The organism is Arthrobacter rhizosphaerae, from assembly GCF_023062595.1.
GTDB classification, from domain to species: Bacteria; Actinomycetota; Actinomycetes; order Actinomycetales; family Micrococcaceae; genus Arthrobacter; species Arthrobacter rhizosphaerae.
In genome coordinates this window covers 1-45,928 of sequence record NZ_JALLAN010000024.1, presented here as the reverse complement: position 1 = coordinate 45,928, position 45,928 = coordinate 1, and the positions used below count along the sequence as shown (strand labels likewise).

Here is a 45,928-nt window from a genome sequence, read left to right as displayed (position 1 = left end):
GACGTCGAAGCTGACCAGGGCTCCTTCCTCGCGGGCGTACTCGATGGCAGTGAAAGTGGCGTCCTCAGCTGAGCTGGAGAGCGAGGCTGTGATCCCTGTGACATGGACGACGCCGGCCTCCGCGATCAGATCGCGACGGATGTCCGCCGGGGTGAGGCGGCTGCCTGCGCTGGCGTGTCGATAGAACAGGACCTGGGTGGTGTTCGGTGTGCGGTGGTCTTTGACCATCAGCCCGGTGGGCGCCGGGTCGAGGACCGCATGGGTCTGGATTCCCTCGGCCCGCAGTTCCCGCTGGATACGCCGCCCGAGGGAGTCGTCGCCGACCCTGCCCGCCCAGAGGACCGGCACGCCCAGCCTGCTGAGGCCGATCGCAACGTTACTGTCCGCACCACCAATGCCTATCCTGGCCTCGCTGGTCGTCTCTATACCTCCGGGTGACACCGTCCGAAACAAGGCCATCGTCTCACCAAAGGTGTATACGCGCCGCCTCATTGCAGTGTCCTCATGGCGTGTTTGCAAGTATCCACGATTTTCTCGAAGGATCCTGCGGCGATGAGGGAGCGGCTTGCTATCCAGCTTCCACCCACTGCAAGGACTGAAGGGCGGAGGAGGTAGTCTGCGACCTCCTCGAGGGGGATCCCTCCGGAGGGCAGAAACGTCGTCTCGGGAAAGACCGCGGTCAGTGCATCGATGAAGCCGACGCCCCCCAGATGTGCGGCGGGGAAGATCTTCACCGTGTGGACCCCGGCGGCGCGGGCAGTCATCAGTTCCGTGGCAGTGGCGACCCCGGGGAACCACGGAAGGCCGTGCTCCAGGGCGCTCCGATGAACACCATCGTCCCAACCGGGACTGATGAGGAACTCGGCGCCGGCATCGGTGACGCGGGCGACATCGGATGCGGAGAGAACCGTTCCCGCACCCACAGTGAGTCCTGGGATCCGCGCAAGGCGGCGGATCACCTCTATTGCCGCTCCGGTGCGCAGAGTCACCTCGACCTGAGTGATACCCCCTTCCAGAAGTGCCGCACCAAGGGCCTCCGCGTGCCCGGCGTTATCGACCACCGCGATCGGAAGCAATGGTCCCATCCCGACGCTCATCGTCCGAGCCATCCGCCGTCGACCGGGAGGATCACGCCGCTGATATAGCGGGCAGTGTCAGAGGACAAGAAAACAGCGGCGCCACCGAGATCCTCCGGCTCGCCCCACCTGGCGGCGGGGATCCGGTCCAGGATGGCTTGGGTCCTGCCGGGGTCCGCCCGCAGTGCCGCCGTGTTGTCGGTGGCGATATATCCAGGCGCGATCCCGTTGACCGTCACCCCCGACGCAGTCCATTCGTTGGCCAGAGCCCGGATCAGTCCGGCGACCGCCGACTTGGACGCGGTGTACCCGGGAACGTTGATCCCTCCCTGGAAGGAGAGCAGTGACGCAGTGAAAATGATACGTCCACTCCCCCGGGCCAGCATCCCGCGTCCAATAAGCTGAGTGAGGATGAACTGGCTGGTGAGGTTTATCTGGATCACCCGCGAAAAGGAGTCCACCGAGTGCTCCGCTGCCGGCGCCCGCTCGATCGTGCCCGCGTTGTTGATGAGAATATCGATCGGCGTGCCGCTGCCGGCCAGGCCTGACCCGAATGAAGCCACGGCATCAGGGTCCGCGAAGTCCACGCGGTGCCCGGAAAACGACCGACCGTGCGACTCGACAGCTTCCTGCACGGCTGATCCCTGTGGATTCAGTGTCGCCGAGACCGCCACAATATCGGCACCCGCGGCTGCCAGAGACTCCGCCATCGCCAACCCGATACCGCGGCTGGCCCCGGTGATAAGCGCCGTTTTCCCTCTCAGATCGAAAGAGCTCATTACAGTGCGCCTCCGACATCGACGAGTACCTTCAGTGCGGCCCCTGTTTCCAGCTTCTCGAACGCGGACTGCACTGCGTTCAACGGGACGATCTCCGTGATGAGCTGCCCGGCAGGTATCACCCCGGCTGCGATGAGCCTTACAGCTTCCTCGAAATCGGTGCGCTGGTAGACCCGGGCACCGAGAATCCGCAGCTCACGCCAGAACACCCGTTGAAGGTCCACCGGGCGCGGTTCCGGGTGGATCGCGACAACGACGACGGTACCGCGCACTTTCGCCAGGGAGGTCGCGGTGCGGATGGCTGCCGCTGCACCAGCGACCTCGAAGACAACGTCGGCGCCCGCTCCGTCCGTCCAGTCCGCTACCCACGCGCCGGGATCGATTTCACCCGGATCGACTGTGGTCAGGCCGAGCTCCCGCGCCAGCGCCCGCCGGCCCGGATCCAGCTCGACGACTGCCACATCGGCACCCACGTTTCGAGCGACGGTCGCGATCAGAACACCAATCGGTCCAGCACCGATAACGACAGCCCGCTGTCCGCTGCTGAGCTCTGAGCGGCGCACGTCATGGACCGCGACAGCGACGGGCTCCACCAGCGCCGCATGCACGAGTGATACCCCCTCGGGCACACGGACCAGAAGCTCTGAAGGGACGACCCACTGCTGCTGCAACGCGCCTGCGGTGTCGATTCCGACGAACTGCAGATTCTGGCAAATATGGGTGTGGCCCGCCAGGCAGGCCGGACACGTGTTATCCCAGATCAACGGCATCACGGTCACAACATCACCGATCCGCCACCCGGTGACGTCCGCACCGATCTCGGCGATAATCCCCACCATCTCATGACCGATAATGGCCGGTTTCGTCACCCTCGAATCCATATGCCCATGGAAAATATGAAGGTCCGTTCCACACAAACCGACATAAGCCGGTTCGACCCTGACGGTGCCCGGACGAACCGGTTCAGGCTCGACGTCGGTGAGGGCGAACGTGCGTTCGCCAATGTAACTGACAGCTTGCATGCGTTGATTCTCCTGAAATCCGTTCCCGGGCGCAGCGAGGATCCGCACGCCCTCCAAGGGGTATTACGTTCATGTCATTCCGCCAACCGGAGTCGGCTCAGTAAAGGAGCGTTAGAGGCCGCTTAGTCGTTCTGGTCCTTACCGGATGCCAGGCGGCTGATGACCAGCGCACCGAGGATGATCGCTCCGTTGAGGAAGTTGATCCAGCTCGCGGATACTCCTGCGAGGGTGAGCACGTTCTGAACAGTGAAAAGAAGCAGGATGCCAGTGAACGCGCCAAAGATGGTTCCCCGGCCGCCGTTGAGGCTGATGCCTCCGATCACGGCTGCTGCGAAGACCGTGAAGATCCAGCCGTTGCCGGACACCGCAGCGACAGAACCGAGCCGACCGGCGAGCATGATGCCGGCCACGGCAGCGAGCAGGCTCGCAACAATGAGGGCGACCCAGACTGTCCGGTCGACACGGATGCCGCCGGCTTTCGCAGCGGCGGCGTTGCCGCCTATGGCGTATAGCGATCTGCCCACCCGCGTGTAACCGAGCACGAAAATGCCGCTGGCGAAGAGGATCAAAGACACCCAGATCTCTGCCGGGGCGCCGAGCCAGCGGGTCGAACCCAGGTAGGTCATTGACTCTGGAAGCCCGAAGAACGTCTGCCCCCCGCTGATCCCGTTGAGCAGGCCCCGCAGAGTGATCAACATGCCGAGGGTGACTATGAACCCGTTAAGCCTGAAACGCACAATGAGAAGGCCGTTTAACAAACCCACAATCAAACCGGCGAGCAACGTAATCGGCACGGCCAGCCAGCCGGGCAATTCAGCGCCCAGCCCGTGGGCAAGCCCTGAGGGAAGGATGAGCCAGGCTGCCAGGCCGGGGGCAAGACCAACCGTCGATTCCAGCGACAGGTCCATCCTTCCTGCGATCATCACAATGGCCTGCCCCAGGACGACGAGGGATATCTCGGACTGTTGCTGCAGGATGTTAATCAGGTTCTGCGGCGACAGGAACACCGGGCTAATGATCGCACCGAGTGCACAGACGAGGATCAAGGCGGGAATCAACGCCAGGTCGCGCAGTCGTGCGATCTGCAAGTGCCGCCGGGGTCGAGGATCGAGTCCTCCGGTCCCTGCTGGCGCTGTCTGAAGCTGAGTCATTGTTCAGTGATCCCTTCTGTGGCGGCAACGACGTCTGCGTCGGCCCAATCTCGGTTGAATTCTTTGACGATGCGTCCGTGTACCATCACGATGAGCCGGTCGCAGGGGCGCAGATCGTCCAACTCATCGCTGACGATGAGGACCGCCGCCCCATCAGAGCGAACGGAATTGATCGACTCCAGCAACGTGGCCTTCGAACGAACGTCGACCCCTGCGGTGGGGTGCATGAGGACAAGGGCCTTTGGCCGATCCGCGATCGCCCGGCCCATCACGACTTTCTGCTGGTTTCCGCCGGACAAGGATCCGACGACCTGCTCGGGTCCGGACGCGCGGATACTGAGTTCATCGATCATCCGCTGCGCGAATGCATCGCGCCGCTTGTTGCTGATAATGCCATGTCGGGAAATACGACTGGGTACCGTCATGGTGATGTTCTCAGCGAGGCTGAGACCTTCGACGAGTCCTTCATGGTGCCGATCTCTAGGCACGAACCCGATTCCGGCGCGCAAGGCGTCGGGAACGCTCCCGGGCTTCACTGCTTGCCCCGCAACTTGCACGGTTCCGGACGATGGCTTGCGCAAACCGGCGATCGATTCGGCCAGCGCGATGCGGCCGCTGCTCCCGCTCCCGGTGACACCGAGCACTTCGCCAGGCGCGACGTCGAAGGAGACACCGTCGTACAGCCCATCCAGCGACAACTTATCGACGGTCAGGACAGGAGCCCCTTCACGAATGGTCGATGCGCCACCGCGGAGATCGACCTTCCCCTGCTCGCCCGTCATGGCGGAGACAAGTTCGTCGTGGTTCATGCTTGCGACCGGTGCGGTGAGAATGTGTCGGGCGTCCCTGAAAACCGTGACGGTGTCGCAGATCTCAAAGATTTCCGCCAGGTGGTGACTGATGAACAGAGTAGAGATGTCGCCTTCCTGGAGCGCGCGCATCCGGGTGAAGAGGCGGTCGATGCCCTTACCGTCGAGCTGAGCGGTCGGCTCGTCGAGGATGATGAAATCGGCTCCGAACGAAAGTGCCCGGGCGATCTCCACCATCTGTCGCTGCTCGACCGTCAGCGTGTCGGCCAGATCGGCCGCCTTGACAGGAAGGGACCAGCTGTCCAGCAGCTCCTGGGCCTCTCTGCGCATGCGTCGCCACGAAATCGTCGGACCCGATCGCTGCTGTCGGTTGAGATAGAGATTCTCCGCAACCGAGAGGGTGGGGATGATCGTCGACTTCTGATACACGCACGCCACCTTGCGACGCCACTCTTCCCGGTCTGTCAGCGGTGGAGCGATTTGACCTGAGAACTCGACGATTCCCTGGTCAGGCGATGCAAGGCCGGTGAGGATCGAAACGAGCGTCGATTTGCCGGCGCCGTTTCGTCCGACGAGTGCATGTGACTCACCCTTTTTAACCTCAAGGTGTGCGTCGTTGAGCGCAACAGTCGCTCCATATCTCTTGGTGACGTTCTGTGCCCGGAGGGTGTACCGCTCCCCCGTTTGGTCAGGGAAAATCCTGTCCCCCGGCTTCTGGGTCTGCATCATCAGTCGGTCCTCCGGGATCATTTGAGGTTATTGCCCCAAAGGGCCGGATCGTTGACGTTGTCCTCGGTGACGAGGATTGAGGGGAGTTGGTCCTCCAACAGACCGGCCCGGACTTCAACAATCGTGGAGTCGTGGTCAGTCGGCCCGGCTTTGAAGGACTCTCCCTTGAGAGCAGCCTGGGCATAGTAGACGCCGTACTTCGCGTAGAGATCAGCCGGCTGGGAGACTGTGGCGTCCAGCTTGCCCTCGTTTATACCTTTGTATTCCTGGGGGATGCCGTCGTTGGACACCGTCCAGACGTGGTTCTTATCTGTCCGGGGAACGGCCTTGCCGGCTTGCTCGAGCACCTGCTGGGTTCCTGAGAGTGCAAAGCTGGAAGCCATGTAGACTCCGCGGATATCCGAGTCCTGCGTCAGCGCAGTCTGCAACTGCGAAGCGGCCAGGGCTCCGTCCCAGTTAGAGGCCTGCAACGAAACCTTGATTCCCGGGTACTTGTCCTTCATGCACTCGGAGAAGCCTTCTGTGCGGTCACGGCCATTGACCGAATCCTGACCGCCCTGCAGCACCACAACTGTGTGTTCGCCTTCGAGCTTCCCGCCGAGGAACTCACAGGCCTTCGCCCCCAGCTGCTTGTTATCAGCACGCACCACCATGAAGACATCTCCCGTATCCGGGCGGGTGTCGATGGAAACGACAGGAACGTTCTGGCTGTTGAGCTTTTTCAGCTCCGAGCCGATGGACGCCGTATCTTGGGGCGCCATGATCAGTGCCTTGGCGCCCTGGCCCACAAGCGCCTGGATGTTCGACACCAACGTCTGCACACTGTTTTGCGAGTTGCTGGTCGCGATGTCAGCCCCGAGCTCCTTGGCGGTCGCCGGAACATACTGCGTGTACGCGTTCCAGAAGTCGGTGTCAGACCTCGGGAAGTCAACTCCGATCAGTTTGTCTGCCCCGCCCGACGACGATGTGTTCGCACCGCCCCCGGAACACCCTGCCACTCCAGCCATCACTACAACGGCTCCTACAGCGATCTCCATTGATCGAATACGCACGATACTGACCTCTACTCTCGAATGGCCCTCCTGGTCGAGGGTCAGAACACTATAGACACACGATTCATCAGATGTCTACAGCAGTTACGTGCCATTATTGCCGAATATAGGCCCGAAAGATTAGATCAATTTACTTAGCCACATCATCCGCATGGCGAATGTGCCGTCGGTCGGAGCACGCGCAAACCGCCGGGGTGTCGGAAACACCACGAAGGATAGATCAGATGCATTCATCGAAATGCGGCCAAGAATGTCCGCATGGCTCCTTGAAGAATACGAAAATCCTTACTATCATCTGATGAATCGGTCTCTTGGACCATGCGACGCCATCGCGTGTCGCTTCCTCCCCACCATCGGTGGCTTGCCTAGAAGCGGATTCAACGTGGAATCTTTCCAACTTTCTCGACGTACCCTCCTCACCGCAGCGGGAGCGGGGGTCTTAGCTGCTTCGCTGCCAATCGGCACGGGCTTTGGCCTGTCCCCTGCTGTGGCCGCAGACAACCAGACAAACCTAAGGAATCTCGTGGACCAGCGGTTCGGCATGTTCAACCATTTCAACCTGGGCACCTTTACCAATGAAGAGTGGGCTGCAGGCGGTCAGAGCCCGACAAAGTTCGCCCCGCCCTCCGTTGACTGCGCACAGTGGGCAGCTGCCGCCGCTGCTGCCAAGATGACCTACGGTGTGCTCACAACCAAACACCATGACGGGTTTTGCCTGTGGCCGACCGCTTACGGCAATCAGAACGTCGCCAACAGCGGGTATAAGCAGGATGTCGTACGCCAGTACGTTGACGCATTCCGCGCCAAGGGCCTGAGGGTGGGTCTGTACTTCTCCATCTGGGACCGCACCAAAACGGTGGAGGCCTATGGTGGCCATCATGTTAAGGACACGACCCTGTCGATCGATCTCGACGACATCAACTACACGCTCGGACAGGTACGCGAGCTCCTCACGAATTATGGCGAGATCGACATGTTCATCACCGACGGCTATGCATGGCAGATGGGCCAGCACGAGGTCCCCTACCAGCGGCTGCGTGCACTTGTCCAGGAGCTGCAGCCGAACTGCGCGATGATCGACCACGGCGGGATGAGCCAGCCGTGGCTCGGCGATGCGATCTACTTCGAAGAGCCTCTCGGAATCAGGGCGCCAGCAGGCAACGCATACGCCGGTGTACAAGGCCAAACCGTTAGCAACGGTTGGTTCTGGCACCCCACAACGCCGGGCGAGGCTCTGATGTCCAGGGACGACATCATCAACCATCTGACGGACCTCGAGCCCAAGTACACGAGTTTCCTCCTCAACTGTCCGCCCAACCGTAACGGCCGCCTCGACACGAACATCGTCAACCGGCTCGCCGAAGTCGGAGCCGCGTGGGCTGGCCCCAATGCCTCCCGGGCCCCGCTTCCGGTCCAGCCACTCAAGGTCGAGTACCCTGTCACCGCCGCGGCCGCTTACGCGTCGGCTTACCGCCCGGAGGAACCCCCCAGGAACGTCATCGACGGCAGGTCCGACGTGGGCTCGGAAACTTGCTGGTCGACCTGGGGCGGCACGATCGCTCTGCCGCAGGCGGTCACAATCGCCCTCGGAGCCGTCTGGAGCAACGTCTCCACCCTCCAATACCTTCCCAAGCAGTGGAACCGGAGTTCCGGAAACACCAATGGTGACATCACCGGCTATAAGGTGTCGGTCAGCACTGATGGGAACACCTTCACTCAGGTCGCCAGTGGAACCTGGGCCGCGGACTCGACGCCGAAGATCGCCGAATGGCCGGGCCAGAACGTAGCATACGTTCGACTCGAAGCAACCGCGGCGGCGGGTGGTTATGCCAACGTCAACGGCCTCCACATCGGAGGCAGGTTATCCAAGCCGGAATTGGTCTCACGCCCGGTGGAGGAAGGGCGCGCCTATCGCCTCGTCAACCGCAAGAGCGGCAAGGTTCTAGACGTATACAACTTCGGCACGGCAAACGGCTCCAACGTTCAGCAGTACACATGGAGCGGAGCAGCTTGCCAGAAGTTCACCTTCACAAGCGTCGGTGATGGATACTTCTCGATCAAGGACTTCAATAGCGGCAAACTAGTAGAGGTGGCAGGTCTCTCGAGGATCGCAGGAGGCAACGTGGCGACCTGGCATAATGCCGGTACGTTCCCCCAACACTGGGCTCTCACACAGCTGCCAGGCGGCTACGTCGCGCTGATCAACCGGTTCAGCGGTCTGGCAATGACGGTCGACGGAGCCTCGACAGCCAATGAAGCCAATGTCGATCAGGACCCCTTCCTGCTCGGCAACACCCACCAGCACTGGCAGATCATCGCCTCCTGACCTTCCCTCGCAGCAGCCCGAGCCACTCTAGCTCGGGCTGCTGTCCCCCGCTGTTCGAGAAGGAATTTTAGAGAAATGCGAAGTCCACCCGGTCAGCCGGAGCGCGGATGCTGTTTGTCTACCGACCGAGAATGAATTCGGTGAGTAGATCTTGGCCTGCTACGCGATCCCGGGGAACCAAGGTGCCCGGTGAAAGACCTTGTGGACATTGTTGCGGGTCCCGGACCAGCCTCACGGTGGCCCCTGGACGGACAGGGTCGCTCACGAACCAGTCTCCTTGCCGCTAGGGTCAGCCGAGATTGCCGGGATCGCGGGTTTCGGTCCGCTGGGGCCCGAGTCATACGTCGGCCTGCGCACAGATGACCCTGGTGGGTACCAGCTGACCAGATGCGCTCTGTCGAGCGTTTAGAACGGGGGTAGACGCGGCTGCGCCGTTACCCAGCCGCCGCCTCTGGGTCTAGGGGTCGTCGAACTCATCCTCGACCTCGTCCAGGAGCAATGTGAGAAGCTTGCCGAACATCCGCCGACATTCCCGCAACGATCACTTCGCAAGCTTCTGTGATTTGCTTCTGCGTAAGCTTTTTCGGGTCGAGGTGGTCCGCCAACTCTGGGATTAGGCCGACCACTACTCTATGGAGTTCGGCTCTATGGAGTTCGGCGTCGTTTTTACCTGTCATTTTTGGCTTCAGCACCTCGGGAAGAAGATTCTCATGGACGGCACGCGCCTTCGGTCGTGGAAACGCTCACCATCAAATCCCCCGCAGACCTGTTGAGCTTCATCGGACACACTCTCTGCTTCTGGCTCCAGGAAAGCCTGGTCTGCCTCACTCTGGACACCAACCACCTCGGCCGGTAGTCATGTCGTTGAGCCCATCTGCCATCAATGATTCGTGCAGGGCTAGGAAAGAGGAGCAAGCCAACCGTGACCAGGTGCCAAAAAACACACATAAGGGTGGACAATGTCCACCTTTGGCCCGACAAAATGTCCTTCCAGACCCATGCACTTGGACGACTTGGAGCAGCTAGTCAGGAAGAAACTTAAGAAAAAGTTGCCCCAAGTCATGTCAAGACAGGCACGGACCATGAACAGGTAAGCGGCCAACCAGTCCGCCATAACCCACGAAAGGAACGCATAGCCCACCACAGCAGGCGGAGCGCCCACCAGCCAGGGACCTGAACCCGCCACCCACACACCTGAATAGGCCACCGCGGGGGCCAGGCCACAGCCCGCGCACTAGCGTCAGAGGGACGCCACCACAAGCTTTGTACACACGTTAAAGCAAAAATCCCCTCTGACGAGGGGATCTGCTGTGCCCGAGGTGGGACTCGAACCGCATTCCAGCCCTTGCAAACACTGGGAACTCCCGAAAGGATAAGCAATCCGAGCCAATCCGGCCGATGTACGACCCGATCCGAAGCGAAAAGTGTGGACATTGTCCACACTTCTTTTTTGCCCAGTTGCTGCATCCATTTCGACTGCCGCACCCCTCCGGAGGCGCGGCAGTTCCATGCCGGCCCTATGCAGTTTGAGATGGGCATCACCTGGCGCCCAGACCTGCGCTGGATCGTTGCCGAGATCAGTCGCTGTCGGTGCCAGATGGAGGTGGCGCGGCACGAGCGAGGACTCGCAGTGCATGATGGCGGTCGTTTCACCTGTCACACGCTTTCATGTCAGTAAGGATGGGGAATGGCATGACCAGAGTCCAGCCGGCAGGTAAATGAATGACGAGATGAGTCATCGCTGCTGCTTGTCGTTCTGATGATCCATCATCGCTGGGCGGGCCCTCTGCGCAACCAGGGCGCTCCCCCGCCGGGTCCGATCAAAAACTTCGCTCGGCGCTCCTCCGTCGCTTATTTCCTCACGAACTTTTTGGCCCGCGCCCGGTCCCCCAAGTTGCACTCCGGCCCTCATAGCCAGCGGCTGGTCTCCATGGCTCAATCATGCAGGACACTGCCACGGGAACCTGGACCGGGGTGTCCCTAGCAGCCAACTCTCGGACCAGCGGGCACATTAGTCCTTGAATTGACGTCCCGGTACAGGTAGGCAACAGCGCGGCGCGACTTCCGCTTCATGTTCCAGGAGCCGAAAACGTTTATTCGCTCCCGCAGTTTCGTGGTGTCATCGGACACCACACCGGATTTCACGCCGTCTTCTTTGTCGGCGACCTTCATCCAGCGGTGCAGGGCCGCGGTGAGGCACCGAAGTCCTGGGCGATCTGCGTGACGGGCGCTTCGCCCTTGCGGGCAACCGCGAAGAGGGCGGTGGAACTCTTCGAGAAAGGCTTTGGGCACGATGAAAATTCTTCCACCCGAAGGATCAAATCCCCGCAGGCAAAGTGTCAAGCACACCTTCCACAGTCCCGATGCGGTCATGTACAATGCGGCCATGAATAGCGCGGCCATGCACACCCGCCTTGTGGCGATCTTCGCGCCCCTCATCGCCGTCGTCGCCCTCGTCGCAGGGTGCACCTCCCCACCCGCGGAGGATACCCTCGACCCGGCCACCCTGTTAAAAGAGTCGAGTGAGACCACCAAAGGGCAGACCAGCGCGCATCTCAAGCTCGCGGTCGAGGGCCAGATCGCCGGACTGCCCGTCGAGTTAATCGATGCCGATCTCACACAGACTCCCGCGGTCGCCGCCAAGGGCACACTTGACATGACGCACCTTGGCCAGCAGCTCAAAGGGGTCGAGTTCGTGGTCGCCGACGGCCAACTCTGGGCCGCGGTCATGCCGGGGGGCAGCCCGTCGAACTTCGGGCCGGCATCCAACATCTACGACGTCGCGGCGATCCTGGACCCCGATGTGGGGCTGGCCAACGTGCTCGCCAACTTCTCCGATGCCAAGGTCGACGGCAACGAGACCATCGAGGGCGTGGACTCTGTACGCATCACGGGCAACGTCACTGCGGACGCGGTGAACAAGATCGCCCCGCAGATCCGGGCGACGGGCCCCGTGCCTGGCACCGTCTGGATCTCTGAGGACGACGACCACGAGCTGATGCAGGCCCGGCTGGAGCCCAGTCCTGGTAGCAGCGTCACGATGACCCTGTCCGAGTGGGGCGAACCGGTCACCGTCGAGAAACCGGCCGTGTGATCCACAGCCCGCCCCCGGCCACCGGGCGGGTGTCGACCAACCGCCGCATCGCGATCAGCGCGGGCAGTCTGGCAGTGACGCTGGGCGCGCTCGACACCTACGTCGTCGTCACGATCATGACCGATATCATGCGCGACGTCGGAATCGGAGTGAATCAGCTCCAACGGGTCACCCCGATCATCACCGGTTACCTGCTCGGTTACATAGCGGCAATGCCGCTATTGGGTCGGGCGTCGGACCGGTTCGGGCGGAAGATGCTCATCCAGGTCAGTTTGGCCGGCTTCGCGTTCGGATCGGTCGTGACGGCACTGTCGACCGATCTCACCGTGTTGGTCATCGGCCGCACTCTCCAGGGCGCCGCCAGTGGCGCCTTGCTGCCGGTCACGATGGCCTTGGCCGCCGAACTATGGGCTGCGCGCCAGCGGGCAGCTGTGCTCGGCGGTGTCGGTGCCGCACAGGAACTGGGCAGCGTGCTCGGCCCGCTGTACGGCATCGCCCTGGTCGGGCTGTTCCAGCATTGGCAGGCCGTTTTCTGGGTCAACGTGCCGCTTGCGGTGATCGCGATGGTGATGGTTCACTTCAGTCTGCCAGGCCGACAGAGATCGGATGATCCCCAGAAGGTAGATGTGCTCGGCGGTTTGCTGCTGGCCATCGCCCTGGGCCTTGCCGTGATCGGGCTTTACAACCCCAAGCCCGACGGAAAGCTGGTGCTGCCCATCTGGGGAATGCCGGTGCTGATCGCCGCCGCCGTGTCGACCATCGCGTTCTTCATCTGGGAGAGGTTCGCCCGCACCCGCCTGCTGGAACCGGCGGGAGTCCACGTCAGGCCGTTCCTGGCGGCACTTGGCGCGTCGTTGGCCGCCGGCGCCGCGCTCATGGTGACGCTGGTCAACGTCGAGCTGTTCGGCCAGGGTGTCCTGGCTCAGGACCAGAACCAGGCTGCCCTCCTGCTGTTGCGCTTCCTCGTCGCGCTGCCGGTTGGGGCGCTGCTCGGTGGATGGCTGGCCACGCGGATCGGCGACCGGATCGTCACGTTCAGCGGCCTGCTCATCGCCGCCATGGGTTATCTGCTGATCTCAAAATGGCCGGTAGATGCGCTGACAGCACGACACGATCTCGGAGTGTTCACCCTGCCGACACTGGACACCGACCTGGCGATCGCCGGTCTCGGTCTCGGCCTGGTGATCGGCCCGCTGACGTCGGCAACGCTCCGGGTGGTTCCCGCCGCTCAGCACGGGATCGCGTCGGCAGCCATCGTGGTCGCCCGCATGATCGGCATGCTGCTCGGCATTGCGGCACTCAGCGCATGGGGCCTCTACCGGTTCAACCAGCATTTGGCCAGCCTGCCCGCCAGTACCGGCGAGACACTCGCGGAACGGTTGTCAGCCGAGGCCGGCCGGATCCGGGAGGCCTACGCCCTGCAGTACGGCGAGATCTTCTCGATCACCGCGATCGTGTGTGTGGTGGGCGCGGTGCTGGGTCTGCTGATCAGCGCGCGCCACGAGCACGCCGAGGAGCCGGAGCCAGACACTGCGGGAGACCCTCAGTAGCACTCGACCCTGCAGCACACTCAATGGACGCCCTCCTTCTCCAAGCGGGGAGATCGAGCCTACGACGGGCGGATGAAGGCAAGGTCAGTGGGCGCGAAATCCCCAGCGTGACAGACCTTTGGGAGGAATGAAGGGTTACCGCGCTCCCCCGGTCCGCACCCAGCCGCGCTCCCGAAGCGCCGCAGCGCCTCCGAGTTCCAGCGCGTCCGGGACCGCCTGCGTCTGTGCATCGAGAGACCACTCCGCAGGGCGACAACCTCGACCGCCCGAGGGCTTCTCGCGGACAGCGCGTCGATGACCCGGGTCTCCACCTGTGACCATCAGCCCGGCCGCGGCCCGGAAGCGCCATCCTCGTCGCCGACCGAGCCGAATCGCGCGAGCTCCGCCATCTCGGCAACGTTCGTCACCAGTTCGGCGTCGTACTCGCGGATGAGACGGCAATCTAGGCAGTGTGGACAATGTCCACACCACCTTTAGCCCGACAAATGGCCTTACCGACCCCGCGCACCTAGACGACTCGGAGCATCCAGGTAGGAAGAAACTTTAGAAACAGTTGGCCCAAGTCATGTCATCAAGACAGGCACGGACCATGGCCAGGTAAGCGGCCAACCAGTCCGCCATAACCCACGAAAGGAACGCATAGCCCACCACAGCAGGCGGAGCGCCCACCAGCCAGGGACCTGAACCCGCCACCCACACACCTGAATAGGCCACCGCGGGGGCCAGGCCAGAGCCCGCGCACTAGCGTCAGAGGGACGCCACCACAAGCTTTGTACACACGTTAAAGCAAAAATCCCCTCTGACGAGGGGATCTGCTGTGCCCGAGGTGGGACTCGAACCGCATTCCAGCCCTTGCAAACACGGGGAACTCCCGAAAACATACGCAATCCGTGCCAATCAGGCCGACATCGAGCCAGTCCGACGCCAAATCTGTGCGCGTTGTACACAGCCCCTTATCGCCACATTCCATGCCGCAAATAGCGACTGCCGCGCTCCCCTAACAGGGGACGCGGCAGTTCCGTGTTCTGCAGCAGGTACATTCCAGAACTGATATCCGGCCAGCCTGTTCCGGCCGCACCAATTCTCAGCGCATGTGCCGACTCGCATCAGCCGGTCACTCGTCGGACCTGAACTCGATCGAGTCGAAGATGGCGCGTGCCTCTCTCGTCAGCTCCGGATTCATCGATTCGTGGGATTGGCCCACCGCGATCACAGCGCGCTCGCCGTTCAGGTCGACCGCTCGGTAGGTTTCGCGCTCGCCCACATTTCGGTACACGCGTCCGTCGCAGTCCTGCGCCGAATTCGAGTAGACGCATAATTTGCCGCCGTCGCAGTCGGTGATGTCGACGTCGCTCGCGACGGCGTAGTCGAATTCGAAGCCGGAGTAGTCGCCCGCCACGACCTTGACGGGGTTCGTGCTTACCGTTGACGCCTGCGCCGTCATCGCATCGACGAACGCCTCAGCCGTCGGATCGACCTGGACGAGCGCGCCGCTCCAGGCGCATGCGTCCGTCGGGACATGGGTGGCGGGCCAAAAAAGCACGGTGCCATTCCATGAATCCGGGAGATCCGGGTCGTCCTTGCCCACGCCCGCGCCGTCGAAGGTCTCCCAGCCGTCTGGGACGGTGATCTGGAAGGGCACCGGGTAGCCGGTCACGAGGTAGGTGCCGGCGTCGATGACGCCGCTCTCCGGAAACGGTGCGATCGTGTCAGCCTCCGCGGTCGATGCGGGGGACGGCGGTTCGGTCGCGGTGCACGCGGCGAGACCGAAGCACGCCAGTAAAGCGACGACAACACCCACCCGCCGCGAGCGTGTCGCCTGAGCGGCGCAGGAGCGCCGGATTGAATTCCACATGTCACGTCCTTCGATCCCTGCAGCACGGTGCTGCTCTATCAGTCAAGTACGCGCCGGTATCAGCACGGTACCGGCTCCCGTCGGCCCGGTATCGGCCCGGTACCAGCCGTCTTGACGGATGCGGGAGCCGGGCGCACAGTGGCCCTATGGATGTTCGCGTTCTCGGAGCGCTGACACTCGACGACGGTAGGATTCCGCTGGCGCCGCGCGATCGTGCGGTGATGAGTGCGCTTACGGTCCGCCTGGGCGCACCCCTCTCGGGGGAATCTCTCGCCGCCGCGCTCTGGGAGGAGGACCTTCCGGCGTCGTGGTCGAAGGTCATCCAAGGGTGCGTCATGCGGTTGCGCCGGCTCATCGCGCCCGCCCGAATCGAGACCACCCCGCACGGGTACCGACTGGTCCCGGAACACGTCGAGGTCGACGCGGAACGGTTCGAAAGACTCGTCGAGCGGGGTACGCAGCAGCTGGAGTTGGGTGAGCCCGACCGTGCCACGCACACGTTCTCGGAGGCGCTCGCGCTCTGGCGGGGCGAACCCTACGTTGACCTCCCCGACTGGGAGCCGGCTCAGATCGCCTCCGGTCGCCTCGAGGAGATGCGTCTCGGGGCCGAGGAGCTGCTTCTTGACGCACGGCTCCACGCAGGTGAGGTCCAGGAGGTCGCCACATCGGCGCGCGCCCGCGTCGCCGAGGCGCCACTACGCGAGCGGCGCTGGGTCGTGCTGAGCGTGGCGCAGTACCGCCAGGGCCGGCAAGCGGACGCGCTCGCCACAGTGCGCAGGGCGCGGGGCCTGCTCGCCTCGGAGCTCGGACTGGATCCGTGCACGGAGCTCGCCGAGCTGGAGCAGGCAATCCTCAGGCAGGATCCATCGCTCCTGTCCGACCAGGTGTTCCGAGCCGCGAGCCCGGACTGTCCGTACTTCGGCCTGCCCCCCGCGGGTGTGGCGGACGCCGAGCGGTACTTCGGTCGCGAGCAGGAGCTGTCCGGGGCGGTCCACGCGCTCGAGGCGCACGGCGTGCTGCTCATCGCGGGATCATCGGGTGTCGGCAAGTCATCCTTCGTTCGGGCGGGAATCGGTGCCCGGTTCCTCGCACACGGCATCGAGGTCGCCATCGTGACGCCCGGCGAGCATCCGATCGATTCCCTTCGTGATGTCGATCCTCCCGCCGGAGAGTCGCTGCTCATCGTCGATCAATGCGAGCAGGCGTTCGCGGCGAACGACCCCGCCGAGATCCGGGAGTTCTTCGACGCTCTGTCGCGAATGGTCGTCCGCGGCATGCTCGTCGTCGCGATCCGCGCCGACCGCCTCGGAGACCTGGCGGATCACCCAGGGTTCGCCGAAATCATCCAGTCGCACATGCTCATGCTCACCGCTCTCGGCTCTGACGGACTCCGAGCGATGACCGAGAAGCCCGCCGAGCAGTCCGGGCTCATCCTCGAGCCGGGCCTCGTCGAGATACTCCTCCGCGACGCTGATGGAAGAACCCTTCCGCTGCTGTCGCACGCCCTGCGTCAGGTGTGGTCACGCCGTGAGGGTCGCGTCATGACGGTCGACGGGTATCGGGCGTCCGGTGAAATCGACGGTGCTGTCGCGAAGACCGCGGAAGAGGTCTTCGCGACGCTCACGGCGGAAGGCGCGCGGATGCTGCGCGACATCCTTCTCCGCCTCGTCGAAGCATCCGCGGACGGTGCGGTTATATCTCGTCGGGTCGAGCGCACTCGGATCGCCATCGACGCCGCCCATGCCAAAATCGTTGATCGGCTGGTAGACGCACGACTGCTCACGACCGATGAGGCGTCGGTGCAGCTCTCGCACGAAGCGCTCGCACGGGAGTGGCCACGCCTGAAGGAATGGCTCGCCGATGATGTCGAGGGTCAGCGGATCATGCGACACCTTGGTTCCGCGGCGGCCGCCTGGGATGCGATGGGACGACCCGAAAGCGAGCTCTATCGCGGTGGCCGACTGACGGCGGCCCAGCACTGGCGGGATGCGGTCGTTCCCGCACTCACGGCGGTCGAACGAGACTTCCTCGATGCCTCCGCAGCGAATGAGACCGCAGGACTCGCTACCGCGCAGAACCAGCTTCGCAAGGAGCGCCGCATGGTGCGGCGACTCTCCTGGGTGTCCGTGGGCGCGGCCGCGCTCGCGATCTTTGCGGTGACGGCGAGCCTCGTTGCCGGTTTCCAGGCGAACCTCGCCGGAGAGCGCGCGACGGTCGCCGAGGCCCGGCGGATCGCGGGGCTGGCGCTGGAGGAGCCGGACTTCGACCGCGCGCTGCTACTCGCTGTGGAGGCCATCCACACCTGGGACGATTCCGACACTCGTGTCAACCTCGTACGCGTCATCTCGCGCGCACCCCGTCTGACGAGCGTGATCCGGATCCCGGAAGACGGAGTCGCCGCGGTGAGCATGTCCCTTGCGGAGGACGGGACCCGGGCATCGGTGATCGACAGCGACCACGACGTGCGCCTGTTCGATCTGGACGACCGATCGCAGCTCGGCGAGTACGCGCCGTTCTTCAAGAAAGTGGTGACATCGGCCGTCGACCCCGTCTCCGGCGCCGTAGCGTTCAGCGAGGCATCCGACCCCTGTACCGACGCCCGATGTGATGGCTGGCGGACGGGAACCCTCGATCTCGCAGAGCAGGGACGCTCCGGCCTGTCGACCTACGAGGGGATGGGCGGGCCCGCGATAGACGTCGAATACTCCGCCGACGGATCCCTGTTCGCAGCGCTCGCGGCCACACAGCAGTCTGAGTCGTCCGTGAGCATCGCCCTCTGGCGAGGTGGCGCGGGGGGCCCGACCGGCCCGATACTCCTGGATCTGGGCGTGATCAGTTCCGATCCCGGCCCCCTGCCCGGGCCGGGCTGGCAGTACAGTGCGGTGAAGTTCTCGCCGGACGGCTTGCGGATGTACGTCAGTGGCTTCGGACCGACAGTCGTACTTGACACGGCATCGGGCGAGGAGCTCCATCGGCTCCCCGGCAACGGAATTCTCGCCGTCAGTCCGGATGGCCGCCGGATCGCGGTTCGAGATGGCTCGCGCGCGGTGCGTATCGTCGACTCCTCCGGGCAAGCAGCACCCATCACCGTCCCGCTGTCGTCCTTTCCAACGGTGGCCGACTTCAGCCCCGACGGCCCTCAGCTTGCCATCGCCGCCGGCAACGACGTCGTAGTGGCGAGCATCGAGACCGGCGAGATCGCGGAGACGCTCCGGGATCATGACGGAGCGGTCACCGCGGTCGAGTTTCGACCGACCGGCAAGCTGGTGACCGCCGGAGCAGACGGCGCGATCATGACGTCGGACTTCGGGGACTGGTCGGCGGCCTTTCGCACCGACCTGCACCTACGGGACCATGCACCCGCCGAGCTCGATGAGCGCACCGTCGCACTTGAACAGTCCGACGGAACTACGCAGGTGGTCGTCGCCGAGCCGACGGCGTGGGAGGAACGCGCGTGTCGGATCGCGGGAAGAATACTGACCGAACAGGAGTGGGGTGAGCTCTTGGGGGCTCGGCCCTACGCCCCGGCATGCCGCGAATGACCGCGGCTGTGCCTTCGAGACGCCCCTTAACTCGAATCAGTGTCAGGGTGACAGTGCCGCGTAGCGGTGGTTGGATCCTGATCACTGGGTGTCGGGCTCTTAGGCTCGCTGCCGCCCGTGAGGGGGTCGATCTTCGTACAACAAGAACCCGCTGGTACTGCCCGCACGATTACTGACCAGCGCCATGTACGCAATAGCTGCGGCCGGAGGCCGGATCTAAGCTGGATTAGGACACCCTTTGCGGGATACTCGCTGCTGGCAATTCTGGCGATCCAACCTCAAGAATCCCCTATTCTTTTCCGAACTTTTTGACAGGAAAAGGCAACAAGGTCCTTTAGCGTCCCGGGCTACACGAACGGTATGCCTTCCACTCCTGGCACACCGGGAAGCAGATTGAGTGAACACCCACTGCACTGGGCAGTTGAGGTGACTAACCGCAATCATCCACGGACCTTCTTGGCGGTCGCCCTGGATCGGTCGCGCCGGACTATGATCCGCCGCCGGCCGTAACGACCCCGGACCATGCGAAGCCGGCCACGGTTCGGGTCAACGGGAACGGAAGACGGAACGACTGCTGACGAACCGCTCCGCCGGCGCCGTAAGCGAAGGATAGCAAATACGATCAAGCCCAGCCAGGCAAAGGCCGCCACGATAACAAAAAACATCGTCGGGATCGTATCCATGACTAAGTGTAGGTCCCGAACCCCTCACCCGAAACATGGCGAAAACCAGCACCTGCGAAACGATCGGCGAAAGCCACAACTTACGGTGCACGGCAGGCTCGCCCATGACTACCCCCTTTGTTTGGGGTCTGAGCTTAGGGCTGCAGGGCAGGCCGTTTACGCTAGGTCATACAGACGCGTGGGGAGTGAACATGGAGCCAATTGCTATTCAGAGCGGCAAGGGAACTGTAGAGCTCCGTGCCGATGGTGTGATCCACCTTGTTTGGAAACCCCGGATCGTCCTGGAAGCGGCCGATGCGCACGCGGCGATGGCCAAGGTCAATGAAGTCGCCAACGACTCGGAGAATCCAATGTTGGTCGACATGGCAGACACCGAAGCAGTCACCCGTCAAGCCAGATCCGTTTTCTCCATCCCTTGCGCCGCGTCACGAATAGCCCTACTCGGATCAAGCCCAGTCGATAGGATCATCGCAAACTTCTTCCTTGGCGTACACATCCCACCGTGCCCCACACGATTCTTCACATCGAGGGAAGAGGCCATGAGCTGGCTGCTTCATATCCCGCCGGCCTAACGGCGGCTATGCGTTGGCTGCGGTCAAGCCTCCCTGGCGGACGCTGCAATCGGATCCTCTGCGATTGGGTCGCGGACACCCCTATCGCGAAGCCGGTCAGCGCGGAAGAGCTGGGTATGAAAAGCCGGCGGGCTTACCACCACTTCTTCAACGCCCACCCGTTGCTGGCGCCGCCACCACTCTCGTCCTTACCGCAGCGCAGACAACGCCTGTACAGGCCTCCGTCTTCGGCATGTTCAATGTGCCAATCGTGCTGGATTCCAAATCTGCACAGCAGAGCCTGGATCATGGCCACTCCGATCTGAACCGCACCGCTCTATGACTCCGATCTGAACCGCACCGCTCTATGACTCCAATCATGGCCTCCACACCATCGCAACAGAAGGGGGAATCAGTAGGGCAAAGCACTGACACATAAGTGACTCCAACGGTTGGTGCAGTCGTTTACTTTGGGATCTCGTTTTGTCAGGTTCCTTTTCGGGTGGTGTGGCGAAGCCGTACCAGGCCGGGATTTCGGCTGTGTAGGCGTCCCGGATCCCGGTTGTAGCGGCGGCCGCCAGTGTAGCCGCGACTGGAGGCGGGATCTAAGCTGGAAGCGGTCACCCTTTATGGGTTACCGTGCTTCGGATGGGAGAGCATCATGCTCAAGTTCCTGCTGTGCAAGACCAATCTGGGCCACAAATGGCACGTCGAATCCAACGAGGATGGTGACCGCTACAGGCGCTGCACACGCTGCGGTAAATACGACGACAGGGATAGCGACGGGCGCTGGCCGGTTCCGGGACTGGGCTAATCAGAGCCCGGCTTTCAATGCCGCGAGGCAGTTGCATGCTGACGGATCTGATCGGACAGGCATCAAAAAACCAAGCGCCAGACTGCGCAATTGGCAGCGGCCCTCAGCGGCGAAGGGTACCTGCTCCCCCAGAGGAGCAGGATCCCCATCGAGCCTGCTGCTATGGCGTCACCTCCCTGAGACCATTTCGGCGCTGAGGATCTTATGCCACCGGGACCTGAACTTCCCGCTGCTGGCAATTCTGGCGATCCAACCTCAAGAATCCCCTAGGTTTTTTCCCAACTTTTCGACAGGAACTGGCAGCCCAGCCGGGTCTTCAGCACGCGGTCCATGGCCTCGTTCCACTACCTTGGATATTGGGCGTCTCCCCCATGCCCTCCTCAACACGTAGTGTCAGGGCCTCCCATTCACTAAATTAGAGGCCGGAGAGACCGACATCTGCAGGGTATTGACCGCAAACAAATAAAGGACGTACCCCATGGCCAGGAAAATGATACTCGTCCACATCGACGACCTCGACGGAACAGCTATATGTCGCTCCGGGGGACATCGTGTGGATGCCGGAGGCATCGGTGCAGTGGGTCGACACCGACACTCACACCGCCGCCGCCCATGGCCCCGGCGAGTAGGAACCGCCGGACCGGCGGCTCAACCCTTGACGCAGGTAGGCTCGTTCGGTCTGGGCGGCAGTTCAGTGCAGCCACTCCCCCCATCCCTTTGTCGCTCCAAGGGGTAGCATCCAGCTGACTGAGCACTGCCCGGTATGACCGACGAAAGATCGGGACCAGTTCCGCACATGTTAGGCCCGCACTCGAGCGGATTCTTCGTTGTGCTCACCGCCAACGGCGGTACTCTCAGCGCTCCCCTGCGTGCGGAGGCACCGGGTGAGATGGCGCCACTGGGATTTGCCCCCAGTGGTAACTGGCCGCGCGGCAAACGGCGGAGCGAGAACCGCCCGCTTATTGTCGTCTACACGGATGAAACCGGAGTGGATGGAACGGAGCTACACGTGTTATCAGACGACTCGAGCAGCTATCTCTGAACCCGTGTACACCGTTCCCCGCCGAGTAGGGTCCGAGCCAAGTGCGGGAGCATCGCCGGGGAAAGGATCATTGCGATGGGTTGGCCATTTTCTGCCTGGGCGATGTCCGGGGCTGACCCGTGTGAGGCCTGGGCTGCGCTGAAACAGGCATCCGGACCGGCTGCAGTTGGTGTTGGCCCGGAGTGGCCGGACGCCTACCCGTCGGCCGCATTTTAGTTAGCAGCTCAGGCATGATCAGAACTCCCCTCATGGAGTTCGCCTTCCGTTTAGAGCACGCACGGGCTGAGACGGGGAAACTTGCACGACTGAGCGGCGGGCAGCTTACGCCCAATGGGCCCAGCAAGGAAGGGTACCGGAAGCCAAGCTGGGATCCGGAACCCCACAAACTTTCAATAAAACGTGAATTCGAACTCTCACATTGCGTCCGTTGGGGTTATCCTCAAAGAGCGTATCCAGTTGCGGGGGCATCCGGGCGGGGGGCTAGGCGCACCCGCGGTGTGACTGCCGCGGGCCAGTTTCATTATTTGCATCCACACCGGGGGAACCCGGCGGATTTCAAAGGAAACGAGCATGGGCCGTCGACGTGCAGCAACTGACCCGAGCTATCCACGCTGGATCTGGATCGCCACTGCGGCCACCGTGGCACTTCTCATTTTTGGCGGCGCATTCGTGCTGCGAACTCTCATCTTTCCCGCGGAGTCGGGACTGGGCGGGCCTACAGCCGGAAATGACAACGTACCTCCGGCCGGCGCACCCTTGGCGCAGGACAGTCCCGCCGCCGTCGCCGGGTCCTCTCCCTGCATTTCCTTAAACATCCTCACTTCGCTGGAGAACGCTGAGATGGTCCGGTCCGTGGCGGCCGAATACACGGCGAAGCCCCGCAGCGTGGAAGGCAAATGCGTGACACCGGCCCTGACCCAGGAAAAATCGGGTGTCGCAGCCGCCCAGGTTGCCAAGCAGTTCCCCGGCGTTCCGGCCGGCGACAGGCCGGCCATCTGGTTGCCCGACTCCTCCGCGTGGTTGCGCATCGCCAAGGAAAGTGCCGGCGGAAGCCCTGACCCGGAAGCGGGAATGAGCATCGCGCGGAGTGCGGTGGTGGTCGCGATGCCCGAGACGATGGCCAGTGCCCTCGGCTGGGACAGCAAACCGCCGTCGTGGTCTGAGGTGTTCAGGATGGCCGGGGACCGGGACGTCTGGGAGCGCCTCGGCCATGGCGACTGGGGGAAGTTCAAGTTCGGCAAGGCCAGTCCGCTTGTCTCGACGTCGGGCCTGATGGCCCTTACTGCTTCCTATGGCGCCGCCGGCGGCAGCCTTGGAGGTGTGGACAGCATGGACCTGGACGCATCGTCGCTGGTGGAGAAAGTGCGTGCCGTGGAACTGGGCACCAGCCACTACATGGCCACCCCCGAGCATTTCCTGTGGCACGCCAGGGAGGCCGACGAGGCCGGGAAGGTCTCGGAGTTCCTCTCCGCCGTGATCGTGGATGAAAAGTCCGTCTGGGACTACAACCGCGGAGTCGTCAGCGAGGACGGCATAACGAAGCAATCCGGTCCGCCACCCAAGGAGCCCCTCCGTGCCATCTACCCCCACGACGGCGTGCATGTGGCGGACAACCCGGCAGTAACTGACGGGGATTGGGTAGGGACCCAGCAGCGCCTGGCGGCCCAGGATTTCCTAAAGTTCGCAGTTACGGAACACGGCCAAAACGTTGTAAAGGCCTCCGGGTACCGGACCGTCCAGGGCAAGCTGGACGCCGGAGTGGCGGGAACCGGACGGTACGCTGAGGCGCTCCAGCCACTGCCACTGCCCAAGGCGGAGGCGCTTGTAGCCATGCAGGACAGCTTCCCCGAGGTCCGTAAGCGGGCCAGGGCCCTGTTCCTGCTGGATGTCTCGGAGTCCATGGTGCAGGAACCCGGCGTGACCAAGCTGCAGCGGGCCAAGGACGCCGTACGGAAGGCACTGGACCACTTCACGGGTGAGGATGAGGTTGGACTGGCCGCTTTCTCCCATGTGGACGACGGCCCCTTGCAGCCTGGCATCGTGAGTCCGGTAGCCCCGTTCAAGACCAATAAAGCAGACCTCCTCGCCAAGCTCAACGATCTCAAGGCCGTGGACGCCACGCCTCTCTTCGAAGCGGTGAGCCGCTTCACTGGCGAACAGGCCAAGGAATACAAAGACACGTTCATCAACACCATCGTGCTTTTGAGTGACGGCAAAAATGATTCCACCCACCCAGGAGACCTGGGCGGGCTCTCCGAACAGTTGAGCCATCAGAACCACTCGACGCCGGTACTGGTCTTTACGCTCGCTTACGGGCCCGACGCCGACGTCCCCACTCTGCTGGAAATCGCCAGGGCCAGCGGGGCGCACTACTATGACGCCACCGATCCGAACAGGCTCGAAGAGGTGCTCGGCGAACTGGTGACCAGTTTCTAGGATCGTGAGGCAAATGCGGAGAATCGTCAGAGGAACGCGCGGAGGGTCAAGGTAACTCCGCGATCCGGCCCAGTCCGGCCGATATACGACCCAGTCCGGCGGCCAAGGTGTGCACAATGTGCACACCTTTCTTTTGCCCATGTCGCTGCCCCATTCGCCGACGCGCGCGCCCGGATAGGCTGGAGTTCCGCCGATCGGTGCATCGAGGCTAGGATTCGAGCAGAGTCTTGAGGCGCTCTAGATCCGCCTCTACCATCTTGGCATCCCGCCCGAACTCCTCGTCAGTCAGGTCCATCTGCCGAAGAGTGAAGATGACCTCGGAGCCTTCTGGGTGGTCCATGACGCGCAAAGGGTTGTTCACCTTGTTCCCGGACGGCAGTGTCACTTTATGGTCGAGCACGCCGTAGTCGTTGCGGGGCGCGAAAACGAAACTGATCCGGCCCATTGGTGAAGCGGCGAACAGCGCGTTTCCCTAGCGTGTAACGTCGCTCTGGGCAAGGCCGCCTGCCCACTCGGGAAGGTTCGCAGGGTCGGCGGCGAAGCCGTAGACCTCCGCCTGGGCTCGGTTGATAACCACACTGATGTGACGGCTGTGGATGCCCCATCCTGTCATAAGGGCTTGAACCGGAACTAGCCGTCCGGATCGACTTTGGGAAATTTGGGCGGGTACGAGAATTCCTGTGAGGTCTTCGGGCAAGAGCAAATGGGGAATCATCGTCCAGGTTTGCGTCTACTCCAACTCCAAGAACTATGGGACAAATCGGCGACAGCATCGTCAGCCGCAAGGTCCGGGTGTAGACAATGCCTGGGACGTACCCAGTCAGCCTTCCATCAGGTCCGCGTGGTGCACCGCGACAACGTTCGGGTGAGCCCGAAGCCGGTAGCGAAGAGCGTTATCACCGTAGGTTTCCAGAATCGGGCTGTTCGTCGGATCAACCGAAAGGCCGCGCGCCCTACTTTGAAACTCTGGGCTCACCGCGAGCTGCGGCATCCTCGCGTCCAGTGCCGGGTTATAGAAGAACGGAAGGGAGACCCTGTCCGTGCCGCGAGGCGGCGAGACCACGCGGTGCAAGGTCGCCTTCAGGTAGCCGTTCGTGGCCAGCTCGAGCATCTCGCCGATGTTGACCACGAAAGTTCCGGGCACCTGAGGCGCTTCGATCCAAGTACCCTGGTACTCGACCTGCAGGCCACCCTTCCCGGGCTCCACCAGGAGGAGCGTCAGCACCCCGCCGTCCCGGTGGGAGCCCACACCCTGCTTGGGTAACTCGTTGGATGATCCCGGATACCGTACAACCTTAAGCACGGGGAAAGCCCGCGCGGCGAAGGCCTCATCGAAAATGTCCTCCGGCACTCCGAGGGACACCGCCAGGGCCCGCAGGAGAGCCAACGAGATCGTGCTCAACCGCTCCATCCACTCGGCGACAATCTCCCGCATCTCGGGCAGCGCCTCCGGCCACAGGTTGGGCCCCTCCAGGCGCCAATAATCCGCGACCCCCGGGCCCGGCGCCACCACGTGCCTGTCTACCCCGATGTCGATCTGCTCGCGCCAGTCGACTGCACCCTCCGTGAGTTCCCCGCCGACCCGGGTGTAGCCACGAAATTGCGGACTGTGGACATTCTCAATCGCGAGCTTCTGTTCTTCGGGCAGCTCAAAGAAGCGGCGGGACACATCCAGCATGGCGTCCGTGAGCTCCTGCGGGATCCCATGGCCGGCCAGATACAGGAAACCGACCTCATGCATGGCGTCGCGCAGTTCGTCACGAAACTGGGATGCCTCCTCCGCGCCCGCGTTCAATCGGGAGAAGTCGACTACGGGCAATGTTTCCAGCGGCAACGTCTCCAGTCCTTTTTCAGCAAACTTGCCACGCCGGCGCGTGCGTCTGCTTCCATGTTACGGCCGGGCAACTACGTTGGGCAGGAACGTGGCCAAATACCGCATCTAAGCCTGATGCGGGACTGTCGCGTAGAGAACCCCAGAACGTCTTCTTTTTATCCTTTGATTGGACTTATTGACGTTAGGCAGCGCTATATCATAGGCTCCCGCCATGCCCATGGCAGGCATGGGCTGTTCAGGGAACAGGATGGGGTTAATGATCAGACAGATAAGACGCCTGACGGCAGTCGGATTTGGTGTCACTGCGCTGCTGGCAGCCGGTGCTGTGCCGGCCAATGCTTCCAGTACCGAAGGCCGAGAGACGACAGCTCAGGACCGATGTGTCTACGAAGAGGAAATCAACCTGACCTTCTGCATAACGAGCACAGACCGACGCATCGAGGTACACGCTCCATCAGGAGTTGTCGTGATGCAGGGAGAGGCAGAGTATTCTTCGACCACGACTCATCGGGGCGAGACAACCACATCAACGGGGTCATCCAGGTATGTGAGCGTGTATGCGTGGTACGTGGACGGTCTCATTTACGAGGCCAACGTCATCAAACTTGATGGGACCAGTACGATGACGTTCCCGGACGGCCGGACGTGCACCTTCGACTCAAACTTCCTTGTCGCGGTCGAAAAGGGCGGGTATGACCACGGATCCATTTCCTGCACGGGTCCCTGATAAGGCGTAGCAGAATCCAGAAGACCCCGGTTCCCATCCTAGGAGGTCGGGGTTTTCTTGCGTTCGGCCCTCCGCCGAAATCCAAAAGGCGCCCGAGGCAACCTTTACGGTTCCGGTGGCGGAGATCGGAATGCGAGCTAGTCAGACACGGGCAACTTGGTGCAGGCGGCCACCCTCGAAGAATCTGCAGCAGGCATCTGATGATCACCTTCTTTATCGACAGAAAGACATAGAACGAAGCGAGGCATTGATAATGCCTCAGCCAATAAGGTCCGGAATCTCTCTGGCACCAATGCGGCGTCCACCACTGATAATGGCTACCAAAACTTGGAAGATACTGCACAGGGCCGCGAGGTCTGCATTAGACATCCGCGCTTTTCACGGGATCATCCCTCGCGGGGTTCACGCCCATTTCCGTGCTGATGACGCTGATACCCGGGCCAGAAACTGCATCGCACCGCAAAGCGCCACAAGATAAGGATGCAAAAGGCAAGACCGCGCGTAAGCCGATAGAGGCAGCTTGACGAAGGCCGGATATCGGCCTTGGAAAAGCAAGTTCCCCATCTGGAGCTGGACGCCAACCCGGACCCGTTACATCGCCTCGTTCAAATCCGGGCTCCTTCCGGCATGGGCTGGGAGCGCAGCTCGTGGCTTCCTATCCACAAATCAGGTCCGCTCGGCATGCTGCCTCGTTCGAACTGTCCCGAGTGAACAGACGGATCATCGCTGCTCGTCATTCTGATGCTTCATCATCGCTGGGCGCGGCCTCCACGCAACCAGGGCGCCAAGCGCCGGCCGTATCCGCGAAATTCCGTTCGGCGCTCCTTCGTCGCTTATTTCCTCGCGAAATTTCGTGACTCCGACCGGTTCCCCAAGCTGCAGTCCGGCCCCTGAACCCAGCGGTGGCTCCGCTAACAGGACGACGCCCCAATCCAATGGCCGCGAACTGGAAGGCCTGGAGGCAGACCCCGAGCACCAGGCCGCCTGCCAGTAGGGAACCCCATGATTGGGATCGACCAGCTTGCCGACCGAGCCCCGACAACGAGACGAAAGCAACCCGTTGGTCATGCAGTAGCCCAAGGCCATCACCATGAACAGGTATGAGACGAGAAACAGAGAACAAGCCGCCACAGAGCCGCTCCCCCAACACGAAACAAGTCATGTTGCCACGACCCGGCTCAGCAATGAAGGAGTAGCAAGGCAAAACGTCGCCAACAGAAAAGGAAAGGAGTACCCGGCCAAAAGAATGGCTACCGGACAAATACGGGCGTGACCGCCACTCGTCAAAAGACCCATGGACAGGGGTGTTGACACTGTCAACAGGGTCAGAGGCTTAAAAAGCCTCTGCCCTGCGGAAACACTGTGCCCGAGGTGGGACTCGAACCGCATTCCAGCCCTTGCAAACACTGGGAACTCCCGAAAACATACCGAATACGAGCCAGTCCGACCGATATACGACCCAGTCCGAAGCCAAAAGTGTGGACATTGTCCACCCCCTCCATTCGCCGCTTCAAAGGCCCTAAAAAGGCTTGGCGTCAGAGCGGCTGTCTGCCGCCTCACTGACTGGACGCATAGTCCAGTCCCGCGCAGGGCATGGATTGCGCGGGCCTGGAACATTGTTGTTCCCTCTGAAGACTTGCGCCCAACAGCCAGCCAAATGAGTCCAAAGGACAACGTTTGAGGTGGGCTTGGGCGAAGGCGTCTAATTGGAAGCTGGTTGAATGGGCAAGCTGCCTCGTGAGCCCACGGACGAATGTTTGGTAAGCTGCCCAAACCACAGCAACATCGTTGATCGTCAGCTACAACGTCTGCAACTTGAGGGACAACGTACTCAACGCAGTGGCAATGTAATTTCCAGGCAGAGAACCGTCTCGATTCTTGTCCTGCTACCCGCTGAATGTGCGAATGCACTTCGCCAGTAAAGGACCGATGCCAAGGCTGGACTGTTTTCGTCACAACCCCATCCAGGACAGCCTCCGTCTTCCTCCCCCAACAACCCCGTGAGCAATCACTGACGGGCGGCGGGCGGCGACTTTGCTTCGCGCCCGGGGAACTCACGCCGATCGAATATAAGACAATCAACCGGACCGCGCTTCCAGCGGCCTAAGCCCCCCGTCAACAAAAGCCGGGAGCAGTCCCAAGCCCAAATGAACAGCAAACGGTCCGGGCAGCGCCCGGCAGGATCAGCATCAGTGGACCGTGCCGTCATAGGAGAGGGATCTCGGGGTTACAGTGAGCCGAACGCCGGCGTTTGGTCCGAGCAATTTTTTGGAGAATTCCGGGACATCGATGTGTCCGCGCCAGAAGTTGGGAGTGTCTTCCATGTCCGTAAGGAAGTCTTCTTCCCTCGGAGTCCAGTCCCTTATGGCGGTGGGTATAGTGCTGGTCCAGGCAGCCCAGGCACGGGGAAGGTCCCGGCCATTGCCGGGAGGTTCAATGTCAACGAGGAGGGCGTCCTGCCAGTCCTCCGTTTGTTCCATATGATCGTCAAAAAAGAACCTGCCCTGCTTTTCCCTTATAGACATCAGCCGCAGTTTGAGCGCATGGCGCAGCCGGGGCACTTCGTTCCCGTCAACACGCGGACGGGGGGCTTTCGAGGACAGGAAAGTGGTAAGCAGCGGCACAGGGGAATCAATCGGATTGTCCTCCTTCCAGTGCTGAATCTGGACTGGGCAGTGGTGAGCTGCACTCTGCTCGTGGACCAGGACGGGCAGGCCGCGGATGGCCAGGCCAACGTCCAGTTGGAACTCGACGTCACTCTCGGCATTGCGGCCAACGGTGAGGCCGAAGAGCTCAACCTCGATCTTCAGGTCACCGAAGAGAAACCGCTGCATGTTCTGGTATCCCTCTTCGGAATTGACTATTCCATAGCGCCCACTGTGACTGCGATGGACTATCGCGCGGGGGGCATCCTTGACGGCGGCATTTTCGATCTGGACAAGCCCGTCACTGCGCGGACCCACCGCTTTCGAAGACAAGCCGAGTGCCACATCATAGTCCTCAGGGTTGGTGCCGACAAGGCAGAACAGTTCATCTACAGGGAATCCGTCGGCCGGCATCTCGGTCGCCGCAAAGTCAGCGCGAGTCTTTTCGCGCCTCAGCGCTGCCGGGGTGAGATATTCATACATGCGGTCTGGGCCGAAGATATCTGCGCCTTGGAATCCTGTGGCGTCGCGGATGCGCTCCAAAAGTCCAAACCCCATGGCGAAACTAATCCCCCCGTGCGGGGTCGCGTAGGTGAATAATCTGGCGACGTACTTGGTTCCGGCGGCTGGGTCGATTTCGCCGTCGTCGCCGGCCAGTTCTTCGGGAATGACGCGCTGGAGGAGTGAACGGCAAATCAGCCCTCCCATGGAGTGCGCTACGAGAAAAACCTTGGGCGCACCGGTCTTTTCCAATACAAGCTTGATCAGCTTGAATAGGTCCTTTGCTGCCCGTTCGAAGGAAAAATCCTCCGGATCCTTTGAGAAGGTCGCTGCAGAGTCATCGTAAAAGCGATAAATCCACACGGACGCAGGATTGACTTTGCCGGCCTCAACACGCTCCAGGAAGGTCCATTGGTCACCGTGGACGGGCACCTCATACTTATGGTCTGCGATCAGACGCAGCATTGGCGATTCAAACTGATGGAACCTGGCACTGCCACCGCTGTCGGCGCGGACATGGACGGACCCTTGGCTGAAGCCATAGAACGGATCGTCCACCGCGTTGTTTATGGCGGAGCCGCCGCCGGCAAACCCGCGAACGTAGATTACCGGGAGCCTGCCGTCATCTCCGGGGTTGCTCATGTCTTAGCCCTCTCCAAGAAGTAAGCGCACCGCTCCGAAACGGATTAGAGGCGCGCGCATGTGGAGATTTCAACACGCCTGGCGTTACAGCGGTGTTACTGCGTACGGGCGCGTGTTGGTTTTGGTGTCATGCCTTTTATTCAAGCCGAGAATGTCGGATAACGCGGCAGTAACGGCACTGCAGCTCTACTTGCTTCGGAAGCAGTTGCACCGTCAAAAGCTATTCACGGCGCGGTGGAATCGGTCGCCCAGTGGTCGGCTTACCTGAGAGGAGACGTTCAATGACATGGTTCGGATGGGAGAGCTTGGGCGGCGTCTTGACCACGGGCCCCAGTGTCTCGTCGTGGTCACCGGGCCGGCTGGACACTTTCGCCCGAGGGACGGACTCGGCCCTATGGCACAAGTGGTACCAGAACGGTTGGTCCGGATGGGAGAGCCTGGGCGGCGTGCTGACCAGCTCTCCCGGTGCGGTCTCGTGGAGCAACGGGCGGATCGATGTCTTCGTGCGTGGCACCGATTCGGCACTGTGGCATAAGTGGTTCCAGAACGGCTGGTCCGGCTGGGAATCCCTGGGCGGCATCCTCACGTCCGCCCCGTCGGTTTCCAGCTGGGCTGCCGGTCGCCTTGATGTATTTGTGCGCGGCACTGATTCGGCACTGTGGCATAAGTGGTTCCAGAACGGCTGGTCCGGCTGGGAATCCCTGGGCGGCGTCCTCACATCCGCCCCGTCTGCCGTCTCATGGGGCAATGGGCGGATCGATGTCTTCGTTGTCGGCACTGACTCGGCGCTTTGGCATAAGTGGTTCCAGAACGGCTGGTCCGGCTGGGAATCCCTGGGCGGCGTCCTTACGTCCGCCCCCGCTGTCACCAGCTGGGCATCCGGGCGCCTCGATGTGTTCGCCGTAGGAACCGATTCTGCGCTCTGGCATAAGTGGTTCCAAAACGGTTGGTCTGGCTGGGAGTCCCTTGGCGGCGTCCTGACGAGTGAGCCCGGGGCTGTGTCATGGGAGCAGGACCGGATCGATATTTTTGCAGCAGGAACCGATAGCGCCATGTGGCACAGGTGGTGGTCGGTCCGCCCGACCGTCCGCCTGCACGCGAAAGTCCTTACTGCCCCAAACGTTGCTGTGAACACTGCTGTACAGCGGATGCGGGAGGTCTATGCGACGGCGGGTATCGGCGTCGAACTGGTGTCCACTGAGAACCTAAACCTGCCCACCCTGGACGACGTCGACGTCGGGCGTTGCGTTTTCGGGGAGACCACGGCCGAGCAGAACCAGCTTTTCGCCAACCGCAATAACGCAGGCAACAACGACGTCGTTGTGTACTTCGTCCGGTCAACGGTACCCCCGTTCAACGGTTGCGCCGCCCATCCCGCTGGCCGCCCGGGCGCGGTCGTGGCGCAGGGCGCCACTCAATGGACTTTGGGCCATGAGGTGGGGCATGTCCTGGATCTGCGGCACATCAATGACAACAACAGACTGATGACAGGAAACGGCACCGGCAATATCACCAATCCCCCACCGGATCTGATCAGCACTGAGGTGACTACCATGATCAACAGCGCCTTCACTCAGGATCGTTAGGAGCGAATCATGAACGTAACGATGAAGGCCGTACTCGAGGTCCTTGAACCTGACGAGCCAAATTACGACAAAGCCGCATCTTTAGGGCCCGACTCGCTCCCGCACCTGCGGGCGCTGGTTGAGGGCGATGACCCGATGCTGGCCGCCAAGGCCGCCTTCGCCGCCAGTCTCCTGGAAGGCGACCAAGGCAAGGACGTTGTAACCGCCGCAGCACACAGCGAAACGGCGAGCATACGCGTGGCAGCCGCGGCGGCTGCCAATAACCTTCCCGCTGATTCAGCGGCCGTGATACTGATGGACCTCGTTGACGACAGCGACCCGGGTGTCCGCAAGGTAGCCCTGTCCTCGGTTCCATCCGATGCGCCACGGCAGCTCACAGCCAAGCTTGCGTCCCGGTCCGGCCAGGCGGCAGGCGCTGGCAGCGCGGGGATTGAGGAGGCTCCATCTGGGCCAGAAGCCGGGACCGGGATGCCAGGGGAAGGGCAGACCAAGATGCCTGGCGAGAAGCCCGCCGCAGGGCTGATGCCCGGCGAAAAAGCGCCTTCATCCGATGGCGATGCTCAAGGCACGGGACTGATGCCCGGCGAAAGACCCTGACAGGTCCCGGACCGCGATATTAATCAACAGCACTGTGAAGGGATGAGTCCGGACTGCAGAAATTCACCAGCCTCATTGCGAAGCCAAACCGCAATCCCTGCCGGTGTTTCGGTCCGATCTCTCCCCTCGAAGGGACCGGCTCATACGTGTGTTCCGGCTCAAATAGGTCAATGGGACGATACTGGACCTGAACCGCAGCAGAATGGTCCTACGCCGGACGTGACGGGACGGGCTGGGCATGAACCACAGCGAGCCCACGATGCAAACTTCTCACTCGAACCCCAGGCTCCCGCAGATCGCTACTTTGGCCACGACCGATACTGTCCTGATGCTATTGAGACACAAATAGATCAAGTGTTTCTATGTGTGAAGCGCGGCGGCCAACTTCAAAAGGTAGCCTGATGGTGCCACACCCAATTCACTAGTCAACCGTGCGCGGAACTTTTCGAATGTGAGAAGGGCTCCGGCGCGGTTTCCCATGTTCAGTTCGGCTTGCATCATTAGTCCCACACAGGTTTCATGGAGAGGTTCAATGTTGAGAGCAGTGTCGGCCGCCTCTATAGCCATTTCGGCTTCCCCCCGCTCGAGCCAGCGCCGACCATGCATCAGCAAAGCGCGGAGGCGGACATTCTGAAGCCTATGTTGCTCGAGAATTACCCAGTCTTCGTACCAGCCCGGGAGTAATTCGTCATCCAGAAGATAAGTGAGACAACTGTCATGATTGGAGTCTCTATCCATCCGTTCGCAGTTCCTGACCTGTTCGAAGAAATTATGTAAGTCCACGTCCAGGCTGTCTCTCAACGATAAAACAGGACCGTCAACTACGATAAGCCCCGGGATTTGACGGGAGATCAGATGCACACTTGCACGAAGGCTTTCTAGTGCGAGGGCTTCCGGGCTATTTGGCCATAAGAGACCTCCCAGATAACGTCGGTGTCTGGATCCGTGGATTGCTAGAGCACTGATTAGCCGCTGCTGCCGCGCAGAAACAGTGACTTCAACCTGATCACGCGATAGTTGCCAGCGTTGAAATAGGTTCAGCTCAAATCGGACACCGTTATGCTCAACCATTGGGTCCCCCCAAACGGCCGCTCGCGTCCACGAGACCCAAGAGGTTCGCAACGTGCCCTTGTAAAGAACGACGGATTGAATGGGCCGTCATTGCTTCGCTATTATCCTTCAAGTCTTAGGGAGTGCGCCCCCCGGCGTACTGGTGCCTAAGACAGTTCCGGGTCACCATCCATGTGAACCAGCAGCCTTACCACTCGCCAAATTATGCTATCAGCAGGTCGCAAGAAAACTGACGTGACCCGCCAGTTTCAGATCAATATTATTGCCGAACCCATTCCGATAACTTGTCCGCCTATCCTTCTTACCACACTGCTTTCAAGGCGCCTAAGATCTCTCGCCGCCATAATCAGTCCATGGCTTTTCCTGCGCTGAGCTATGCCCGATCTTGAGTTTGCTATGAAAGACTTCGTAAGTGAGAGCGATCTTCGGGTGGGAGTTTCCCTGAATGGTTGTGGTATGCGACGACGAACAGGAGAAATCCTTTGATAAGACTCGGTGCCTACCGTGGCTTCTGATCTGACCGACGGCGAAGTCAATCAGTCAACTATGGCTATCACTGTGTGGTATGAAGCCGAGCATTCTGAACCCTTCCGGGCACGTCTAACCTCGACTTCTGGCGACGCACCTGGGACTGTGGTTAGGTATGCCGGAAGTCCGGAGGCGGTGCTGACTGGGGTTAGCGAATGGCTCCTTAGCCTTCAGCCTTAACCGATATCGGTTCCGATTTCGGTTAAGGCTGCCTGCTCAAGAGTGACAATCACTTTCCTGATTCTTGCTGCTTTAAGCCATAGTCAGTCTTCGAATTCTCGGAGTCAAATTGCACTGAACACACAGTATTTCCACTGAGGATTAGCAGTAAGTCACACTATCAATCAGCGGGTGCTCGCATTCTTAAAATCAACCGAAATCTGCGGTTATTTCTATAATACGCTCGCAAGCAGCAGGCTGGCGCTCTAAATTGACCGATTCACACACCAGTCTCTTTCCGGCTATGACCATTCTTTCCATACCCAGGCCGAGCATGTGCAGTCAAGGGAGACCATCAGTCATACACCTGCCTCTCGCGACTTGGGAACGAAATTAAGCATCGGCGTTGGCATTGTGGGAACGAAAACGATGAACCCCTTTTTCTCAGCGGCGAAAACGCACAGGTCCAGAATGTACTTTCTGGCCCGCTCAGAATTGTCTTTCGGTAGCAGAAAGACTGTTACCAGCTGCATGGGTTCAAATGGCGTGTCCCATTGAGGCTATGATGCGCTTGGCGAAACTACATGGGAAAGCAACTCGGCGGCAGTTATCTGGTCTTTGCGCCACGACCAAAGAGCATACTCCACATCGGTCACATGGGTTATTCCAATTCTTCACTCACCATTGAATGTCCGATGTATCCTCGAGCGGTTGCCGATCCTCCAGGGCCTCGGGGGCCACGAAGGTGTCGGCGTCTCGCAGCTTGTCCGGGAAGCTCAGGTCTGTGCGTTCCTCGATTTCGGTGACGGCGACTTGGAAGACCCGGAATTCGTCGAGTTCGAGCGCTTCAATTTGGTTGAGGTTCTGTGTCAGTAGGAAGGCCCGGCTCCTTAAGTGTCCGTGTTCCATAAAGGCAATGACCTTCCAATACTCGCGCGGCAGCTGTGTTCCCCGGTAGGCGCGGTCATCGTCCTGGAGCACCGGTCCACCGAATGCGCTGACCTTGAGGTCGTCGATGTCTACGTCTGCGAATACGGCGTCCTCGATCTGCCCCCAGACCCCGTTTTTGCTGCTTTGGTTGAAGTCGTCCATCTGCGGGGTGATGTTGGTGAAGTAGAACGAGTCTCGGTTTGCCCGGTCGGCCTCGGGCACGGATCCCCAGAGCAGATCGGCACGGCGGGCGAGGTGCCCACGGTCCAGGCGGTTGCCGCGATAGAGCTCGTCACCGGTCTGGAGGTCGGCGGGGATGCGGGGGTCCTTGATGAAGTCGATGCCGTTCCGGCTGAGTTTTTTCATGCTGGCGCCGTCAATGTTCCAAGCCACCCAATGGGCAAACCGTCTGGACGTGCTGAGGGAGAGCGAGAAATGGTTGTAAGGGATTACTTCCGAGCCGTCGAGGCGGACCGCGTCGCCATCTATGGCAGCAGAGAGTTTCGGCAGGTCGATCAGTGGGCCGAGAAAATCGGATGAAAACCCTTTGGGAATGTCGTCGCCCGCCTCCTCCGTTAAGGGGGGCCGCAGGCTGATTTCCAGCTTCTCGAACACAGATTGGGGCAGGCAGGCCAGGGCGTGCTCGTCCGGGCTGTTGCCTGCTTCCCCGCCGAAATGAAGGCCCGCCATGACAGTAGTCAGTTCACCCGAAGGAGTTTTGAACATCCAGGCCGCCCCCGAGTCTCCCCCGCGGCTAATTTCACCGTCGACAGGAGGATTATCCGGGTCCGGGCCAATTTCGAAGCCGCCTACGGCGTGGGTCCCTGCGGCTCCGTAATTGAGTTTGGCGATCACGTCCACACGGCGCACAATCCCGTGCGTTACGCCCGTGGTGCGGCCGCTCTTGATCACTTTGTCGCCTATTTCGGGTTCCCCTAATTCTTCAGGAGTCAGGTTCAGACCGTGGATTGCCGTCTGAAATTGACGGCCGTCGATGGTTGCAACAGCACAGTCTCCGGCGACGCCCAGATGGGAGCGGCTCAGTCGGCCGAGACCGTTGGCCTGGATCCGATTGTCATCGTGCGGGCCGGGCTGGACAACGTCGTCACCTAGCACGCCAGTCGCGCCGTGCAGTACGTGCCAGTTGCTGAGAATGAGCGGCGTCCCGTCGTGTCTGTCGTACACAATGCAGCCGATTGTGCCTGCGCTGACACGGATGTGGCCGACACTGACGCCAGGCATGACGGGGTCGAGCCGGACTTTTGCCGTCGGCGCCTCAGGTTCGGGCACGGATCGGAACGAGGGACGGTAGTTACGTTCGATGACATCGGTGGGTACCGGGACCCCATCCACGACGATTGCCTCTGGAATCAACTCCGAATTCAGCGATTCGAGGGCCTCCGGAGCCGCCTTCTCCTCGACGGTGAACTGAATCGAGATCTCTCCCGTCGGCTTGCCGCCAACAAGCTTCCTGCCCACACCAATCGAAGAAATGTTTGGGTCCTCCAGAAAGCCGGCGCCTTCGGTCCTGATGAATTGCCGCAGCGATGCCAGCATCTGCTCATCGTCCGGCTCTGCTTCTTCTGTAGAACGCCTTGTGCTGCTCATGCTGTTTCCCTTTCCTGTGCGGTTGATCTCGGGCTGGCCGCAATGGCTGCCTTGTTAGCCCTGCTGACCCGAGTCCGAACCTGGGGCAGGAAACCGACGGAGTACAGAAACTTGGCCACACCGGTAGTGGCATCAGAAACATGCTCCTGCGCAGCCATCAACAACTCCCACGGATGCGGGCAGGTACCACAGCGCCTCCTGTTGTCATCCAGTCTCTTATTCACGAGTAGAAGTCATCCCCGTTATTTCTCCGTTAATGCTTGCCAAGACAAATCCAGCGGTGAGGAGGCTGAGTTAGTGGTGTTGGCTAGTAGCGACATCCTCTGGGGCCGGCCAATGAAAAGGCGAAGGTAGGCCTACAGCTTGTATCCGCGAGGGCCAACGGCTATCCGTACTCTACTCATAAGGAAGGTTCTTCCCCTCCATATCAAGCACGAGATCCGGCGGACCACCCCCAGTTCGAGATATGCGCCGGTAGCCAGAGTCGACAGTTCCGAGCCGGTGCCTCCTGTGCTTAGCCCGACAAACTGGTTTTCCTTAAAGAAATAGCAACGCGACCCTGACAACAGCCTCGCGTCAACGCTCATCGCATTCTCCCCTTTCATTACTGAAGGTCGGGCGCCAAGACTCTTGGAGGTGTCACGCACGCCTTCTTACTCTGAGTAGACCTCCCACGGCGTTACTACTGCGTTACCGCCCCCGAATCGTCGTAACGCAGTCGAGGGTCTGCGGCCAGCCACCAGAGTCTTCGGGCTGCTGATGGCACATAGTCCGAGTAACGCCTGCTCAACGGCTGGGTTTAGTTTGCTGTGTGTACGCAAACATGGCCCGCATAGCCCTGCGGAACGCGGGCAATAGGAAGGATGAGACGTGGCCATTTCGGGAAATTGGACAACGGCATTACAGGTGGGCTGCACGGGTTCAAATGACCGGCTCGCCGTCAGTCTAAGAAGCAAGAGCAGGACTCCACGCCGCGGCCGGCGCTGCCGCGGCTCGGCGGAGTAAGCTGCCCGGTCCGTGCGAATTCATAGATCCGCACGGACCGGGAGGGCACTACTGGATGTCTTCTTCCGGCGGCGGGAGACGGTAGCCCAGGTCCTCGTCGACGGACTGGACTCCGTCGACTGATTCCAGTGCCGGTCGGCTGTCGTTGGGGACGGAACCGGTGATGAATCCGCTCTGCAGCACCTGCTCTACCTGCATGCCCCGGGCGCGCAGAGCGTCGGCGACGTCACCTATGGCGGACAGATGCTCCGGGTCGACCGTAACGTTTATGTTGACCATTGCCTCAGACTATCCTCACCTTGTTGTACGCGAACCTACTGCGGGGCGATGACCAGGCCGGAGCCGACGTCTACAGACGGTTCAATCAGCCTGTCACTTTCCTGGATCAGCACGGCCCACAGCTCCCGTCCGCGGAAGCCGGTGGCCTGTGCCCACAGCGCGGCGACCCCCGCGACGTGGGGAGTGGCCATGCTGGTGCCGCTGATGCTCCGGTATCGGGCTGGCATGGGCCAAGACGAATAGACCTGCCAGCCCGGTCCGGCAACGTCGATGTGACCGCCCCTAACCGCCAGGCTACGGGCGGAGAAGAACGCCACGTCCAACTGATGGTCGAGGGCGCCGACGGCCATGATGAACGGGCTGTTCGCTGGAGCGCCGACGAAACCCACTTTGCCTTGGAGGCGGAGCGCATTGTTTCCGGCGGCGGCGATGATCAACGAACCCGCGTCCAGGGTGCGCTTACCGGCAGCGACGTAGGGGGGATGGACCTGGGGGACGTTAGCTCCGAGGGACATGGAAATAATGGCGCACCTGTTGGACACCGCCCAGTCGATGCCGGCTAAAATACCGGCGTCGCTGCCGGAGCCGGCGTTGCTGAGCACCTTGCCTGAGAATATATCCGCTTCGTAGGCGACACCGTAGCGAGGCCCCGTGGACGGGGTCTTGGGGCCGCAGGAGGTTCCGATGCAGTGGGTGCCATGCCCGTGTCCGTCCTGAGGAGATTCCCCCGGGATGAAGGAGCGGCTAGTGATATTGCGTCCAGCGAAGTCCGGGTGGGTTGAGTCGAAACCGGTGTCCAGGACGGCGACCTTGACCCCTCGTCCCGAATATTGAGATGAGTTGGCCTGAACTGCCTGCAGTCCCCAAGCGAACTGGTTGGTGTCCTGGAAGATGGGTACAGTTGGGACTGCCGCTGTTGCCGCGCCGCCCTGCCCGTTTGCTCCGTTGAGACGGGTGTCCAAGTCCGTGACTGCGTCACGGTAACCCCTCACGTATTCGCCGGGGGCCGCGGTCAGGACGTGGTGAACCAATTCGGGCGACACGGACAACACCGCGCCCTGCGCCTCGTGCGAGGTTTGCAGGGCTCCGATCTGCTCCGGCTCCGCCGAAACCACCGCAATGCCCAGTGAGCTAAAGAACGTAGCATCCGCACCGCTGGTTTCCGAGAAATCCACCTCGCGATCTTGGAAGTCACGCGAGTCCGCCACGTTGGACAGTCCTGCCGATTCCAGCACCAATGAAGGATTGCTCTCGTCCTGCGTAAAGACCACCACAAACCGACCCGTTGTCTCGGCCGAGGAATAATCAGCGGCCGGGACAGCCCCAGGCGCATTGTCGAAATTTGAAGATGAATCCGGGCCAATCATGTCAATTCTCCTTCTAAATTGCAGGAATAGTGTCCAACCTCTGTTTTCTTGTAGCTTTGTTGCCTCCTATAGCGAACGGCGCCTGAGTTATTTCTGCGTTACAACTGTCTGCGGGGTACCTCCTCAAGGCGCTCGTGCTGTCATTGAGAGGACGAACCCCGTCGTCCAGCGCCGCCCGTGCTGTCACTAGCCTGTCTTGCTCGTCCTGGGAGTCGAGACTCCTGATCCGTGCTGACATAGCTGCAATATTGCTGAACCAGTTCTCGCCTGACATCGCCCTTGGGAGGTGGCCTGCGGGGAAGTACTCATGATCAGCTCCTTGGCGCCTAGCGGAACGTTGCCTGGCAAGCCTACGCAGCCGACGTTACCGTCGCGTTATTACCACGCTGAGTCAGGACCCGGCGGACTGATTCCAACCAGGAGGTCAGATGGGTTAAAAATCCGAAGTAGTCGTGGTGATAAGGCCTGGCGTTTCCGCTCTACTGGTTCTATTCACGACGCCATCGCCTCATTCGGGGCAACCCGGCTACCTCAAACCCTGGGGGCAACTGATTGCGAGGGCAGCGTGTTCATGGTGTCCCGCCCTGGTGCTGGCGCCGTTCGCGTCGGCGCTCACCGCAAACCACATTTCTGTCAATTTGAGTCCCCGCTTCTGAAGTTGATGATCGACTACGAGTACGAGTGGATGGTCAAAGGCAGTCAACAGCGCTTGCTCCAGAAAGCCTCCAGCGGAAACGCTGCCTGCGCGAACCATCTGGGTACACCGCTTCTACGACCCCAGTTCTTCCACCTTCGACAAGCCACCGGTCCCTTACAGGCTCGAAAAAGCGGCCAGCGGAGGCAGTAACGGCCGGGTAACGCCTTCTGGGGGAGGGTGGAGGCGCGGAGCCTTCGCTGCGAATGCTGAGCCTGCAGCTATTCAGTGGCCTAGGCAATCTACCTGCCACCCGCCCTCTGTTGTTCAGCGTGGGTGGCCGTTAAAGGGGCCTGACATGAATAAGAAGCTAATGATCTACCTACATAGTCAGAAGAGTTTCCGAGCGGTCGTTGACGATCTGGAAATCGAAGTCCGAGTTGGTCCGCCCCCACCTGGCTCGGTGTCCGGGCCGGGTGTAACGATCCTCGACGCGGACAACCCCGGGGACTCTCCTGACTTGAATGTGGCCGAGGCCGGCTGGCAAGACTATTCCAACCCGGAAGCCATTCTTGATGTGGCTGACGTCGAACTGATACTGCACCGGGAAGGAATCTGGGCGGGAATGGCCACGGAAGTCAGGGAGCCGCCCAAATGGGAGTATCCCAACTCGCATGTCAACGCTGAGGGCAGTGAGCCGCCCCCGTGGACGGTCATAATGCCACACGTCGTCGATTCTGAGGACAAGGAACCGCTTTGGACAACAATCCAGCCCCATGCCAAAGCGCAAGAGGCGTTCGGAACTGGTGAGGGAAAGGATTGGGAGGGACGGAATGGCCGATGAGGCTGGGAAGAAGTCAGACTTGACTTCCGCCAGTAACCGCATCCGCGAGACAGCCAAATGGCTCACTGTTAGTTTGGCGTTGCTTGGAGGAGTTCTGACAGCAGGCATTCAATTCAGCGGCATAGGCTCTCTCACGCCAGGCAGCGAGCGGTTCGACATTGCTATAAGGGGCGCAGCCTTAGCCGCCATCGGTACCGCATTGATTCTATTTGGCACGGTGTGGACCGCTTCCACGCCGCCGGCGCGCCTAGCCAAACTTAAGAACGAGGACTACATCGACCGAATCCTGCGCCAGCATGACGCAACGCTCGAGGAGATCCGGGATGACTACGAGCAAACGCTTCTGGCGCGATCGAGGAACGCAAGGGCATATTGGCCTGACGAATCAAGTGACAGCAGTCAGGATCCGCCGGACCCCGATAAAGCCAAGCAGGCCAACTCCAAACTTGCCTTTCTTGAACCCATAATCGAGAACATTATGACTGTGGCGTCCTACCAAAAGCTGACCCGGCGCTGGGCAATTTCTGCGATCGTTATAGCCTTTGGTGCCGTCATCGCCGGAGGCGGAATAGGAGTCTTCATTTGGGCTACCAACCCTCCTGCCAATCTGGCAAGCAGCACGGCGTCGCCGGCCGTGGTCGGTAAAGTCGGCAGCAGTTCACTGACCTTATCTGACGGAGGCCGGCTGATGCTCAACGGGGACTTAGGACAGGGCTGCCCGACGAATGTCCCGCTGCAGGTGCTGCTTCTCAGTGAAAGTGGTAGCGGATCGGATGTCGTCATCACCGAGCCAGGCTGTGAACACATCAGAGTGCTGATGACCGCCGACTGGGGAACTATCCGCTAATCGACCGACGTCTAGGCTATACGGTCTAGAGCGTCGTTATGGTGGAACATGCTCTGCCCCTACAGCCATCCCTGGCCTGGTCGCAAACCGATGCCTGCTCGACTGTCCCGGCGGTCATAGGCTATTCATAGTGCTCTGGCGGAGTTAGCTCCCTGGTCTCGCGACTCGGACAGCGCTGTATCGGTCTCGTGATGTGCTCATAAACGAGCGAAAAGCGAGCTTCAGATCCGTGACAGCATGCCAATATCCCCCTCGTCACCACATGCTCATGCGTTGGTGTTCTCCGGCCTTAGCGGCTGAAGTCCGTCGCCGGTCCTGCTTCAGCTTCACCCTCGGTCTTGCCCTGCCTCTGAACGGCCGCTTTGCTTAGGCATGCGGCGCGGCAGGCTACGACACCCATCCCCAACTTTCGCCCGCTAACCTGATGCGGGGGCAACGGCAACCTCATGGACGAAGTCATTCGCGGCACCGTTCATTCGCGCCAAACAGGAAGTCATCGTGGGCCATTGACATGCTGAACTGGCTCACTGCACATGAGCCCTGACCCCAAATGAAACTTAGTAGAACGTCACGTCCGACAAGAACGGTCTACTCCCGCCTCATGAATAATCGTACATGCCAGTTTGAAGTGGGCACGGGAGTAGCCCGGAAAGGGACCTGTCAGAAATCCTTGCTCTGGCCTTTCCGCCCCGCAACTCTTGTGAAGGCAGCGTCAAAGGGCTTATCTGATCCAGATATGTATATCGAGGGCCAATGCGCAATGTTCGGCGAGGCGATGATTCGTTGGATTGGCCAGTGCGTTCATTACTACTGCATTCAGAGACTCGCCGGATTCTTCCATGGGCCAGTAACGCGCCAGTAACAGCATCTTGGCTATTCTCCACGTCACAGCAGATGGAGGGGATGGCATGCTTCTTCCGGCCGCAAGTGACCCGACGGTCCTTTTGTGGTTCACACTACTCTTGGTCCTAATAACCCTCGTGGTATCGACCCGGTTTCGATTCCGTCAGCTAAATCAGGAAACGAGTCCTGGTGAAACTAGTTTAACCCGGCCCTATCTTGCTCTCCTTCTGGTTGGATCAGTGGTGATCCTAACTGCGGCGTCTCTCGGCATGGAGAAGCCTGACCTTCAGAAAGCGCTAATAGGCGCGGTCATTAGCTGGCCCCTCTGTCGCTGTCGCTTATTCTTCCTCCCGACGTTAACCTACGTACCACGGCAAAGATTGTCTTGCAGCATCCACCGGCGGGTCTAACCGAAGGCTCTGTTGACGGCATATCAGTCTGGGTCGAGTAGACCTCCAAGACCTGTCCACCAGCCACGGACAAATCGTCATCGAGACGAGACCGTTAGAAACGTTTTCTTGAATGTTAGTGAGGAACTTCCGTTGAACCTGAAGAAGCGGAAACTGTGGAAAATCACAAGGAAGCCGAGCCCGGAGCCAGGACGCGAGCCGGCCAACGCGGCAGCAGCACCGGCCCCTGCCGCCATCCGACCATCTGCCACACCTCGTCCGCCTCCCCCAGGAACTTAACTGGACGAGACGAACTATTACCGTCGGAGCTTTGTGAAGCTGAACCACACCCACTCCGGGCGCGAGGATCGTCGGTATCGGCATCCCAGAATTTTCCATCGAATCGATGGATGTATTGAGGAGGATGTCCGCCGAGGCGCATTCTCTAACTGGTACTCGCGCAAAACATTCCCGGCCAGGGCGGTCCGTGCGCCCTCTCAAGCCCCAACCCCTGGCCGTTCATCAGGTATTCAAACAGCAGTCCAACCTGGAGCCCACCATGGAGAACGAACAAACCCCGGCGAATAGCAATTACAGCTATGTTGACACGTCAACCGGGCGGCAAGTGACATTTACCCCCAAGGCCGACGAGGCCATGATCACCTTCCAAGACCGTCCCACCTCCGACGCGGTTCGGGACATCGTCAGGGACACGCCCGTGCTCTCGCTGAGCGAGGGGATGGACCTGGAGCGTGGGTTCGCCGCCGTCTACTTGACTCCTGGCGAGGATATGGCCGCGGCAGCGCGGTCCCTGGAAGCCCGGCCGGAAGTGTCCGGCTCCCTGCCGGTGATGATCGACGAGAACGGCGCAGCCCGTTACTTCCTCCCCGACGAACTGACCGTGCAGTTCAAGGAAGAAGTGGGCCAGGAGCAGGCAGAGGCCATCATCCAAGAGCACCGCAGCCGCGTGGTGGTCCAGCAGCGCACGCCCGGCTATTACACGCTGGCCGTCCCTGCCGGTACCGGGCTGTTCGAAGCCATCCGGGAGTTCTCCGACCTGGACGATGTGGAGTTCGCCGAGCCCAGCGAGGTGAGCTTCAACAGCGCCCTGCCCTACATTCCGGACGATGCGGAATTCGGCCGCCTATGGGGACTCCACAACACGGCCCAGAACGTGAACGGCACGGCCGGCACTGCGGACGCGGACATCGATGCCACCGGAGCCTGGGACGTGACCCGCGGCCACCCGAACGTGATCGTCGCGGTGATCGACACCGGTGCAGACCTGGATCATCCGGACCTCCAGCCAAACCTCCTGCCGCGCGGCACCGAGGACTGGGACTTCGCGGACCTGAACGATCCCGTCCCTGATGACCAAGACGGGCACGGCACGCACGTTGCCGGGACCGTGGTTGGCACGGATAACACGGCGGGCGTGATCGGTGTCGCCCCGGGTTGTAGGGTAATGCCGCTCCGCGTGAACCTGCAGACCGGGATGAACCAGAACCGTGCCGACGCCATCAATTACGTCGGCACGCAAGCGGTAGCCAATCCGGCGCGGCGCTACGTGATCAACTGCAGCTGGCGGATGAACGGCGACCATGCCGGCGTCCGCACCGCCATCCAGAACACCGTGAACAGGAACGTCGTAATCGTGTTTGCCGCCGGCAACGCGAACACCAACACGGACATCACCCCGCAGTTCCCCGGAGTGTACCCGGAGGTGGTCTCCGTGGCGGCGCTTGACCAGCGCGACCGCAAGGCCAGCTTCTCCAACTTCGGCACCAACGTGGACGTGGCGGCCCCGGGGGTCAATATTTGGTCCACCATGCCGAATGACACCTTCGGCTTCTTGGACGGCACCTCCATGGCATCTCCGCATGCGGCGGGGGTGGCGGCACTCATCTGGTCAAGGCACCAGCACCTGAGCAACGCCCAGGTCCGGGAAGTCCTCGAAGGCACCTGCGACAATGTCGACGCCCTGAATACGGGATTTGCCGGCATGCTGGGCCGCGGAAGGATCAACGCCTTCAGCGCCGTCACCAGGCCGCAGTTCGTAGTCCCCAACTTCGGCTACAGCGGCGGGGGCTGGCGCGTGGAGAAACACCCGCGCTTCCTGGCCGACATCACCGGAGACGGCAGGGCGGACATCGTCGGATTCGGCGACGCCGGCGTCTGGGTTTCCCTCAACAACGGCAACGGCACCTTCCAGGCGCCCCAGAAAGTCATCGACAACTTCGCCTACGTCGCCGGCGGCTGGCGCGTGGAGAAACACCCGCGCTTCCTGGCCGACATCACCGGAGACGGCAGGGCGGACATCGTCGGATTCGGCGACGCCGGCGTCTGGGTTTCCCTCAACAACGGCAACGGCACCTTCCAGG

31 protein-coding genes are annotated in these 45,928 nt (G+C 61.2%); 14 read left to right on the top strand and 17 right to left on the bottom strand.

Annotation, left to right across the window (positions count from 1 at the left end; genetic code table 11):
* From MU551_RS22255 to MU551_RS22225, 7 genes are all read right to left on the bottom strand, one after another.
* On the bottom strand, positions 1-492 hold a 492-nt coding region (locus MU551_RS22255), incomplete at its 3' end, for a PfkB family carbohydrate kinase (RefSeq protein WP_247048745.1).
* A complete protein-coding gene (locus MU551_RS22250; RefSeq protein ID WP_247048744.1) occupies positions 489-1,097 on the bottom strand; it encodes a bifunctional 4-hydroxy-2-oxoglutarate aldolase/2-dehydro-3-deoxy-phosphogluconate aldolase in 609 nt (202 codons plus the stop codon). The genes MU551_RS22250 and MU551_RS22255, both read right to left, overlap by 4 nt.
* The gene (locus MU551_RS22245; protein WP_247048743.1) at positions 1,094-1,855 is read right to left on the bottom strand and encodes an SDR family oxidoreductase; all 762 of its coding nucleotides are present in this window, start codon (positions 1,853-1,855) and stop codon (positions 1,094-1,096) included. Before MU551_RS22245 ends, MU551_RS22250 begins: the two co-directional genes overlap by 4 nt.
* Complete coding sequence (locus MU551_RS22240; protein WP_247048742.1) at positions 1,855-2,877, bottom strand: zinc-dependent alcohol dehydrogenase; 1,023 nt, start codon at positions 2,875-2,877, stop codon at positions 1,855-1,857. Before MU551_RS22240 ends, MU551_RS22245 begins: the two co-directional genes overlap by 1 nt.
* Before the next feature lie 122 nt (positions 2,878-2,999).
* Entirely contained in the window at positions 3,000-4,028 is a 1,029-nt protein-coding gene (locus MU551_RS22235; protein WP_247048741.1) for an ABC transporter permease, read from the bottom strand.
* On the bottom strand, positions 4,025-5,566 hold the full coding sequence (locus tag MU551_RS22230; RefSeq protein ID WP_247048740.1) for a sugar ABC transporter ATP-binding protein: 1,542 nt from the start codon (positions 5,564-5,566) through the stop codon (positions 4,025-4,027). Before MU551_RS22230 ends, MU551_RS22235 begins: the two co-directional genes overlap by 4 nt.
* A 17-nt stretch (positions 5,567-5,583) precedes the next feature.
* Positions 5,584-6,618: a sugar ABC transporter substrate-binding protein gene (locus MU551_RS22225; protein ID WP_247048739.1), complete on the bottom strand. Its 1,035-nt coding sequence runs from the start codon at positions 6,616-6,618 to the stop codon at positions 5,584-5,586.
* A gap of 382 nt (positions 6,619-7,000) precedes the next feature.
* Here MU551_RS22225 and MU551_RS22220 point away from each other — a divergent pair, with 382 nt between their 5' ends.
* Positions 7,001-8,944, top strand: a complete 1,944-nt coding sequence (locus MU551_RS22220) for an alpha-L-fucosidase (protein WP_247048738.1) — start codon at positions 7,001-7,003, stop codon at positions 8,942-8,944.
* Positions 8,945-9,677: 733 nt separating this feature from the next.
* Positions 9,678-9,800: a hypothetical protein gene (locus tag MU551_RS23405; RefSeq protein ID WP_281507418.1), complete on the top strand. Its 123-nt coding sequence runs from the start codon at positions 9,678-9,680 to the stop codon at positions 9,798-9,800.
* 1,124 nt (positions 9,801-10,924) lie between these two features.
* Here the strand turns inward: MU551_RS23405 and MU551_RS22215 are convergent.
* Complete coding sequence (locus MU551_RS22215; RefSeq protein WP_372489913.1) at positions 10,925-11,236, bottom strand: hypothetical protein; 312 nt, start codon at positions 11,234-11,236, stop codon at positions 10,925-10,927.
* A gap of 1 nt (position 11,237) precedes the next feature.
* On the opposite strand from MU551_RS22215, the gene MU551_RS22210 reads away from it, so the two are divergent.
* Positions 11,238-12,038 (top strand): LppX_LprAFG lipoprotein, encoded by an 801-nt coding sequence (locus MU551_RS22210; RefSeq protein ID WP_247048737.1) that lies wholly within the window; start codon positions 11,238-11,240, stop codon positions 12,036-12,038.
* Entirely contained in the window at positions 12,035-13,588 is a 1,554-nt protein-coding gene (locus tag MU551_RS22205; RefSeq protein WP_308198336.1) for an MFS transporter, read from the top strand. The genes MU551_RS22210 and MU551_RS22205 overlap by 4 nt, the downstream gene beginning before the upstream one ends.
* Before the next feature lie 1,114 nt (positions 13,589-14,702).
* On the opposite strand, the gene MU551_RS22200 is transcribed toward MU551_RS22205, so the two are convergent.
* Positions 14,703-15,443 (bottom strand): hypothetical protein, encoded by a 741-nt coding sequence (locus MU551_RS22200; protein WP_247048736.1) that lies wholly within the window; start codon positions 15,441-15,443, stop codon positions 14,703-14,705.
* Positions 15,444-15,589: 146 nt separating this feature from the next.
* Here MU551_RS22200 and MU551_RS22195 point away from each other — a divergent pair, with 146 nt between their 5' ends.
* The 4 genes from MU551_RS22195 (at position 15,590) to MU551_RS22175 (ending at position 24,511) form a co-directional block, all read left to right on the top strand.
* The gene (locus tag MU551_RS22195; protein WP_247048735.1) at positions 15,590-18,985 is read left to right on the top strand and encodes an nSTAND1 domain-containing NTPase; all 3,396 of its coding nucleotides are present in this window, start codon (positions 15,590-15,592) and stop codon (positions 18,983-18,985) included.
* Between the two features lie 874 nt (positions 18,986-19,859).
* Entirely contained in the window at positions 19,860-20,240 is a 381-nt protein-coding gene (locus MU551_RS22190; RefSeq protein WP_247048734.1) for a DUF7793 family protein, read from the top strand.
* 640 nt (positions 20,241-20,880) lie between these two features.
* On the top strand, positions 20,881-21,033 hold the full coding sequence (locus tag MU551_RS22185) for a DUF1660 family phage protein (protein WP_247048733.1): 153 nt from the start codon (positions 20,881-20,883) through the stop codon (positions 21,031-21,033).
* A 1,612-nt stretch (positions 21,034-22,645) separates the two neighbouring features.
* Entirely contained in the window at positions 22,646-24,511 is a 1,866-nt protein-coding gene (locus MU551_RS22175) for a vWA domain-containing protein (RefSeq protein WP_247048732.1), read from the top strand.
* A gap of 208 nt (positions 24,512-24,719) precedes the next feature.
* On the opposite strand, the gene MU551_RS22170 is transcribed toward MU551_RS22175, so the two are convergent.
* The 3 genes from MU551_RS22170 to MU551_RS22160 all read right to left on the bottom strand — a co-directional run bounded on the left by MU551_RS22170 (position 24,720) and on the right by MU551_RS22160 (position 26,345).
* Positions 24,720-24,956 carry a hypothetical protein gene (locus MU551_RS22170; protein WP_247048731.1) on the bottom strand — a complete coding sequence of 79 codons (237 nt, stop codon included), beginning with the start codon at positions 24,954-24,956 and terminating at the stop codon, positions 24,720-24,722.
* A gap of 27 nt (positions 24,957-24,983) precedes the next feature.
* A complete protein-coding gene (locus MU551_RS22165; RefSeq protein WP_247048730.1) occupies positions 24,984-25,124 on the bottom strand; it encodes a hypothetical protein in 141 nt (46 codons plus the stop codon).
* A gap of 207 nt (positions 25,125-25,331) precedes the next feature.
* Positions 25,332-26,345: an isopenicillin N synthase family dioxygenase gene (locus tag MU551_RS22160; protein ID WP_247048729.1), complete on the bottom strand. Its 1,014-nt coding sequence runs from the start codon at positions 26,343-26,345 to the stop codon at positions 25,332-25,334.
* A 256-nt stretch (positions 26,346-26,601) separates the two neighbouring features.
* On the opposite strand from MU551_RS22160, the gene MU551_RS22155 reads away from it, so the two are divergent.
* Positions 26,602-27,072 carry a hypothetical protein gene (locus tag MU551_RS22155; RefSeq protein ID WP_247048728.1) on the top strand — a complete coding sequence of 157 codons (471 nt, stop codon included), beginning with the start codon at positions 26,602-26,604 and terminating at the stop codon, positions 27,070-27,072.
* Between the two features lie 2,189 nt (positions 27,073-29,261).
* On the opposite strand, the gene MU551_RS22150 is transcribed toward MU551_RS22155, so the two are convergent.
* Positions 29,262-30,860, bottom strand: coding sequence for an esterase/lipase family protein (locus tag MU551_RS22150; protein WP_247048727.1), 1,599 nt, complete (start codon positions 30,858-30,860; stop codon positions 29,262-29,264).
* A gap of 281 nt (positions 30,861-31,141) precedes the next feature.
* Here MU551_RS22150 and MU551_RS22145 point away from each other — a divergent pair, with 281 nt between their 5' ends.
* Positions 31,142-32,446, top strand: a complete 1,305-nt coding sequence (locus MU551_RS22145) for a PLL family lectin (RefSeq protein ID WP_247048726.1) — start codon at positions 31,142-31,144, stop codon at positions 32,444-32,446.
* Positions 32,447-32,455: 9 nt separating this feature from the next.
* Positions 32,456-33,043, top strand: a complete 588-nt coding sequence (locus tag MU551_RS22140; protein WP_247048725.1) for a hypothetical protein — start codon at positions 32,456-32,458, stop codon at positions 33,041-33,043.
* 360 nt (positions 33,044-33,403) lie between these two features.
* Here MU551_RS22140 and MU551_RS22135 read toward each other — a convergent pair whose 3' ends face one another.
* The 4 genes from MU551_RS22135 to MU551_RS22120 form a co-directional block, all read right to left on the bottom strand.
* On the bottom strand, positions 33,404-34,114 hold the full coding sequence (locus MU551_RS22135; protein ID WP_247048724.1) for an AfsR/SARP family transcriptional regulator: 711 nt from the start codon (positions 34,112-34,114) through the stop codon (positions 33,404-33,406).
* Positions 34,115-35,479: 1,365 nt separating this feature from the next.
* On the bottom strand, positions 35,480-37,339 hold the full coding sequence (locus MU551_RS22130) for a DNA/RNA non-specific endonuclease (RefSeq protein ID WP_247048723.1): 1,860 nt from the start codon (positions 37,337-37,339) through the stop codon (positions 35,480-35,482).
* 1,053 nt (positions 37,340-38,392) lie between these two features.
* Positions 38,393-38,623, bottom strand: coding sequence for a hypothetical protein (locus MU551_RS22125; RefSeq protein ID WP_247048722.1), 231 nt, complete (start codon positions 38,621-38,623; stop codon positions 38,393-38,395).
* 35 nt (positions 38,624-38,658) lie between these two features.
* A complete protein-coding gene (locus tag MU551_RS22120) occupies positions 38,659-39,990 on the bottom strand; it encodes a S8 family serine peptidase (RefSeq protein WP_247048721.1) in 1,332 nt (443 codons plus the stop codon).
* Positions 39,991-40,982: 992 nt separating this feature from the next.
* On the opposite strand from MU551_RS22120, the gene MU551_RS22115 reads away from it, so the two are divergent.
* The 3 genes from MU551_RS22115 to MU551_RS22105 all read left to right on the top strand — a co-directional run.
* A complete protein-coding gene (locus MU551_RS22115; protein ID WP_247048720.1) occupies positions 40,983-41,468 on the top strand; it encodes a hypothetical protein in 486 nt (161 codons plus the stop codon).
* Positions 41,458-42,315, top strand: a complete 858-nt coding sequence (locus MU551_RS22110) for a hypothetical protein (protein WP_247048719.1) — start codon at positions 41,458-41,460, stop codon at positions 42,313-42,315. The genes MU551_RS22115 and MU551_RS22110 overlap by 11 nt, the downstream gene beginning before the upstream one ends.
* A 1,791-nt stretch (positions 42,316-44,106) precedes the next feature.
* On the top strand, positions 44,107-45,928 hold a 1,822-nt coding region (locus MU551_RS22105), incomplete at its 3' end, for a S8 family serine peptidase (RefSeq protein WP_247048718.1).

Bases quoted from the DNA above. Each gene is read 5' to 3' on its own strand.
- MU551_RS22250 (WP_247048744.1), bottom strand. From the start codon at position 1,097: ATGAGCGTCGGGATGGGACCATTGCTTCCGATCGCGGTGGTCGATAAC.
- MU551_RS22245 (WP_247048743.1), bottom strand. From the start codon at position 1,855: ATGAGCTCTTTCGATCTGAGAGGGAAAACGGCGCTTATCACCGGGGCC.
- MU551_RS22240 (WP_247048742.1), bottom strand. From the start codon at position 2,877: ATGCAAGCTGTCAGTTACATTGGCGAACGCACGTTCGCCCTCACCGAC.
- MU551_RS22235 (WP_247048741.1), bottom strand. From the start codon at position 4,028: ATGACTCAGCTTCAGACAGCGCCAGCAGGGACCGGAGGACTCGATCCT.
- MU551_RS22230 (WP_247048740.1), bottom strand. From the start codon at position 5,566: ATGATGCAGACCCAGAAGCCGGGGGACAGGATTTTCCCTGACCAAACG.
- MU551_RS22210 (WP_247048737.1), top strand. From the start codon at position 11,238: ATGAAAATTCTTCCACCCGAAGGATCAAATCCCCGCAGGCAAAGTGTC.
- MU551_RS22200 (WP_247048736.1), bottom strand. From the start codon at position 15,443: ATGTGGAATTCAATCCGGCGCTCCTGCGCCGCTCAGGCGACACGCTCG.
- MU551_RS22195 (WP_247048735.1), top strand. From the start codon at position 15,590: ATGGATGTTCGCGTTCTCGGAGCGCTGACACTCGACGACGGTAGGATT.
- MU551_RS22190 (WP_247048734.1), top strand. From the start codon at position 19,860: ATGGAGCCAATTGCTATTCAGAGCGGCAAGGGAACTGTAGAGCTCCGT.
- MU551_RS22185 (WP_247048733.1), top strand. From the start codon at position 20,881: ATGCTCAAGTTCCTGCTGTGCAAGACCAATCTGGGCCACAAATGGCAC.
- MU551_RS22175 (WP_247048732.1), top strand. From the start codon at position 22,646: ATGGGCCGTCGACGTGCAGCAACTGACCCGAGCTATCCACGCTGGATC.
- MU551_RS22170 (WP_247048731.1), bottom strand. From the start codon at position 24,956: ATGGGCCGGATCAGTTTCGTTTTCGCGCCCCGCAACGACTACGGCGTG.
- MU551_RS22165 (WP_247048730.1), bottom strand. From the start codon at position 25,124: ATGACAGGATGGGGCATCCACAGCCGTCACATCAGTGTGGTTATCAAC.
- MU551_RS22155 (WP_247048728.1), top strand. From the start codon at position 26,602: ATGATCAGACAGATAAGACGCCTGACGGCAGTCGGATTTGGTGTCACT.
- MU551_RS22150 (WP_247048727.1), bottom strand. From the start codon at position 30,860: ATGAGCAACCCCGGAGATGACGGCAGGCTCCCGGTAATCTACGTTCGC.
- MU551_RS22145 (WP_247048726.1), top strand. From the start codon at position 31,142: ATGACATGGTTCGGATGGGAGAGCTTGGGCGGCGTCTTGACCACGGGC.
- MU551_RS22140 (WP_247048725.1), top strand. From the start codon at position 32,456: ATGAACGTAACGATGAAGGCCGTACTCGAGGTCCTTGAACCTGACGAG.
- MU551_RS22135 (WP_247048724.1), bottom strand. From the start codon at position 34,114: ATGGTTGAGCATAACGGTGTCCGATTTGAGCTGAACCTATTTCAACGC.
- MU551_RS22130 (WP_247048723.1), bottom strand. From the start codon at position 37,339: ATGAGCAGCACAAGGCGTTCTACAGAAGAAGCAGAGCCGGACGATGAG.
- MU551_RS22125 (WP_247048722.1), bottom strand. From the start codon at position 38,623: ATGGTCAACATAAACGTTACGGTCGACCCGGAGCATCTGTCCGCCATA.
- MU551_RS22120 (WP_247048721.1), bottom strand. From the start codon at position 39,990: ATGATTGGCCCGGATTCATCTTCAAATTTCGACAATGCGCCTGGGGCT.
- MU551_RS22115 (WP_247048720.1), top strand. From the start codon at position 40,983: ATGAATAAGAAGCTAATGATCTACCTACATAGTCAGAAGAGTTTCCGA.
- MU551_RS22110 (WP_247048719.1), top strand. From the start codon at position 41,458: ATGGCCGATGAGGCTGGGAAGAAGTCAGACTTGACTTCCGCCAGTAAC.